The sequence below is a fragment of the Arthrobacter sp. NPDC055585 genome (assembly GCF_053619115.1).
Genome location: NZ_JBSHIT010000004.1, coordinates 205,384 through 260,971 on the forward strand (window position 1 = coordinate 205,384; position 55,588 = coordinate 260,971).

The following is a 55,588-nucleotide window of genomic DNA, read 5'->3' on the forward strand; positions in this document are numbered from 1 at the left end:
GCTCTCCTTCGCCGCGTCAGCCCGGGAGCGGGGGGCGGGCGGGGGGCTGGGTCTGGGGGTGGGGGGGGGGGGGGGCTTTTTTTGGGGCGCCACCCCACCCCCCCCGGGGTGGGGGGGGGCCGCCCCCCGCCCCCCCCCCACGTCCGGGTACTCAGACATCTGCCGTTGCCCTCGGCGCCCACGGGCTGGTGAAGTCCTTCGCCGGGGCCCCTGCTCTCTCCGGGGTGGATCTGACCGTTGAGGCAGGAACCATCCACGCGTTGCTGGGCGGCAACGGTTCAGGGAAATCAACACTGATCAAGTGCCTCGCCGGGGTCTACCAGGCCGAAGCCGGCACCGTGACTGTGCACGGGGAGCAGATCCCGGTGCGCCAGCTGACGCCGCGGAAGGCCCGCGAGGCTGGTTTGAGGTTCGTTCACCAGGACCTTGGGCTTTTTGACGGCCTGACCGTTGCCGAGAATTTCGCCCTGGATTCGGGATTTCCAACCAATACCCTCAGGGGAATCCGCTGGAATGTCCTGCACCGCCGTGTGGATGCACTGCTTGCCTCCTATGGAATTGCTGCGCGTGCCGGTGATCCGCTCGGCTCCCTGCGGCCCAGCCAGAAGACCATGGTGGCAGTGGCACGTGCCCTTGCTGATCAGCAGGACAGTGAATTCACCCTCCTGCTGGATGAACCAACCGCGTCGCTGCCGGAGGACGAGTCCCGGGAGCTGATGGCAGCCCTGCGCGCCCGGGCGAACCGCGGACAGACGATTGTGCTGGTGACACACCGCTTCCGCGAAATCGCAGACGTGGCTGACCACGTCACCGTGTTCCGGGACGGAATAGTTGCCGGCCGCGGCCCGGTCTCCGAGATGTCCACGCCCACCATCGTGGAGATGATGTCCGGGGCACGCCCGGCAGCACAAGACGGCCACCCGGGCCAGCCCGGACCTGAGGGGCAGCCGGAGACACCGGCCCCGGACACGACCGGAGAGTCTCCTCTATTTGAGGCCGCGAACCTGACCCGGCACCCCCTGAAGGGCGTGAACCTGACAGTCTCACCCGGGGAGATCCTGGGCCTGGCCGGGCTGGCCGGTTCGGGCCGTTCCACCGTGCTGCGCAGCATCTTCGGCGACGTTCTTCCAGCAGACGGCAGCATGAGCCTGAACGGAACCCCGCACCGGCCTTCCTCACCGGCAGACGCCGTTCGGGCCGGAATTGCGCTTGTGCCGGAGAACCGGCACCGCGATGCCGCTTTCCTGGATCTGGCGGTCCGGGAGAACTTCTCCGCCACGGTCATTGGCCGCTACTGGCGCAGGTTCGTGATGAACCGGCGAATGGAGCAGACAGAAACAGCACATCTTGTCAGGGAACACTCCGTGCGCACCGACGGTACCGAGATTCCGATCAGCCGGCTGTCCGGCGGCAACCAGCAGAAAGTGGTCCTGGCGCGCTGGCTGCGCCGGAACCCGCGGCTGCTCCTGCTTGACGAGCCCACACAGGGTGTGGACGTCATGTCCCGGCAGGACATCTACACATCCCTTCGGGCCAGTGCAGCGCAGGGGTGCGGGGTTGTGGTGGCTTCAAGCGACCTCGATGAACTCGCCGAGCTGTGCGACCGGGTCCTTGTCCTTGTGGCGGGCCAGATCGCCGCTGAGCTCACTCCCCGGGAATCCGGGCGGGACGCGCTGGCCGCAGCCGTTCTCTCCGCAGGTTCCGACCAGTCTCCAGACGAAGGATTCTAAGACCATGGATGCCATCCACACGCCCCCGGCCGAATCCCGCGAGATCCGGCAGCCCGCAGTTTCCGGCGCCGCAGGTGCTCAGGAATCCCGTCTCCGCACCGGCCTTCGGCCGAAGTTCCTGGGCCACCAGCTGGAGCGGTTCGCGCTGCCCCTGCTCCTGGTGCTCATCATCATCTTCTTTGGGCTCTTTCCTGCCAGCTCTTCAGTCTTCCTCAGCGGGGCGAATGTCTCCGTTGTCCTGGCCAACCAGTCAGTGATCACGCTGGTCGCCGTCGCACTGGTTTTCCCGCTCGTGGCGGGGCACTTCGATTTCTCCGTGGGAGGAGTCGCAGTTCTGAGCAGCGTAGTGACGGCTGCAGCCATGGCCCATTTCGCGCTTCCGCTTTGGCTGTCCTGCCTGCTCGGCGTTGGTGCAGCCGCCGTCGTTGGAGCAACGAACGGGCTGCTCGTGGCGCGCTTCGGAATGAACGCTTTTGTGTCTACTCTCGGCATGGCCACACTGCTGGGCGGCCTCATCCAGTGGTACACCGGCGGTTTGGCCATTATCGGGGTGGATCCAGCCTTCACCGCGTTCGGCAGCAGCAGCTGGCTGGGACTGCCCCGGGTCGTCTTTGTGGTGGCGATAATCGCCTTCCTCGCCTGGTATCTGCTGACGCACACACCCTTCGGCCGCTCCCTATACGCCATTGGTTCCAACAACCGTGCGGCTGTGCTGGTAGGCCTGCCGCTGCGGCGCTACACGCAGACCGCGTTCCTCCTTTCCGGTACCCTCGCCGGACTCGCGGGAGTCATTCTGGCCGCCCGCACCGGAGGGGCCAACGCAGATAACGGAACCTACCTTCTGTTCCCCGCCCTGGCAGCCGTTTTCCTGGGCGCAACAGCGATTCTCCCGGGCAGATTCAATGTGGTCGGTACGGTCTTCGGGGTCCTTTTCGTGGCTGTCAGCGTCAGCGGGCTGACCTTGAGCGGCGCGGCGAACTGGGTTGACCAGGTGTTCAACGGCGTCGCACTGCTCATCGCCGTGGGCCTGTCGAGTTACCTGGGCCGGCGGCGCTCCGGCCAAGGGACGTAGCCGCAGCAATATGACAGCGACTGGAGGTCCAACAAACTTCGGGAGAGCCGCTGCGGCCGGTCCGCCTAAGCTGACACCCATGAAGTCCATCGACCTAAACCTGCTGCCGACGCTTCAGATCCTGCTCCGGCTCCGCAACGTGTCACGAACAGCCGAGCACCTTCAGCTGAGCCAGCCGGCAACCAGCGCTGCCCTTTCCCGGCTGCGCCGGTATTTTGATGATGAGCTGCTGGTCCGCGCAGGCCGGCATTACGCGCTCACTCCGCTGGCCCAGGATCTAGTGCCGCTGGTCGACGACGCGCTGCAGAGCCTGGACCGGGTCACTGGTATCCGGACCCGCTTCGACCCCTTCACCAGCGACCGGGAGTTCGCCATTGCGGCATCTGATTACGCCGCCACCATGGTTGTGGAACCGCTGCGGCGCATCCTGCAGGTGGAGGCACCAGGGGTCAGCGTGAATGTTGTCCCCACCAGCGTGATGATGCTGCATCAAGCCGACTTCACCCGCTGTGACCTCATTGTGGGACCGGCAGGGTATTCACTTCCAGGTCAAAGCAAACCCGTCTTCCGGGACAGCTTCGTGGCGGTAATGGACGCGAACAATCCCCTACTGGAGACGGAGGCACTGCGCGCGGAGGATCTGGGAAGCCTTCCGCATGCCGTTGGGTATTTCGGCGAGTCGATCAAGACTCCAGCTGACCTGTTCCTGGAATCGCTGGGCGTGCAGCGCAGGACGGCAGCCCATGTGTCCGGTTTCCTGGCGCTTCCGCTGCTCGTGGAAGGAACAGACCTGGTGGCGCTGGTCCCCAAAATGCTGGCCCTCAAGAGCCAGCGCGGAGCAAACATAGCCATCATCGAGTTCCCGGTCGAATTCGAGCCGGTGCTGATCGAGGCTATGTTCTGGCACTCCAGCCGGACGGAGGACCCAGCCAACCTCTGGCTGCGCTCGGTGGTCCAGCGGGCCTGCGCGCAGCTCCACGAGAACCTCGAGATCGACGCGAGAACCCGCCTGGCTGCCGTCCGCGGGCGGGTCCGCCAGGACCAGGAAACCCCGTCCCCCGTCAGGGAGACGAGGTAGCTCCCGTCAGAGGGACGGGGCAGCACCCGCTTCGTAGCTGCGGCGGAGCCGTTGCCTCGGACGTGCCCGGACCAGGGTTTCTGCCTCGCGGCGTTGGCCAATGGTGTTGGCAATGGTGCCGATGCCTTCGACTGTCATGGCCACGGTGTCCCCTGGCTGCAGGGGCGGCGGAGTCTGCCCGCCGTGGCGCCCCCACAGCTCGGCGAGGCAGCCGCTGCCGCAGGTTCCGGAGCCCAGCACGTCTCCCGGAACCACAAGCGAATCCTGCGATGCATAGGCCACCAGCTCCGCGAAGGGCCATCCCATATTGGAGAGCAGGTCTTTGCCTATGTGGACACCATTGACTTCCACGCTCATTTCCAAGCCGAGGAACCCGTCGGCGTCGTGCTTCTCTTCAAACTCGTCAGCCGTGACAATCCAGGGGCCAAGAGTGCCGGCGAAGTCCTTGCCCTTGCAGGGGCCGAGGCTGACCTTCATCTCGCGGCGCTGCAGGTCACGGGCGGACCAGTCATTGAAAATCGTGTATCCGAAGATGTGGCTGTGCGCTTCCTCCGGAGTGAGGTTGCTGCCGGCACGGCCCGGCACCCGGCCGATGACGGCGGCTACTTCGGTTTCGAAATCGAGCTGGCTGCACCCGGCCGGAATAGGAATCTCTTCCCCCGTTGCCCGGATGGTATGCGGATTGGTGAAGTAAAACGTAGGTGCCTGGTACCACTCCTCCATCACGCCGGGAGCGCCCTCAATACTGATCCGCATCCCTTCGACATGTTCCTCGAACGCGACGAAGTCCCGGACCGCGGCCGGCACAAGCGGTGCCAGAAGTACAACCTCGGAGAGGTCTGTCCAGTCCGCATTCGGCTCCGGGGACCCCGCGGCGCCGGGGCCGCCTCCAACCGTCTGCCCGGCAATCCGCAGGGTTTCCTCCAAGCCCGCGGCCAGGAGGTCGCTGGTGGTCAGTCCTGCGGGAAGCGGGTACACACGCCCTTCCCGGACAAAGCCTGAGCGGACGTCGCCGTTGTGGTTCCAGCGTGCAATCTTAACCATCGTGCTGCTTTCCTTCCGTGCCGGTGGCACTCATTGCGCGGGCGTTGGCAGGTCCGGGCCGGATGCCAAGATCTGCGGCGTTGCCGGCGAGGATCATCAGCTCGCCGGGGCCGGTGAGGCCGGCGGCGCGGACTTCGCCCACCGGGTCCTCCGTGCCCATGTCGAACGGATAGTCGGAGCCGAGCAGGATCCGGTCCGTTCCGGCGATCCGGACCAGGGCCTCGAGTTCGGCGGGACTGTGGGTGAGCGAATCGAACCACATCCGTTTCATATAGGACGACGGCGGCGCCGCACATCCGCGCGCTTCCGGCCGAACCTTCCAGGCACGGTCGGAACGGCCCAGCGTTGTGGGAAGGTACCCGCCGGCATGGGCTGCAACCAGCTTGAGCCGCGGATACCGGTCCAGCACGCCCGCGAAAATCAGGTGGGACAAGGCGACTGCGTTCTCTGTCGGCTGGGAGACGGTATTGGCCAGATAGAACCGGTCCAGCCGTTCATCCAGGGAGCACCCGAAGGGGTGCAGGAAGATGATTGCGCCCAGTTCCTCAGCACGGGCCCAAAAAGGCTCCAGCCGCGCGTCGGAAAGCTCTACCGTGCCGGCATTCTGCCGCTGTTCAGACGCCGTGCCGGGCCCGGGGGCATACGAACCGATTTCGACGCCCAGCAGGCCGCAGTCCTGCACCGCGTGTTCCAGGGCGGCCACCATCAGGCCGGGGTGCTGCAGCGGCACCAGTCCCAGCCCGGCCAGCCGGTTTGGGGCGGACTCAACCAGCTCCATCATTGCGGTGTTGGCCCGGCGCGCGATCTCGGCTCCTACACCGGGGTCAGCGAAGTAGTAGTAATGCGACGGCGACGGCGAGACCAGCTGCACGTCGATGCCGGCGGCGGCCATGTCCGCCAGCCGCCGGGAGAGATCCACCAGCTGGGGCCAGCGCTCCCTGATCATGATGCCTGAGTTCTCGAGTGATTCGGGTCCCTGCCGCCGGGCATCCAGCTCCTGCGCAGCTGCAAACTCTGCCGGAGCGGCCTCAATGACAAACTGCTGCAGCGCGGGCAGAACAACGTGGGCATGGACATCTACGACGGCGGCGGCCAGGTCAGGCATCGTCATGCCGGTGAGCTCACGGTCTTCGCCACAGAGGCAATCAGGCCCGGAACGTCAGCGTTCCGGATCTCCCCGTCCAGCATCCACTTGCCCAGCTGGACGGACCCCCGGACCACGATCCGGGCACGCTCAAGCCTGCGCTCCATAAAGTCGGCCCAGAGTGAATCGTTCAGCTCTTCACGGCTGGCGAGGAGCTCGGCCAGCACTGCAGCATCTTCAACTGCCATCGCCGCTCCCTGCGCAATGGTGGGAGGGCAGCTGTGGGCTGCGTCGCCTATGATCACGGCACGGCCCCGGTTCCACGGCCCGTCCACCAGATGCGAGGTGAAGCGGGTGTAATTAACCCGCGCGCTGTGGTCCAGGTTCGAACGGATTTCCTTCCATGGTCCGCCGTAGGCAGCAGCGAGTCCGGCCATGATGCCGGGGCCCTCTTCAACACTGCGTTCCTGCGCATCTTCGACCAGGTAGGCGTACATGCTGTCCTGGCCCGTAGGACAGTAGCCGGCGATGTAGCAGGGACCGCCGTATGTCAGGTCAGTGCGGACCACCTCTGCCGGGCGCTCCACGAAGGCCCGCCAAATCCCCATTCCCGTGGGTTCGGGGGCAACGTCAATGCCGATCGCTGCACGAACCACCGAGTGCAGCCCGTCGGCGCCAATCAGGAGGTCGTAGCTGAGCCGTTCGCCGTCGTCCGTAATGACCGTGGCCGAATCCCCGTCCTGTTCCACACCTTTGACCGGCTTGCCGTAACTGATCCGGGCGCCGGCTTCCTGTGCACGCCGCCGGAGGGTGTCGGCAAGATCCGGCCGGTACATTCCCAGTGTGGCGGGCAGGTCTGCTCCCCCGGTCCGGGCGTCATCGGTCACGGACAAAAGCGTTCCCGCCGGATCCGGAGCCCGGAACCCCAGCTCGCTGAAGGCGAATCCCTTCGCCGCGATTTCGTCCCAGATCCCGAGCTGCCGGAATACCCGCAGAGCGTTGCCCTGCAGGGTGATTCCGGAGCCCAGCGGGGACGGACCGCCGGCCTTTTCCAGGATTTCCACGTCAATTCCGGCGTCAGCCAGCAGCGACGCCGCGGTCAGGCCTGCCGCTCCCGAACCGACTATGCCTACCGTATTCACAGCTGCCATGGTGCAAACTCCTTTGTTTTCAGTCCGGCGGGTTATTTGACGGCGAGGGGGTTAACCGGCGATCCGACTGCGCCGGTTATTGGAAGCGGTGCGGCGGTCAGCAGGAAGTCGTATTGCCCGTCCGAGGCGCAAGACGCCGCGAGTTCCTCCGGGTTCCACATTTCCCCGAGGTACAGCCCCAGGTTCGGAATGGCGATTTGGTGCAGGGGCTGGAACGCAACATCAAACTCATTCGGCCGAACCTCGAATCCCCAGGTGTCCGTGGCGATTCCGGCGATTTCGCTGCGGTGCAGCCAGGGCGCAGCGGAGAAGGAGAGCCCGGGAGCGGGTCCTCCCGCATAGTCGCCCCACCCGTCCCGGAGGGTGCGCGCATACTGGCCGGTCCGCAGCACGATCACATCGCCGCGGCGGACGGCGGAGCTCGGTCCCTGCTTCTCGATGGTTGCCTCGAGGTGTTCGGCGGTGATCGCAAATCCGTCCGGCAGTTCGCCGTCGGTGCCCAGTTCAGGTCCCAGCGCACGTCCGACGTCGAGCAGCACTCCGCGGGTGACGATGCGTGCCGCCGCGGTTTGGATGCCCGTGACCTGGTCGCCGTCGCTGGTCACCACCTGGCCGGCACGGCGGCCGTTCCAGGCCTTGCCGCGGTCGAAAATGTGCCCCAGCCCGTCCCATTGGGTGGAGCACTGCAGCGGCATGGCGATGAAGTCATCAGCACCGCCGATCCCGTGCGGGAAACCCTGGTCGCCAAACTCCGCGTCCGTACCGGTATCTGTCATGGTGTGCACGGGGTTGGTGCGGCGGCGCCACCCCTTCTGCGGACCGTTGGTGTCGAAGGGCTGTGCCAGGGAGAACGTGTGGCCTGTGCGGACAAGCCGGGCTGCCTCGATGCGCTTGGCTTCGTCAATGAAATTCAACGTGCCCAGGACATCGTCCGGGCCCCAGCGGCCCCAGTTGTTGTGGGCTGCAGCCATGGCCTCGATGCTGGCGAGCGTGTCCTCCCGGATGATGGCGGCTTCACCGGCCTGGTTGAGTTCGGTCATGATGCCGCCTCGTCCCGGCAGTGGATCAGCTGTGTGCCGAGCCCGGTGACCTGGCCTTCCATCACGTCACCGCCGCGGAGCATCCGCCCCCAGTGGGCGCCGTTTCCCGAGGGACTTCCGGTCAGGATCAGATCTCCTGGCAGCAGCGGCATCTGCATGGATGCGTGGGAGACCAGCTGCGCCACGGTGAAAATCATGTCCGCAGTTGATTCCTTCTGCATGACCTCCCCGTTGAGCCGCAGCGTAACCATCAGGTCCTGCGGGTCCTCCACGAACTTTGCCGGCCGCACCACGGGCCCGGTTGGCAGGAAACCCGGAGCGTTCTTGGAGCGGAACCAGTCGCTGCCGATCGCAGGCATGTCCTTGCGGAAGACAAGTTCCCTGGTGGTGATGTCATTGACCATCGTGTAGCCGAAGACGTACTCGAGGGCCTCCTCCGGGGTAACGCGGAAGGCCCGGCGGCCTATCACGGCAGCCACTTCCAGTTCCCAGTCGTGGGTCTGGCTGTAGGCAGGCAGAATCAGGTCATCCGTGGCAGAGGCCATCGCCGTGGGCAACCCGATGAAGAAATACGGGGTGCCCTCGGCTGCGCGCTTATCCATGACGGCGGCGGCAGATTTGCGGATCTCTTCGTCTGTCCCTCCACCATCGCGGTGTGCCACCGCCAGGTCGATGACGTGTTTGCGGTAGTTGGCGCCTGCCTGCAGAATCTGCCGCGGACGCAGAGGCGCGAGCACCGTGAGGCTGGCTTCGTCCAGCCAGCCGGGTGAGTCGTCCCCGGCTGTCGCAGCGAGCTGATCAAGCTGTGCTTCGGCTTCCTCCCAGTGTTCAATGATGGCTTCCATGCTCACCGGCATCCCCGCCGGCAGCGCCAGGTTCTGGCTTGTCAGCGGCAGGACGCGGCCTGCCCTTTCCAGTGCGGCCTGCGCCGAACCGGTGTCCGGGTCTTCATAGGTCAGCAGCGAATAGGCCATCGGCTCAGCCCTGGCCATGCTCGGCGTAGGGGTTGAGCAGCGCTCTCTTCATTTCCTCCGAGGCGCCTTCTTCCGTGGCCGTGAATCCCTCCGCGAGGGGGAAGGACTCCGTCATGGAATGCGGCATGGCTCCGTTGCGGTAGAAGTTGTTCGATCCGAGGGACGGCTTCCACGTCCGGGGCTCCCAGTCGGGTACGTAGTTGCGGTATCCACCGGAGTTCAGCTCCACCCGCAGGGCGCTGGGCTCGCGGAAGTACAGGAAGTTCTGCTCCCCGATGCCGTGAATGGAGGGACCGTATTCCATCGGTGTGCCGTTTTCCATCAGGACGTCCGCTGTCCGCAGCAGGTCCTCATGGGTGTCTACCCAGAACGCGATGTGGTTCACGCGTCCGGCGCGGGCCGAAGTATCCATAACGACGCCGAGGTCGTGGGACTTTTCGTTGGTGGTCAGCACCGAGAAGACCGTGATCGGCGCCTCATCAAGCGTGGTGAATGCCATGACGCGGAAGCCGAGGGTGCGGCTGTACCATTCCGCGAAACCACGGACATCGCTGGCTGCAATGGTGACGTGGTCCAGGAACCGGGGTGCGGCGGCATGGCTGCTGCGGCGTTCAGGGCGGTCGGGGTAGGCGGACTCAAAACCCGGTTCCGCGGTGAACTTCTCCACTTCGTAGAACAGCTTCATGGGGTGCCCGTAAGGACCGGTGAACTGGTAGGCCTTGCCGTGCGCATGTCCGCCGTCAACCCATTCGCCCTGTATGCCTGCGGCTTCAACGTTGGCGGCTGCCATGGTCAGCGCCTCTTCTGAAGCCGTGCGCCACGCCATGTTTGCCAATGCCGGCTCGCTCCCGGGCCGCACCACAAGGCTGTAACGGTAGTAGTCACCCCAGCAGCGCAGGTAGGAAGCCCCGTCAATCGAGTCGACGAGGCGCATCCCGAACTTCTCCACGTAGAAACGGGTTGAGGCGTCCACATCGGGACTGGTTATTTCCAGATGAGCCAGGTGGGAGAGGAGTCGTTCCACGTGCGTTCTCACATTCACTAGTTGCTGAGCGGTTCAGCCTCAACTGTGACGGCAGTCATATATTCGGGGAAGACGTGATTTTCTATGTCAGGTATTTGCTCAACGGATATCAGCCACGAGTCCGGCTTGTGTGCCGCCGCACCGCCGCCGCCGGCACCCGGGAAGGCCCCGCCGTCATCGGTTGTCCCCGCTGCACCGCCTGCGCGAAGCACCACTATCAGGCGTACAACAATTAGGTATCCAAAGATCAGAAATGTACCGCTTACCGGTTTTTAGTGATATGGAAGAGTTTTGCCCGCGGGTCCGGCACGAAACCGGCACATTATGCCCAGCGGCCGATTCGCCGGCTCCTGCCCGGGGCCATAAGTCCTTGAAAAACGGACCCTATCGATCCATGCCAGCGGCGGTTTTACGCTACTTGCATACGCACTCGGAAAATCACTTGGAAAACAATTCTCCAATAGCGTCCACTACCAGATTTGCCGGGGACGTAAAGGCCCCGGAGGTGCAATTTAAAAGAATCGAACCGCACTGTTGACATAAGCAACGGCAGCAACAAGGGTACAGGGAGCACCGCGGTGGATACTGACCTAAATCGCGGAACTAGCCAAGCTCCGCTTAGCTCGATACCCCTATGCCTGGTCTAGGTCGGGGGGACGCAAACCACAAGTTTGCTGTTCCGGACTGCGGCACCTCTTTCACTAAGGAGAAGAATGAACAGTCCAAACCACCGGAGATCGACGAGGGCGGTGCTGGCATCCATTGCCGGCGTCGCTTTGGTCTCCAGCATGTGGACCCCGGCTTCGGCCGTTGAGGGGAACACCCAGGATGATCCGACGGCGCAGGGCCTGGCCCAGGTAACGCCGGATCTTAAAGTCTCATCCGACCTTAAGAACAAGCAGGGGCCGGTATCGGTCTTCGTCCAGTTCACCGGCAAGGGAGCCTTTGAACAGACTCAGCCCCGCGAAGTCCGTGAAGGACTGGCGGCGCCGCTGAACAAGGCACCCGAGGTGCAGCAGATCCGTTCGGCCATCGAGTCCCAGGCGGCGGAAGTTGCCGCCCAGGCGTCGTCGAACATCATCTACACAACCACCAATACCGTCCCCGGTGTCGCCATTAATGGTGATGCCGATGCAATCCGGGCACTCGCCTCACGCGGGGACGTTGCCAAGATCACCGGCATCGTGCCCAAGACATACGACAACAAGGGCGGGGACATTGATGTCCGTGCCCTTGATTCGTGGGTAGAGCGGGACCAGACCGGCGAAGGCGTGACCATCGCTGTCCTGGATACCGGCCTCGATTACACGCACTCCAACTTCGGCGGCCCCGGAACCCTTGAGGCCTTCGCCGAAGCGCAGGCCATGGATGAAATGCCGGCAGCCGATTCAGGGCTGTGGGATCCGGAGAAGTTCGCCGGCGGCTGGGACCTCGTGGGAGATGAGTACAACGCTGATCCCTCGAATCCGGAGCTGTACAGCCCCATCCCCAAGCCAGACGCAAATCCGCTGGACTGCCAGAGCCACGGCTCCCACGTTGCAGGCACCGCGGCCGGCTACGGAACCAACGCAGACGGCAGCACGTTCGACGGCGACTACGGTTCCCTGACGGCAGAAGACGTCACCAAGATGGGCATCGGCCCGGGCACCGCTCCCGAAGCCAAGATCGTTGCTCTTCGGGTCTTCGGCTGTGACGGTTCGTCCGAAGTTGTGGGCCAGGCACTGGACTACGTCCTTGACCCCAACGGCGACGGCGACTTCTCCGACCGCGCCCAGGTGGTCAACATGTCCCTGGGCTCCAGCTTCCCCGCCTACGACGATCCGGAAAATGACATCGTCAACGCACTCACCGCGCAGGGAATCCTCTCGGTGGTGTCCTCCGGCAACAGCGGCGACATCTACGACATCGGTGGTTCCCCCGGCAGCGCGGAGACCGCACTGACCGTGGCGAACAGCGTCGGATCGCTGACCACCCTCGACGGCGGCGAAATCGTTGCACCTGAGGCAGGAGTTGCAGCAGGCCAGTACACGGCGTCCTTCAACTACGCCACGGCAGCTCCGGAAGCGCTGGCCGGCACGGTAGTGATGGGTCCGGATGGCCGCAACGCAGACGGTTGTGAGGCGATGGAGCCCGCCGGTGACAACGCCGGCAAGTGGGTCTGGCTGTCCTGGAACGAGAACGGCGCAGAGCGCCGCTGCGGCTCCGGCATGCGCTGGAACCACGCAGCAGACGCCGGCTACGGCGGTGTTGTCATTGACTCCACGCTGAACTCCTTCGAAGCCGGCATCGCCGGCAACGCTGCCATCCCGGGCATGCAGTTCACGGCGGACACCTCCGAGGCACTGCGTCCGGCCGCCGAGGCGGGAACCCTCGAGATCCGTCTGGCACCTGAGCTGGTTGGCAGCGTGACCAGTCCTTCCGGAGCCCTGGACACCCTGAACTCCAGTTCCTCCCGCGGTGTTCACGGTTCCAACGGCGTCGTAAAGCCCGACGTCGCTGCTCCCGGTACGCAGATCAAGTCCGCCCAGGTAGGCACCGGCACCGGCGCCTCCATCAAGAGCGGAACGTCAATGGCAGCCCCGAACGTGGCAGGCATTGCAGCACTGGTGGTCGCACAGACCGACTACAACCCGTATGAGGTCAAGTCAATCATCATGAACACGGCCACACACGACCTGCTGACCGGTGACGGGGTGGCATATGCCCCCAACCGCGTCGGTTCAGGCCGTGTGGATGCTCTTGATGCGCTGAACACCAAGGTCTTCGCTTACGCGACCGACCAGCCGGGCCTGACCTCGGTCAACTTCGGTGTCCTGGAAATCGGCGGACCGACGGAACTCTCCCGGTCGGTAACCATCGAGAACAAGGGTGATTCCCCGAAGACCTACACGGCTGAGTACCTCGCAGCCACCACGGTTCCCGGAGTTTCCATCACTGTGGACGAAGGACCGGTTACGGTTCCTGCCAACGGCAAGGCCACGGTCAACGTGAACTTCAGCGTGACGGACCCGACCGCACTGGCCAAGACCATCGATCCGGCCGCTGAAAAGCAGCAGCTCGGAGCCGACCGCCAGTACATCGCAGAGGCATCCGGCCGTCTGCAGCTGACGAGTGAAGACTCTGTGCTGCGGGTACCGGTTTACTCCGCACCGAAGCCGGTCTCCGACATCAAGGCTGATTCAAAGATCACCTTCGCCAACGCCTCCGAGCTGGGCGCCGTAGCTACGCTCAGCGGTCGCGCACTGAACCAGGGCGAGGGAAGCGAAGCCTACCGGTCGCTGACCACGCCGCTGGTCCTGGGCGCTGAGAGCCCCCGCCGTGAAAGCCTGGCGCTGGACTCCCTGTACTCGCTGGATCTGCGGACAGTCGGTGCGTCGTCGACCGCGCCGGCTCTCGCCGCTGCCGGTAAGGACCCGGCCAGTGGTTACCTGACCATCGGCCTCAGCACCTGGCAGAACTGGGCCACGCTGAACAGCAACAGCCAGATCCGGATCGATCTGGACCTTAACGCAGACGGGCAGGCCGAACTCGCTGCCCTGAGCACCCGGGCGGACGGTCTGGACCAGACCGTCTTCGAGCTGGTTGTTATTGAAAACGGTGAAATCGTCGGATCCCTCGAAGAGATGGGCCTAGCCAACGGTCAGTTCGGCGATGTGGACACCAACGCCTTCGACACCAACGTCGTGACGCTGCCTATTCCGCTTTCAGCACTTGGACTGGACCTGAGCGCCCCGGCACCCATCCAGTACCGGGTTTCCACCGTCAACGTGATGAGCGTTGACGAGTCCGGCACCCTGGTTCCCGTGGACTCCACGGACTGGATCGGCTTCGATGCCGCCCAGCCCGCCATGTGGTTCAACGGAGCACCGGGCAGCGAAGGCACCGGCACCTTCTTGGCAGAGGACCAGGCAACGCTGGGCGTGAACCGTCAGGAAGGCGTCAACGGCGGCAAGGCACTGTTCCTGCACCACCACAACGCCGACGGCGTCAAGGACCAGGTAACTCCGGTAGAGGTGGGCGCCCTGCGCTTCGCCGATGCCGCAGGCACCAAGTTCGAGAAGGAAATCAACTGGATGGCAGACCGCGGCCTGACCACGGGTTACTCGGACGGCACCTACCGCCCGTACGGCTCCATCAACCGCGACGCCATGGCGGCATTCCTTTACCGCCTGGCCGGATCACCGTCGTACAACGCGCCGGTGACCAGCCCGTTCGCGGACGTAGCTCCGACAGATCAGTTCTACAAGGAGATCTCCTGGCTCGCAGAGTCCGGCATTTCCACGGGCTACTCTGACGGCACGTTCCGTCCGGTAACTCCGGTCAAGCGTGACGCGATGGCTGCGTTTATGCACCGGTTCGCCGGCGAGCGGTGCTCCGTTGAAGGTGCCGACCGCTTCGAGGCACCGGAATCCGCCTCCTTCACCGATGTTGCAACCAACAACGAATTCCACAAGGAAATCTCGTGGATGAAGGACTCGGGCGTCTCCACCGGATGGCCGGACAGCACGTTCCGTCCGCTGGAAAACGTTTCCCGTGAAGCCATGGCGGCTTTCATCAACCGCCTGGATACCTACACCACGGATAACGGCGGCACCTGCAAGTAAGCACTAAATAAGCTGCAGAACAGCGGGCCCGGGAGAAATCCCGGGCCCGCTGTTCTTGGCTGTGGTTCCAGCCCGCTAAACCCAGGCAACGGCCCGAACGGGCGCTCCGTCCGCCGAAGCAAGATTGAGGGGAAAGAACCCCACCCGGCAGCGGGAAGGCAGGTCCGAAGCACCGCGGACGTTCTCAACGATCAGCCCGTCGGACCCGAGAAGCAGCTCATGGACCGGCAGCCGGAACTCCTGCCCGGGCTGAAGTGTCCGGTCCGGATTCAGGGTGTCCACTGCCAGCACCCGCATTCCCCGGCTCCACAGCTCTTCCGCCGCGGATGGGGATAGAACGGGGTGACTTAGGTATTCCCCGGTACCAAAGCAGCGGTCCCATCCGGTGGCCAGCAGGACTATCCTGGGCACCTCTTTCGGAACCTGCTCGGCAAGGTGGTCCCAGACAATCTCCGCATCCGCTTCCAGACGCGGAAGATGCAGCACCAGCGCTTCCCCGGTCAGTTCCTCCAACCGAACCTCCGAGGTGCTGCGGCCGCCCTCAATGCTGTGGCAGGGAGCATCGAGATGTGTCCCCGTGTGGCTGCCCAGCTGCAGGCGCGCAACCCGTGCTCCGTCCGCGCTGATGCTCAGCGCAGCGGCAATCTCCACCTCCGGGTCGCCCGGAAAGACCTGCATTCCGGTGGACACCTCGTGGGTTAGGTCGACGATGGTCAATGCGGGCTCACTCCGCTGCTGCCGGGGCGCGGGACGGCTGTCCGTCCCCTCCGGCGGGCTGCAGCCCCGGACCGTGCGCGGTCCGCGCACGTTTCCCAGCCGAGACGGCGAGGTAAAGCACGAAGGTCAGGACGAAGGCCGGGATGGTGGCACCCACCGGGCTGGGCCAGACGTAGGTCAGCACGTAGGAAGCAGCCGCGCCCACTGTCCACACCACAATCGCCGCCCAGTTGACGCCGGCGGTGTACCAGTATGCCCCGCCGCTTGGCCGAAGGATATCCCTGCTGTAGCGGCCGCGTTTGATGATGTAGTAGTCCACGATCATGATCGCGAAGACCGGAACAAAGAAGGCCCCGATCATCACCAGGAAGCCGGTGAACTGGTCCAGGAGGGCCATCCAGGTGGAACCGGCAATGGCTACGGCGCCGACCGCAAGGGAGGTCGGCAGGAAACGGGCTTTCCACCGCACCTGTGCGTGCACCACGGAAGTGACCATGCCGTAAACCACCATGGTGTTGGTGGCCATGACGGACATGAAGATCACAATCGCCAGCGGAGTGCCGAAGGCGCTGACAATCACGGTGGGATCGAAGGACGCAGCTGCGTCCCCGGAGAGAATAACGTAGCCGATCGCCGTCGCGCCCAGGACCATGGCCAGCGTCGTGGAGACTGTGTAGCCGATGCCGGATCCGATGATCCCGGCACGGCTGGACCTGGCCAGCCGGTTGAAGTCTGCTGAGAGCACCGTCCAGGAAATCGCGGTGGCGATCACGATGTCCAGGACCATAAAATTCGTGTAGCCCAGCGACTCGTCCACCTCGATCCCACCGAACTCGGCGGGGGTGAAGGTGGTGAAGGCGCTGACAAAGACGTAGACCATGATGCCCAGAATGACGACGGCCAGCCATGGCTCCACTTTGGCAATGCCGCCGTGGCCCAGGATGGCCAGAAACACCACCAGGGTTTGGCAGAGCACCGCGAAGAGCACAGGGCTGGAGAATCCGGTGAACTGCTCAACCGCATAGTTGACGGTGACGCCGGCCAGCATTGCCTGAACCCAACTCCAGCCCATCAGGATCACCACGTTCGCCACTACCGGCACCAGGCTTCCCCGGACACCAAAAGCCCCTCGCGTGATGGCCATTGTAGGAAGGCCGGTACGCGTCCCAATGTTGCCTATCAGGGTCAGGACAACGGCTCCGATGAGAGTGCCGAGGATGATCATCCATACCGCGGCGCCGAAGCTGACGCCAGGAACAATGAGGGTGCCCGTGAGCAGCGTTGTCACCACAAAGTTGGCTGCCAGCCAGATCATGCCGATGCGCGGCGCGGACAGGGTGCCGCGAACGGGGCCGGAGGCTTCATTGCTCTGCTGCAGATGCCGGTCAAGACGGCGGTAGAGGTTCATCGGTGTCCTAGGGATGCGGGGCCTGGAGGGTCCAGTGATTTCTTATAAGCAACACGTGTTGTCTATAAGTTACATTAGGCCTGGGTGTTGGGCGTCACATTCGCCTCTATGTGTTCCCGGCTCATCACGGTGCCGCACGGCCGGATCACTTCAGCAGCCGGGACATCCTCCGGTCAGCGAGCAGCTTGCCGCCGGTCTGGCAGGTGGGGCAGTACTGCAGGGACGAATCCGCGAAGGACACTTCACGCACGGTGTCGCCGCACACCGGACAGGGTTCTCCGGTGCGGGCGTGGACCCGCAGCGCCCGGCGCTTTGAATCCTTCAGCTCCGCCGCAGGCCGGCCCGAGGCGTTGTCGATCGCGGATTCGAGCACGGCCCGCATGGATTCGTAGAGCCGTTCGACTTCCTCCGGCTTGAGCTTGGACGCGTTTGCAAACGGGGACAGATGCGCTGCATGCAGGATCTCGTCGCTGTACGCATTTCCGATGCCGGCAATCACGGACTGGTCCCGCAGCAGGCCCTTGATCTGCCCCCGGTGCCCAGCGACCAGCGCAGCGAACGTCTCGGCATCGACGTCGAACGCTTCCGGACCCAGCCGGGCAATGCCCGGCACTTCCCCCGGGTCCCGGACCAGATAGACAGCCAGGGACTTCTTGGTACCCGCTTCGGTGAGGTCGAAGCCGGGCTCATCGCCGCCGGGCTCTGCGGGAACGAACCGGACCCGCAGCGCCATGCGACCCTTTCCCGGACGCAGTTTTCCGGGCTTCAGCGAGTCCGACCAGCGTAGCCACCCGGCCTTGGCCAGATGCATCACCAGATAGACTCCACCGGCCGTAATGATCAGGTACTTGCCGCGGCGCTGCACGGAGGTCACGGGGCCTGCCTGCAGCGCATCGAGGGGCACGTCGGCCGTTTTCAGGACGGCGAAGGAGAGAACCTCAACGTCGCAAATCTGCGCGGGCGGTCCGTCGTCGGGCAGCAGCTTGGTCCGCAGGAAATCGGCGAGTCCCTGCACTTCGGGCATCTCGGGCATGCCTACACCCTAGACGGTCTGCCAGAATGCAGAACAGACGCCAATTTCTCCTGCCCCCGAAAGGCACCACATGATCGAGATCCTGAACGCAGCTGAGGTGGCGAAGGCCCGGGTTACCGGCCGGCTCGTTGCAGACATCCTGCAGGCCATGAAATCCCGGGCAACCGTCGGTACTAACCTGTTGGAAATCGACCAGTGGACCGGCCAGATGATCAAGGAAGCGGGAGCTGAGTCCTGCTACATCGACTACGCACCGTCCTTTGGACGCGGCCCCTTCGGCCACTACATCTGCACCGGCGTGAACGACGCCGTGCTGCACGGCCTGCCGCACGACTACGAACTGCAGGACGGGGACCTGCTCAGCCTGGACCTGGCTGTGTCCAAGGCCGGAATCGCTGCTGACTCGGCGATCAGCTTCATTGTCGGGGACAGCAAACCGGCTGAAAGCATCAAGCTGATCGATGCGACCGAGCGGGCGCTGGCAGCCGGGATTGCCGCTGCCGGTCCGGGGGCACGCATCGGGGATCTGTCCTACGCGATCGGCACGGTCCTCAGCGATGCCGGGTATCCGGTAAACACTGAGTTCGGCGGCCACGGGATCGGCTCCACGATGCACCAGGACCCGCATATCCCCAATACGGGCCGCCCCGGCCGCGGTTATGTACTTACGCCCGGGCTGATGCTTGCCCTGGAACCGTGGGTCATGGCGGACACCGACCAGCTCACCTTCGACGCCGATGGCTGGACGCTTCGCAGCGAGACCGGAGCGCTGAGCGCGCACAGCGAACACACCATCATCATCACGGACAGCGGAGCGGAGATCCTCACCCTGCCCACGCCGTCGTAATCCCTGGGCCCTTCCCCCGGAGCCCACGCCGCACCGCTAACCGCCGAGAGGCCAGTTACGGCTCTTTTCAAGCCCGAAACGAGCCGTAACTGGCCTCTCGATGGGTGTGGCGGGAGGGGTGAACGTCAGTCCCCGGCGTGCGCCTGCAGGAAGCTGTAGACCTCGGTCTCGTCCACACCCGGGAACGCACCCGGCGGCAGGGCCGCAAGCAGATGTGAGTGGGCCCGGGCACTGGGCCAGGCCATGCCGGACCATTCCGAGGCCAGCTCCGACGGAGGCGTGCGGCAGCAGTCCGGATCCGGGCAGCGGGACTTGGACCGCTCGGTGGTGTCCCGGCCGCGGAACCACTTCACGTGGGCGTAAGGAACGCCGATGCTCAGCGAGAACAGGCCGCCGGAACTGCGTTCGGTTCGCGCGGTGCACCAGTAGGTTCCGGCAGGAGTGTCCGTGTACTGGTTGTAGGCGCTGAACTTATCCGGCACCGAGAACACTTCCCGGGAGGTCCAGTACCGGCAGATCGGCTGGCCTTCGATCGCGCCGGTGTGGTCGGCCGGGAACGTCACGCCGTCGTTCTCATAGGCCTTGTAGACAATCCCGCTTTCATGCACCTTCTGGAAGTGCGTGCGGATGCCCAGGTGCTCCGTGGCCAGGTTGGTGAAGCGGTGCGCCGCGGTTTCGTAGGAGACCGCGAAGGCGTCACGGATGTCCTCGACGGCGATTTCCTTGGCAGTCTTGGCCCGCTGCAGGAACTCCACGGTGGCCTTCTCCGGCAGCAGCAGCGCCGCCGCGAAGTAGTTGGTGGCCACCCGCTGGCTGAGGAACTCCCCGTAGCTGCGCGGAGTCTGGTGGTCCAGCACGTAGTGCCCCAGCGCCTGCAGCAGCACCGAACGCGGATCATGCTCCGAACGCTGGGACTGGGTGAGGTAAATCCGCTTGTTCTTCAGGTCCGTCACCGAACGGGTGGAGTGCGGCAGGTCCGAAACGTGGTGCAGGCTGAACCCCAGGTGCGCGGCAATGTCCGCAATGACGTGCTGGGACAGCGGGCCGTTGGTGTGCCCCACGGAATCCAGCACCTTCTGAGCAGCCTGTTCGTACTCCGGGAAATAGTTGTTCCGCTCGCGCATCATGGCCCGCAGCTCGCCGTTGGCCCGGCGTGCTTCCTCCGGGGTGGCCACCTGCTCGTTCAGCCGGCGCTCCAGTTCACCCTGCAAACCCACCAGGGATTCGAGCACATCCAGGGGCAAACGCGAAGAAATGCGAACCTTCGGCAGACCCAGGGACTGGTACAGCGGGCCGCGCTGGGCGCGTTCCAGCTCGATTTCCAGCGCCGCCCGGCGGCTGGGCGGCTCGGATCCAAGCAGCTGGTCGATGCTGACGTCCAGGGCCTTCGCCAGGGACTGCAGCAGCCCCAGTTTCGGCTCGCGCTTGCCGTTTTCGATCAGGGAAAGCTGCGAGGCAACCGTCCCGACGGCGGCGCCCAGGTCATCGAGTGTCATGCCTTTGGCTTTGCGCAGGTGGCGCACCCTGCGGCCCAGGGAGATGACGTCGAGAGCGGAGTCTGCAGCGCCGTCGTCGTTCGATTTGCCGGTTGAAACGGGCCGGTTCCATGTTGCACTGGTCACAAATTCACAATAAGCGAAGAACTGCATTTCTTTCCAGAGAAAACCTCTAGAAAGGAGGTTGTTTTTGCCCGAGTGTTGATTCCACAGCAAGGAAACGCCGGATTCACGCAACGCCGGCTCGCACCGCAACCGAGGAGATGTTGGGCAATGACGCAGGAACAGAGCGCGGGACAGACAGCACGCACCGCAGAGCAGCTCACCCAGGAATGGGCCACCGATCCCCGCTGGGAAGGTATTGAGCGCGACTACACTGCCGAAGACGTCGTCAAGCTCCGCGGCCGTGTCCAGGAAGAGCACACGCTGGCCCGCCGCGGCGCCGAGAAGCTGTGGGACCAGGTCCGCAACGCCGGCGACGAGGGTTACACCAACGCACTCGGCGCCCTCACCGGCAACCAGGCCGTGCAGCAGGTCAAGGCAGGCCTCAAGGCCATCTACCTCTCCGGCTGGCAGGTCGCAGCAGACGCCAACAACTCCGGCCACACGTACCCGGACCAGTCGCTCTACCCGGCCAACTCGGTTCCCACCGTTGTCCGCCGCATCAACAACGCCCTGCTCCGTGCAGACCAGATCGAGTTCGCCGAAGGCATCCAGTCCGTGGATGACTACCTGGTGCCGATCGTGGCCGACGCCGAGGCCGGCTTCGGCGGTCCGCTGAACGCCTACGAGCTGATGAAGTCCATGATCCAGGCCGGCGCCTCGGGCGTTCACTGGGAGGACCAGCTCGCCTCGGAGAAGAAGTGCGGCCACCTCGGCGGCAAGGTTCTGATCCCCACCAGCCAGCACATCCGCACCCTGAACGCCGCCCGCCTGGCAGCCGACGTCGCCGGCACGCCCACCGTGGTGATCGCACGGACCGACGCCGAGGCCGCCACGCTTATCACGTCCGACGTCGATGAGCGGGACCAGGAATTCATCACCGGCGAGCGCACCCCGGAAGGCTTCTACAAGGTCCGCAACGGCATTGAGCCCTGCATCGCCCGGGCCAAGGCCTACGCACCGTACTCCGACCTCATCTGGATGGAGACCGGCACCCCGGACCTGGAAATGGCCCGCAAGTTCTCCGAAGCCGTCCGTTCGGAGTTCCCGGACCAGATGCTGGCCTACAACTGCTCGCCGTCCTTCAACTGGAAGAAGCACCTGGACGATGACACCATCGCCAAGTTCCAGCGCGAACTCGGCGCCATGGGCTTCAAGTTCCAGTTCATCACCCTCGCCGGGTTCCACGCCCTGAACTACTCCATGTTCGACCTCGCCCACGGCTACGCCCGGTCCGGCATGAGCGCCTACGTGGAACTGCAGGAGCGCGAGTTCGGCGCCGAAGACCGCGGCTACACCGCCACCCGTCACCAGCGCGAAGTCGGCACCGGCTACTTCGACGCTATTGCCACCGCCCTGAACCCCGAGGGCAGCACCCTGGCACTGGCCGGCTCCACCGAAACCGCCCAGTTCCACTAACCAGCACCACCCCCGTCTGTCTCTCCCTTCCCGCCGAGAGGCCAGTTACGGCTCGTTTCAGCCCTGAAAACAGCCGCAACTGCCCTCTCGGCGGGGAGGGAGGGCGGGCGGGAACCCAAACTTTTTGAAACACGCCAAGGAGCACGCCATGAACGATCCCATCACCCTGAACGGTATTTCCCTTACCGCTTCGCCGGTCCGCCGGCAGGAGGAAATCCTCACCCCGCAGGCCCTGGACTTCGTCAAGGCGCTGCACCAGGCGACCCACACCCGCCGCCAGGAACTGCTGCAGCAGCGTCAGGCCCGCCGGCAGAAGATCTCCAACGGGGCAGACCCGTCATTCCTGGCCGAGACCCGGCACATCCGTGAGGACAGCTCCTGGCGCGTGGCTCCCACGGCACCCGGCCTGGAAGACCGCCGCGTGGAAATCACCGGCCCGGTGGACCGCAAGATGACCATCAACGCGCTGAACTCCGGTGCCAAGGTGTGGCTGGCGGACATGGAGGACTCCTCCACGCCGTCGTGGTCCAACGTGATCAACGGGCAGCTGAACCTGCGCGATGCCCTGGACAACCGGCTGGGCTTCACCTCCCCCGAGGGCAAGGAATACAAGGTCACCGGCTCCCGCCTGACGGACCTGCCCACGATCGTGGTGCGGCCCCGCGGCTGGCACCTGCCGGAAAAGCACATGCTGGTGAACAACACCCCGATCGCCGGCGGAATCGTGGACTTTGGCCTCTACTTCTTCCACAACGCCCACCGACTGATCGCCGAAGGCCGCGGCCCGTACTTCTACCTGCCGAAGATCGAGAACCACCTCGAAGCCCGCCTGTGGAATGACATCTTCATCCTGGCCCAGGACCTGCTCGGCATCCCGCAGGGCACCATCCGCGCCACCGTGCTGATCGAAACCATCACCGCGGCTTTCGAGATGGAAGAGATCCTCTACGAACTGCGGGACCACGCTGCCGGGCTGAACGCCGGCCGCTGGGACTACATCTTCTCGGTGATCAAGAACTTCCGCACCCGCGGCCCGCGCTTCATCCTCCCGGACCGTTCCATGGTGACCATGACCGCTCCGTTCATGCGCTCCTACACCGAGCAGCTGGTGCGGGCCTGCCACCGCCGCGGCGCCCACGCAATCGGCGGCATGGCAGCCTTCATCCCCAACCGCCGGGACAAGGCAGCAAACGACGTCGCCATGGAGCGGGTGCGCGCTGACAAGACCCGCGAAGCGAACGACGGCTTTGACGGCTCCTGGGTGGCCCACCCGGATCTGGTGCCGGTGGCCATGGAGGTGTTCGACGGCGTACTGGGCGAGCGTCCGAACCAGCTGGACCGCTCCCGCGAGGACGTCATCCCGAATGACAAGGAACTGCTGAACATCGCAGCGACCCCGGGTGTGATCACCGAGGCCGGCATCCGCTCCAACATCGAGGTGGGCATCCGCTACATCGAGTCCTGGCTGCGGGGCAACGGCGCTGCTGCCATCAACAACCTGATGGAAGACGCCGCCACCGCAGAGATCTCCCGGTCCCAGGTCTGGCAGTGGATCCACTCCTCGGCCGTGACCGACGAGGGCGAGATCGTGACCCCGCACTGGGTCCAGGAACTGATGGAAGAAGAGTTCACCAAGCTGGAGCGCTTCGACGGCGACCGCTTCAACGACGCCCTGGAGCTGTTCGAGGAAGTCGCCTGCGGCGAACAGTTCCCCACCTTCCTGACCGTTCCGGCCTACGCACGGTTCCTGCACGAATCCCGGGAACCCGCAGCAGCCTAATACCGCCGCATTGAGCGGGGGCTGGACGCGAAAACGTCCGGCCCCCGCTTTTGCGTTCCCGCGTGCAGCAGCTGTGGGCGCCGCCACTCCCCGACGCCGGTGCCGCCCGGGAGGCGTAGCATGGATGGGCTGCTGTCTGCGGCTTTCCCCCATTTCAAGGTGATTTCTGCATGTCTTCCTTCGGCCAGGCCCTGGCCCGCGGACTGAATGTCCGGCACATCCGCTTTATGGCCCTCGGCTCCGCAATCGGCACGGGACTGTTCTATGGCTCCGCCGCAGCCATCCAGGCTGCCGGCCCGGCTGTCCTGCTCGCCTACATCATCGGCGGCGCAGCGGTCTTCCTGGTGATGCGGGCGCTGGGTGAGATGGCCGTCCGCCATCCGGTCTCCGGATCCTTCGGCCAGTACGCCAGCCGCTACCTCGGCCCGTTCGCCGGATTCATCACCGGCTGGACGTTCGCCTTTGAAATGGCGATCGTGGCAATCGCGGACGTCACGGCCTTCGGCATCTACATGGGCTTCTGGTTCCCGGACGTGCCGCGCTGGATCTGGATCCTCGCCGTCGTGCTGCTGATCGCAGCGCTGAACCTGATGCGGGTCAAGGTCTTCGGGGAGACCGAGTTCTGGCTCTCCATCATCAAGGTGGCAGCCATCATTGCGATGATCGCCGGCGGCGCAGCCATCATCGTGTTCGGCTTTGGCCTCGAAGACGCAGCGAATCCCGGCCTGGACACCCTGCTGGGCTCCGGCGGCTTCTTCGCCAACGGGTTCTGGGGCCTGCTGGCCTCCTTCGCCGTGGTGATGTTTGCCTTCGGCGGCATTGAAACCATCGGCATCACGGCCGGCGAAGCCGAGAACCCGAAGAAGGCCATCCCTGCCGCGGTGAACACCGTGCCGGTGCGCATCCTGCTCTTCTACGTCGGCGCCCTGGCCGTGCTCATGATGATCTTCCCGTGGGAGCAGATCGACGGCGAGACCAGCCCGTTCGTGCAGATCTTCGACTCCCTGGGCATTCCCGCTGCAGCGCACATCCTGAACGCCGTCGTGATTACGGCCGCGCTCTCGGCGATCAACTCAGACACATTCGGCGCCGGCCGCATGATGTTCGCCCTCGCGCAGCAGGGCCAGGCGCCGGCAGGATTCGCCCGGATTTCCCGCCGCGGCGTGCCGTGGATGACCGTGGCCGTTATGGCCGGCGTGCTCCTCGTCGGAGTGGTGCTCAACGCAGTGCTGCCTGAGTCCCTGTTCCTGCTCATCGCCTCGATCGCCACGTTCGCCACTGTGTGGGTGTGGCTGATGATCCTGCTCTCCCACATCGCCATGAAACGCGAGATCAAGCGCAAGGGCCTGGCGGCGTCGGAGTTCGGCGTGCCGTTCTGGCCGCTGGCCTCCTACGCAGCGCTGGCCTTTATGGTCTTCATTGTGGTGCTGCTGGGCATCATGCCGGATACCCGCGTCGCACTGATCGTGGGCGTGGTCTGGATCGGGTTCCTCTTCGTGGCCTACCGAATCTGGGTCCGCGGTGCGGGCCGGGAGCGCGCGGTGCTGGCGGATGAAACCGGCGCCCCTGAAAGCACTCCCGGAAGCACGACGGCGGACGCCGGCGTGCGCAGCTAGCCTTCGCCCCAGCACAGGCAGAACGGATGCCCGGCCGGATCCGCGTAGACCTGGAATCCGTCTGGCGCCGAGGTGTCAGCGGCGGGCTGCAGCAGCTCGGCGCCCAGCGACAGGACTTCGGCATGCGCGGACGCCAGATCTTCGACGTGGAGGTCCAGGTGCATCTGCTGCGGCTCGCCGTCGGGCCACTGCGGCCGGACGTGGTCAGGAGCCAGCTGGATGGCGAGCACCTTTTCCCCGTCGACCTGAATGCTGTGCCAGTCATCGTCCTGTTCAACGGCAGTTCCCCCGAGCAGTGACGCCCAGAACGTGCTTTCAACATTGAGGTCGGGTGCATCGATGACGAGTGTCTGTCGAGTGATTTTCATGCCGTGGATCATGTCACAGGAACCGGCGGGGCGGAACGGTCCACCGGCGCCCGGCGGGGAATAGAAATCCCGGCGGGGGAAGTTGTAAGAGAATGTGTTGGTAGAAATCTGGTCCGATATCGGATGCCCCTGGTGTTTCATTGGCAAGCGGCGCTTTGAAGCTGCCCTGTCCCGTTTTGAGCATGCCCCGGAGGTGGAGGTCCGCTGGCGCAGCTACCAGCTGGATCCGAGCCTGCCCGAACGGTTCGAAGGCTCCGAGGTTGAGTACCTCAGCAAGGTCAAGGGAATGGATCCCGCCCAGGTCTCCGGGATGCTTGAACACGTCACGTCCCAGGCCGCGGGCGTGGGTCTGAACTACCGCTTCGATGACCTGGTTGTAGCCAACACCTTCACCGCGCACCGCCTGATCCATCTGGCCCGTGACCTGGGCGGCGCCGAAACAGCAGCCGCCGTGAAGGAAGCACTACTCGCAGCCCACTTCGAGCAGGGCCAGGACATTTCGAGCCACGACGTACTGGCCAAGATCGGTGCCGACGCCGGTCTGGATCCGGAGACGGTTCGGGAAGCCCTCGCAGGCGCCAAGTACACCGACTCAGTTAATGCAGATATTGCCGAAGCCCGCGCCCTGGGCCTGAGCGGCGTGCCGTTCTTCGTGCTGGACCGCAAGTATGGAATCTCCGGCGCGCAGCCGGAAGAAGTGTTCACCCAGGCGCTGAACCAGGCCTGGGCCGAAGGGCAGCGTCCGCTCCAGCCGGTGGTGCCGGAAGGCGGAGCCTGCGCCGTGGACGGCAGCGGCTGCTAGCTAGCTTCCGGCCTCCGGTTCCGGCGCGTTGCTCTTCCACGGGCAGCTGATCGGCCCGGGTGCAGCGGCCTCGGCTTTCTCCACGGGAACCAGGGTGCTGTAGCCGGAGCCGATCACCACATCCACGGAGGCATCATCCCGGTCATCCTGGATGTACTGGGTGTCCGGGATCTGCTGCTGCAGCGTAAACGCGCCCGACTCGCCGTCGGGCCCGGAAAGGATGATCGCCGTCATCCCTTCCCGGTTCACGGTGCTGTTGCCCACGACTCCGATGGAGAACCCGCGGGACTTGAGCGCTTCGGCCACTTCACCGGCCAGTCCGGGAGTCGCCGTCGTGTTGTAGACGTTGACGGTCACGGTTTCCGGGGACTGGTACAGATATGGCCCGGCCGGGCAGCCTGTTTCAACTGCCGGACGCGCTTCCGGACGGGGAAGATTGATCCAGCCTGCACTGATGCCCTGCGCAACAACGGCTGCCAGCACCAGCAGCCCCGCCAGCACTCCCAGCACCACGCCGTGCAGGGTCCTTTTGCGTTTGGCCCGCAGCTCGGCGGCTGCCTCGTCGCCCTCGCCGTCAAAGACGGCACCCAGGTCCTGTTCCGTCACGATCCGGTGGCCGTGCCACTCGGTGGGGTCGCCCTTTTGCTCGGCTCCCCTGCGCTGCCCTCGAGGGGGCTCGTTAGTCATCGATCACCAGCACGCGCGCGTGCAGGATGGTCCGCTGGTGCAAAGCTGTCCTGACTGCCCGGTGCAGTCCGTCTTCCAGGTACATGGTGCCCCTCCATTGCACTACGTGCGGAAAAAGGTCTCCAAAGAAGGTCGAGTCCTCGGCCAGCAAAGCACCGAGATCCAGGGTGGCCTTGGTGGTCACCAGCTCGTCCAGCCGGACCTGCCGGGGAGGTACCGCTGCCCAGTCCTTGGGGGTTACGTATCCATGGTCGGGGTAGGGGCGCACATCGCCAACAGCTTTGAAGATCACTAATCCAGAGTAGAGAAGTTCGGCACCCAAGGAAACAGGACGCCCCGGCAGCACCCGCAGGATTACGCGGATCCGGGCCCATGTGCGGTGTCCGGGCAGGTCACGGGATACTAAAGGCATGACTTCTGCACGTTTTGGCCTCCTGCTCGACGTCGACGGCCCGGTGGCGTCCCCGCTGACCCGCACCGTCTCCCCCGCCGTCATCGGGCACCTTGTTGCCCTGGCCGGTGCGGGCTGGCCCGTGGTCTTTAACACCGGGCGGTCCGATGAATTCATCCGCACGCAGGTCATGGAGCCGATGATCGCCGCCGGGCTGCCGGCGGACGTGACGCTGCATGCCATCTGTGAAAAGGGCGGCGTCTGGTTCTCCTTCAACGGCTCCGGCCCGGGCAGCATCAGTGTGGATGAGGAGCTGGCCCTGCCGGCACAGTACGCGTCCGCGGTTCGGGACCTGGTGGCGGAGAAGTACACCGGGCACATGTTCTTCGACGAGACCAAGCGTTCAATGGTCTCCGTGGAGCAGAACGTGGACGTGGCCAACGCGGACTACCTGACCGAACAGAAAGAGTTCGACGCCGATGCGCTGGCGCTGATGTCCACGTTCGACATGGGCGTGTGCCGGCTGGACCACCATGCGCCGGACTCCGACGACTCGATTGACTACCGCATCGACCCAACCATCATCTCCACGGATATCGAAGCGCTCGGCGTGGGCAAGGACCTCGGGGCCCGGCGCGCACTGGCCCTGCTTGAGGACGCCGGAACTCCCGTGCCCCGGACCTGGCGGACGGTTGGTGATTCCCGGACCGACTACGCCATGGCAGACGAGCTGCATGCCCTGGGCTTCGACGTCGCGCACGTGGACGTGCGTCCGGCCGACGGCGTGCCGCAGAAGCCGTACCCGATCCTTACCGCCGGGGATTTGATCCATGACGACGCCGGTGAAGCGTTCCTGCGCCGCTGGACTGAGATGGCGGCCGGGAAGGCCGGGGACGACTCGGCCGTGGTGTAGGCCGGGGCTTTCCCTCCGGTTCCGTCCAGCAGCCCCCTCAAACGGCCTTTTATTACGCCACACCACACCAGCACCACGCTAAAACCGCAGGTCAGAGCCGAATGACGCTATGTTGCGTAACATTTGGTTCCCAGTTGACAGGCCCCGGTGCTACGTTTCCGGAATGAGCGATAACCCCACATCGATTCCTGTTCTGGACCTCAGCACGGCCCGCAATGCGGACGGCACCTTCAACCCTGAATTCATCGACAAGCTGCGTGAAGCGACCCACAAGATCGGGTTCTTCCAGCTGGTTGGCTACGGGGCTGGCGAAGAACGCGTCAAGGACCTCTTCGATGTCACCAAGCGCTTCTTCGACCTGCCGCTCGAAGACCGCCTGGAACTGGATAACCGCAAGTCCCCGCATTTCCGCGGCTACACCCGGCTGGGCACCGAACTGACCCAGGGCCGCCCCGATGCCCGCGAGCAGGTCGACTTCGGCCCGGAGCGCGAGCCCGTCACGGACTACCCCGCAGACCAGCCCTACTGGCTGGTGCAGGGCCCCAACCTCTTCCCGGACACCGTGCTGCCGGAACTGCGCAAGACGTCCATGGAGTGGGCTGAGCTGATGAGCGAGGTGGGCGCCGAACTGCTTTCCGCCATCTCCGTCTCCCTGGAACTGCCGGAAGACCACTTCACCGAACCGTTCGAGGGCACCCCGGCGTGGATGGCCAAGCTCATCCACTACGTAGGCGGCGTCGTGAAGGAAGCCGGCACCCAGGGTGTTGGCTCCCACGCCGACTACGGTTTTGTCACCCTCCTGCTGCAGGACGAGGTGGGCGGCCTGGAGGTCAAGCCGCACGAGTCCGATGAATGGCTGCCTGTTGAGCCGATCCCCGGCGCGCTGGTTGTGAACCTGGGCGAGATGCTTGAAGTCGCCACCCAGGGCTACCTCTCTGCAACCATCCACCGGGTCCAGGCTCCGCCGCCCGGCGTGGACCGCTACGCCATTCCGTTCTTCTGGTCCCCGCGCCTGGATTCGGTCATTGATCCCGTGCAGCTGCCGCCGGCTCTGGCGGACCAGTCCCGCGGCATCTCCGATGACCCGCAGAACCCGATGCTGGCTTCCTACGGTGCCAACGTTCTGAAGGGCTGGCTCCGTGCCCACCCGCAGGTCGCAGCGATCCACCACCCGGAACTGGTTCCGGCAAAGAAGTAGCAAACGTACGACGGCGGCCCGGCTGCAGGTGCTTACGGCACCTGGCCGGGCCGGTGGCGTTTAAGCCTCCGGCGGCACGCGGCACCACCGTTCCTCTCCCTCCGGGAAACCGATAGGGTGGCAGGGCCGGCAGCGATACCGGCCCTGAACAGGAGAACACGCATGGCGACAGTCCCGGGCCCGCTCGATCACACCTTTACTGCGCCGATCGGGGTGAAGGTAAAGGGCGATGTTTGGTCCTGTGTGGAAATGCCCGGATCGGCAGAGTTCTTCGGCACGGGAAAAACCGTCAAAGTGGCAGCGACCGTGGATGAGGAACCGATCCGCGGCGGCCTGATGCCCACCGGCCAGGGTGGCCACATGCTCTCCATCAGCGCCAAGCTGCGCAAGAAGCTGGGCAAGGACATCGGGGACACCGTCACCGTCCGCCTCACCGAACGGCTTAGCTGAGCCGCAGGACCGTACTCCCGGCTAGGAGAGCCAGCTACCCCTGCACATCACCCGAACGGGAACCAGCGCCTCATTCAGCACCAGAAGGTCAGCAGCCGCACCTGGGATCAGCGACCCCAGGTCCTGGCCGCGGCCGAGCACACCGGCCGGGACGCCAGCGGCCGCACGCACCGCAGCGGGCAGGCTGACTCCGGCCTGCACCGCGTTCCGGACCAGGTCCGCCATGGCTGCCGTACCTCCGGCAATCGAGCCGGTCGCGGCAAGCCGAGCTACCCCGTCCTGCACCAGCACCTCGGCCGGCCCCAGCCGGTACTGGCCATCAGCCAGCCCCGCGGCGGCCATTGAATCGGTCACCAGCGCAATGTTCCCGGCACCGAGCAGGTCGAACATCGCCGCCACCAGGTAGGGGTCCAGATGGGTCCCGTCCGCAATCAGCTCCACCGCCGCATTGCCTGCCTTCGCAGCACGCAGGCAGGCAGTCACGGCTCCCGGCGCCCGGTGGTGGATCGGATCCATGCCGTTGAAAAGATGGGTGACCGTTGGCCGGACGGCGTCCCCGCCGGGCGCCGCGAGGAGCCGGGCCGCCAGCTTCAGGGATTCATCCGCCTGTTCAGCGGTGCAGGCAGTGTGCCCCAGCGACGGCGTGACACCGTTCGCTGCGAGAAGTTCCACCAGACCGCCGGCTCCGGGAAGCTCCGGTGCGTAGGTCATCGTCCGCAGCCAGCCCCGGCCGGCGAGGACCAGTTCCCGGGCCAGCTCCAGGTCCGGTGCCAGCAGCCAGCGGGGGTCCTGCGCTCCGCACCGTGCTTCGGACAGGAACGGGCCTTCCAGATGGATTCCTGTGACCACACCGTCCTCAGCGAGGTCCGCGAGCAGCGCCAGCTGACGGAGCAGCGATTCCGGTTCGTCCGTGACCAGGCTGGCTGTGACCGTGGTGGTCCCGGCGCGGTGCAGTCTGCCAACAGCTTCGCGAATCGCGCCGGCATCCGCACGGGAGAAGTCGACGCCGTAGGCTCCGTGGCAGTGCAGGTCCACCAGGCCGGGGACCAATACCTCGCCTGCCGCCAGCTCAATGACGTCGTCTTCCGGCCGGACATCGAGTCCGCTCTGCGGCCCCGCGTAGGCGATGACGCCGCCGTCGACGGCCACCGCAGCGTCCTCCAGCAGCGGACCGGTTACCGCAGGCCCCCTCAGCACCAGTCGCGGGCGGCCGGCGGACTGAGCCGGAACAGGATTCATGGCCGTCATGTAAATGGTCCTTTGACTAGAGAAGGGAGGCGGCTGCGGCGTCGGCCAGAACGGTGACCCGGCCGTGCAGCTGCAGGACAGAGGCCGGGCACTCCGGGCTGACCGGGCCTTTCAGCGCGGCGCGGAGGGCGGGGGCCTTGCCTTCTCCGCGGGCAATGAGCAGCAGCTGTCCGGCTTCGAGAATAGTTCCCAGGCCCTGGGTCAGGCAGTGTGTGGGAACGCCGTCCAGTGAGTCGAAGAACCGCTGGTTGGCCCGGCGGGTGTCCTCGGTGAGAACTTCGACCCGGGTCCGTGAGTCCAGCGGCCCGCCCGGTTCGTTGAAAGCGAGGTGGCCGTTGCGTCCGATGCCCAGGATCTGCAGGTCGATGCCTCCTGCAGCTGTGATCCGGCGTTCGTAGTCCGTGCAGGCGGCCTGCAGATCATCCCGGTGCGGGTCCGGGAGATGCACCGAATGCGGATCCAGGCCCAGCGGCTCGATGATCTCCCGGCGCAGCACTTCGGCGTAGCTTTCCGGATGTCCTTTCGGCAGGCCGACGTACTCATCGAGGGCAAACCACGTGGCCCGGCTGAAATCTGTGTGCCCGGCTGCGAGGGCGTCATACAGGGGGGACGGGGATGAACCGGTGGCGACGCCGATCACCGGGTCCCGGCGGCCGTTCAGCGCAGCGAGCACCAGTTCCGCGGCCGCAGGTCCAATATCTTCCGGCGCCAGGCTGCGGACCAGCGGGGCGGCAGGGCGGTTCATCGTTTCGGTCCTCACGCGTCACGCAGTTTCGCCAGCTGGGCCCGGATACCGTCGAAGTGCCGGCGGAGCCGTTCGGAGGCCAGCTCCTTGTCACCGGCCTTTACCGCCTCCAGAATCCCGCGGTGGACCGCGGCATTCTCCCTGAGGTTGACCAGCGGGTCGCCTCCCAGCTCCAGGTGGATCTTACGGTAGACCTTCCAGAAGACGGACATCAGATTGGACAGCAGCTCATTGCCCAGCGGTTCGAAGAGCTGGTAATGGAACCGCTCATCGACCTCCGTGAAGTTGTTTCCGCTCTCCGCAGCGGCTTCCATCTCCTGCACCGTCGCCTCTATCTCAGCCAGATGCTCGGGGGTCCACAGGTCCATGGCCTCACCGATCAGGCCGGCTTCCAGTGCCTGCCGGACGTCGACCAGCTGCAGGGCTTCCTTTCCCTCGTGCCGGAGGGAGAGCCGGCCGCGGAAGGTCAGCCCGTCCGCCAGCGCATCGAAGTTTGCCGGCGCCACGAACATGCCAAAGCCGTGCCGGATCTCCACCACACCCAGGGCCTGGAGCACCTTGAGGGCTTCACGCAGCGTGTTCCGTCCGATGCCCAGGGCGGCCACCAGCTCTGCTTCGGTGGGAAGGGCATCGCCTGCCCGGAGGTCCCGTTCCAGAATGAGCTCCATGATTTCAGCCTGCAGCGCCCGTGAACGGTTTTGGGCGCTGAACCGCGCCGGCGGCAGTGAAGCATGGGGCAGGCTCATAGGTCCTCCTGGGACACAGATCAAAAAGGGTCTCGATTAAAACTTAGCCGATAGCACCACAGGTTATAGGATGTCCTATCTTTAGAACAGAGTTGCAAAAGAGTCTGATGTTATCCCTTGACGTTCCCGTGTGAGGAACCTTACAGTTCTCGAGACAAGCATCGGACATCCTACGTCCGATAAGTGACATGGATGGCGAGGCAACAGATGAACAATTTTCTTGAAACCAGCGGCCTGCTGAACGATTCAAGCCGCCGCAACTTCCTCAAGCTGGCCGGCGTCATGGGTGCCGCCGCCGCTTTCGCAGGTTCAATCTCCGCCTGCAGCCCCGGGGGAAGCCCCGCTCCGGCCGGCACCGGTTCCGCAGCCGCAGGCACCGGTTCCATTGAGGCCGGAATCTCCTACCAGCTCTCCACCGGCTTTGACCCGATGATCTCCACCGGTGCAACACCGCAGGCAGCCAACCTGCACATCTTTGAAGGCCTCACCGAGCTGCACCCCGCCACGCGCGAACCGTACCTCGCCCTGGCTGCGGCAGAGCCAGTGAAGATTGATGACACCACCTGGGAAGTGAAGCTCCGCGACGGCGCGAAGTTCCACAACGGTGATCCGGTCACCACCGAAGACGTGGTGTTCTCCTATGAGCGTGTGCTGGATCCTGCCAATCAGTCCCTGTTCGCCGGGTTCATCCCCTTCATTGACTCGGTCAGCGCCAAGGACGATTCAACGGTCGAGTTCAAGCTGAAGTACCCCTTCCCCGGCTTTAGCCCGCGTATCTCGGTCATCAAGATCGTGCCGAAGGCCGTGGTCACTGCGGACCCCGAAGGCTTCGACCTCAAGCCGGTGGGATCCGGCCCGTACAGCCTGGTGTCCGCCATGAAGGAAGACCGGATCGTCTTCAAGAAGTTCGACGATTACAACGGCAAGTACCCGGCGCGGGTCGCGGACATGACCTGGCTGCTCCTCGCGGACCCCGCAGCCCGCGTCGCCTCGGTACCCTCCCGCACACAGGCCATCGAAGACGTCCCCTACCTGGACGTGGATCAGCTCGCCACCAAGGTGGACGTTGAATCCGTCCAGTCCTTCGGTCTGCTGTTCCTGATGTTCAACTGCGAGAAGTTTTCCGACAAGCGTGTGCGTCAGGCCCTGCACTACGCGATCGACACCGACGCCGTCATCACCAAGGCGCTGCTGGGCAACGCCACGGCGGCGACGTCGTACTTCCAGCAGGGCCACCCGTCCTACAGTGAGGCTGCCGGGGTCTACGGCTACGACGCCGCGAAGGCCAAGTCGCTGCTGCAGGAAGCCGGCGTCCAGGACCTGACCATCACCCTGACCTCCACTGACACCGGCTGGGTCACCCGGGTCGTGCCCCTGATCAAGGAGTACTGGGACGCGATCGGCGTCAGCACCACCCTCGAAATCCTGCAGTCAGCTGCCGTCTACGCGCCGGAAAAAGTGGGCGGCAAGAACTTCGACGTACTCTGCGCCCCCGGCGATCCGTCGGTCTTCGGCAACGACGGCGACATCCTGCTCAGCTGGTTCTACCGCGGGGCCACCTGGATGGAGAACCGTGCCGGCTGGAACACCACCCCGGAATACGCGGACGTCCAGGCCAAGCTGGATGAAGCCGTGAAGCTCAGCGAAGACGAAGCCAAGGCCATCCACGCGAAGGTGGTGGACATCGTCTCCGAAGAAGCTCCGCTGTACCCGCTTTTCCACCGCAAGCTGCCCACCGCCTGGGATTCAAACGCATTGGACGGCTTCCAGCCGCTGCCCACCACCGGCGTCTCCTTCGTCGGTGTCGGGCGCAAGTAACAGCTGGAAACAGCCGCACACTCGGCGGGGTGCTCCCCCGGGCATCCCGCCGGTTTTACCCCGCACATTGGAGTTCCTGCGTGACAATGTTTATCCGCCTGCTTGGGCGCCGGCTCGCTGTCCTGCCGCTCATGCTGCTGGGCGTGACCGTGATGGTCTTCCTGGTCCTTTCCGTGATCCCTGCCGACCGCGCCACCGCCGTCCTGGGCGAGAACGCCAGCGAAGACGCCAAGGAAGCCTGGCGTGAGGAACGCGGGCTAAACGACTCTCTGCTGATCCAGTTCTTCCGCTACCTCGGCGGTGTCCTCCGGCTGGACTTCGGCGTCACCAACCCGCCCGAAGAATCGGTAGCCACCAAAATCGCCGCGGCCTTCCCGGTCACCCTGCAGCTGACCTTCCTGGGCATCCTGCTCGCCGTGGTGCTGGCGCTGACGCTCGGCATTACCGCTGCCCTGTACCGCGACCGCTGGCCGGACCAGGCAATCCGCATCTTCTCTATTGCGGCGATCGCCACGCCCTCTTTCTGGCTGGCCATCCTGCTGATCCAGTGGCTCGCCCTGCGGGAAGGTTCCCTGTTCCCCACCGGCGGCCTGGACTGGGCGGAGCAATACGGCTTTGTTGGCTGGCTCTATGCCATGACTCTGCCCGCCCTGGCCCTGGGCATTCCGGTCTCCGCGTCCCTCATCCGCGTGGTGCGCACCTCCATGGTGGAGGAGCTGGACCGCGACTACGTGCGAACCGCCATCGGCAACGGCGTCCCCTACCGGACCGTGGTTGCGCGGAACGTGCTGCGCAACGCCCTCGTCACCCCCGTCACCGTGCTGGGACTGCGTGTGGGCTACCTGCTCGGCGGCGCCGTCGTGATCGAAAAGATCTTCAGCCTCAACGGCATGGGTGACCTGATTGTGGTGGGCCTGACGACGTCGGACACCAACCTCGTGCAGGGCGCGGTCCTCACCATCGCCGTCACGTTTGTCCTGGTCAACATCGTCGTTGACCTGCTGTACCTGCTCATCAACCCCCGAATCCGGACGGTGTAACCATGCGCAACTCACTGGCCGAACGGCTCAGCAGCACCGGAGCCCGCTTCACTGCACTGACCCTCAGCTCAAAGCTCGCCCTGGGATTCCTGGCGTTCATTGTCCTGGTCGCAATCATTGGTCCGTTCTTCGCTCCCTTCGGCGAGAACGAGTCCAGTGCCCCCGTGCTCGCTCCGGGCGGGGAACACCTCTTTGGCACGGACGGCTCCAGCTATGACGTGTTTTCCCGCATGCTCTACGGCGCCCGCGTTTCTATCGCGATCGGCTTGGGCGCCGTTGCCCTGGCCCTGATCTTCGGTTCAATCCTGGGCGCGATCGCTGCGACGTCCCGCAAGGCCGTCAGCGAGACGGTCATGCGCATCCTCGACATCCTGATGGCCTTCCCCGGCATCGCCCTGGCAGCTGCCCTGCTGTTCGCGCTGCGGGAGCACTCGCTGAACCTTTTCGGCTCCACGGTCCCCGTGCTGATCCTCGCGATCGCCATTGTCTACACCCCGCAGCTGGCCCGGGTGGTCCGCGCCAACGTGCTGGCCCAGTACGGCGAAGACTACGTCCGCGCCGAACGCGTGATCGGCGCCGGCCGCACGTACATCCTGCTCAAGCACATTGCCCGCAACTGCGCCGCCCCGGTTCTGGTCTTCGCCACCGTGATGGTCGCCGACGCCATCATCCTGGAAGCCTCCCTGTCCTTCCTGGGCGCCGGCGTGCAGCAGCCCGCTGCCTCCTGGGGCAACGTCATGGCGGACGGGCGCAACGTGGTCTTCAGCGGCGCCTGGTGGCCCACCACTTTTGGCGGCATCACCATCCTGCTTACCGTCCTGGCCCTGAACATCCTGGCCGAAGGGCTGACCGATGCCATGGTCAACCCGCGGATCCGCACACCCCGCAAGCAGCAGGCTCCCGCCGCCGTCAACGCCGTTGCCACCGCTGCCCAGCCTTCCGCGCTGGACGCCGCCGGCACCTCGCTGACCGAGCACGACGGCGATGCCCTAGAGGTTGCCGACGCGCCTTCCGTGGGTGCGAACGTGCACAAACCCGGCTCGCTGGAAGCCCTGGCAGTGGAACTGAACCGGCTTGCCGCCGTCGAGGCCTCCCGCACGGACCGGCTGCCGGCCGTCGCTGACGACGCCCCCGTGATCCTGGAAGTGAAGGACCTGTCCATCCGCTTCCCGGAGCGCTACGGCGACACCGCCATTGTGGACCGGGTCAGCTTCACCGTCCGCGAAGGCGAGACCATGGGCCTGGTGGGCGAATCCGGCTGCGGCAAGTCCATTACGTCCCTGGCCATCATGGGCCTGCTGCCCCGCACCGCGCAGCTGACCGGTTCCATCCGGTTCAACGGCAAGGAACTGCTCACCAACGATCCCAAGGACCGCGACCGGCTCTACAAGGGCTTGCGCGGCGAACAGATCGCCATGGTCTACCAGGACGCGCTCAGCTCGCTGAACCCGTCCATGCTGATCAAGGACCAGATGCTGCAGCTCACCCGCCGCGGCGGCCGTAAGAGCCCGCGCGAACTGCTGGAACTGGTGAAGCTGGATCCGGACCGCACGCTCAGGAGCTATCCGCATGAGCTCTCCGGCGGCCAGCGCCAGCGGGTGCTCATTGCCATGGCACTCTCCCGCTCACCGAAGATCGTGGTGGCGGATGAACCGACGACGGCGCTGGACGTGACCGTGCAGAAGCAGGTTGTGGACCTGCTGAACGAACTGCGTGAGCAGCTCGGCTTCGCTATGGTGTTCGTCAGCCACGATCTGGCCCTGGTGGCATCCCTGGCCCACCGTGTCACGGTGATGTATGCCGGACAGGTGGTCGAATCCGGCGACGTATCGGACCTGCTGCAGGACCCCCGGCACGAATACACCCGCGGTCTGCTCGGCGCGGTGCTCTCCATCGAGGCTGGTGCCGAACGCCTGCACCAGATCCAGGGCACGGTTCCCTCGCCCCGGGATTTCGCTTCCGGCGACCGGTTCGCCGAGCGTTCCCTGCGGCCCGACGCCGATCCGAACCAGGTCCTGGAGTTCGTCCAGGTTGGGGACAGCACGCATTACTGGGCCAGCCACGAAACCGCGCCCGCAGACCTCGTTGAATCCGGCACAAGCACAAGGCAGGAAGCATGAGCACGGAAAACAGCACCGCACCCGTCCTGGAACTGAAGGGCATCAAGGTTCACCACCGGGCGCGCACCGGTTCCCTGTTCCGCCCGAACATCGTCAAGGCCGTGGACGGCGTGGACTTCACCGTCCGCCGCGGCGAAACCGTGGGCATCGTGGGCGAATCCGGCTGCGGCAAGTCGACGCTGGCCTCCGTGCTGGTGGGCCTGCAGGAACCCACGGCCGGGGAGGTGCTGTTCAACGGGCAGAAGGTCAACACGCGGACCTCATCGAAGAAGACCTTCGGCCGCGCCGTCGGCGTGGTGTTCCAGGACCCGGCCACCGCACTGAACCCGCGCATGACCATCCAGGACATCCTCACCGATCCCCTGCAGGTCCACGGCATCGGCACCCAGGCTTCCCGCACGGCCCGGGTGAAGGAACTGCTTGGCCTGGTGGGGCTGCCGCAGTCCGCCGCGGAGGTCACTCCGCATCAGGTCTCCGGCGGGCAGCGCCAGCGCGTGGCCATCGCCCGGGCCCTGGCGCTGGATCCCTCGATCATCGTGGCTGACGAGCCGACGTCGGCCCTGGACGTTTCGGTGCGTGCGCAGGTCCTGAACCTGCTCTCGGATCTGAAGCGGGAACTGAACCTGGGCATGGTCTTCATCTCCCATGACATCCAGACCGTCCGCTACGTCTCCGACCGGATCTGCGTCATGTACTACGGGCGGATCGTCGAAGAAGGACCGGCCGCGGAGGTCTTTGACCGGCCCACCAACGATTACACCAAGAGCCTGCTCGGAGCAGCGCCCAGCCTTTTGCACGTCTAGAACTAGAACCAAGCACTGGAGAACTACTTGTCACACGCATCCAACCCCAGCTTCCACGGCGTTATCCCGCCGGTCGTCACGCCCCGCACGGCGGACGGCGCCGTCGACACCGCGTCGCTGGAAAAGCTGACCAAATACCTGCTCGACGGCGGCGTCTCCGGGCTGTTCATCCTCGGCTCCTCCGGCGAGGTTCCCTACCTGACCAATGCCGAACGGGACACCGTGATCCGCACCGTCGCCGGGGTCAACGCCGGTGAAGTGCCCGTGATCGCCGGCGCCTGCGAACAGACCACCGCCCGCACCATCGAAGAAGGACGCCGGCTGGTGGGCCTGGGCGCGGACGCCATCGTGGCGACGTCGCAGTTCTACGCCATCTCCGACATCGCCGAAACCGATACGCATTTCCGGTCCCTGCATGCCGCCCTGGACGTGCCGCTGTTCGCGTACGACGTGCCCGTCCGCACCCACTTCAAGCTGCCGCTGCCGCTGCTGGTCCAGCTGGCGCAGGACGGCGTGCTCGCCGGCGTCAAGGACTCCTCCGGTGACGACGTCTCCTTCCGCCAGCTGCTGCTCGCCACCCGCGGGCTGCCGGACTTCGCCGTCTTCACCGGCCACGAAGTAGTGGTCGACGGCGCGCTGCTGGGCGGCGCCGCCGGCGTCGTTCCCGGACTCGGCAACGTGGATCCCGCGGGCTACGCCGCACTGTACGCGGCAGCGAAGGCGGGCAACTACGCCGAGGCCGCGCGGGTCCAGGACCGGCTCGCCGGGCTCTTCGACATTGTCTACACGCCCACGCCCGGCCGGGTCTCCCCCGGCGCCGCGGGCCTGGGCGCGTTCAAGACCGCGCTGATGCTGCTGGGCGTCATTGAAACCAATGTGATGTCCACGCCGATGACTGCCCTGAACGACGCCGAGACCGCTGCCATCCGCGGCATCCTCGAACGCAGCGGACTGCTCTGATCCCCATGCGGCATGTTCTCGGGATCGATCTGGGCGGCACCAAGACTGCCGGCGGGATTGTCGACGCCGGCGGGAACGTGGTGGTCTCCGCCGAGGTACCGACGCCGTCGCGGGCCGGTGCCGGCGCGGTCCTGCAGGCAGCCGCGGGCCTGGTCCGTTCCCTGCTGGCCGAGGCCGAAAGCCGGGGCCTGCAGGTGGACGCCCTGGGCATCGGCTCGGCCGGCGTGATCGACTCAGCCCGCGGCGTCGTGCTCTCCGCAACGGACTCAATCCGCGGCTGGGCCGGAACGGCACTGGCGGCGGAACTGGCTGCGCGCACGGGCCTGCCCACCACAGCCCTGAATGACGTCCACGCGCATGCCCTGGGCGAGAGCTGGCTCGGGGCCGGCGCCGGGGTTCCCAGCGTCCTGTTCATGGGCATGGGAACGGGTGTGGGCGGCAGCTACGTGCTGGACGGCCGGCCTCTGGAAGGCGCGTCCTTCGCTGCCGGGCACACCGGTCACCTGGCCTCACCATTCGCCGTTGACGCCGGAGAGCCGCTGCCCTGCAGCTGCGGCGGTGCCGGGCATGTGGAGGCCGTCGCCTCCGGGCCAGGCATCTTCGCGCTCTACACCCGCCTGGGCGGCAGCACTGCCGCAGACACCCGCGGCGTCTACGCCCTGGCTGCCGGCGGTGATGATCCGGCCGCTGCCGAGGCCCTGCGCCGCGGCGCTGCCGCTGCCGGCTCTGCAATCGGCGGACTGGCCAACGTCCTTGATCCGCACATCGTGGTGGTGGGCGGCGGGCTGGCCTTCGCTGGTCCGCTCTGGTGGGAGGAAACGGAAGCCCAGGCACGCGCCGAGCTGCTCCCGCCGCTGGCCGGACTGAGAATCGTTCCCGCGCAGCTCGGTGCGACCGCAGCCATCCGCGGCGCCGCCCGCCGTGCCCTGACGCTGATCCCCGCTACCGAAGGCTCCCATGCTTAATCTCGAAACCCTGCGCTCATCCCTGATCGTCTCCTGCCAGGCCTACCCCGGCGAACCGATGCGGGATCCGCGCACCACTGCCCAGGTGGCCCAGTCCGCAGTGATCGGCGGCGCGGCCGCTGTTCGGGTACAGGGGCTCAGCGACATCCAGGCGGTGCGTGCCGCCGTCGAAGTTCCGGTGATCGGGCTTTGGAAAGACGGGCACGACGGCGTTTTCATCACGCCCACGCTGCATCACGCCCTGGCCTGTGCCAGCGCCGGTGCGCACATCGTGGCACTGGACGGCACCCGCCGCGAACGCCCGGACGGGCTGTCCCTGGCGCAGACCATCACCGGTGTCCATGACGGCTCCCCCGCGCTGGTCATGGCCGACTGCGGTTCCGCGGCCGACGCCGTCGCTGCCGCCGAGGCCGGTGCGGACATTCTTGGCACCACCCTCGCCGGGTACACCGGGGAGCGGCCAAAAACCGATGGACCGGATCTGGAGCTGATTTCTGAAATCGCTGCCCTGGACCTCGGACTGCCCCTAATCGCCGAAGGCCGCATCCATACCCCCGCCCAGGGCCGGGCCGCGCTGGACGCGGGAGCCTTCGCCGTCGTTGTGGGCACTGCCATCACCCATCCGGCGACCATCACCGGCTGGTTCGCGGAGGCGCTGGTTCCGTGAAGGCGTTCCGGGCCGTGAAGTCTTTCCGGGAGCGCGTGGATCCGGAGCTGCTGCCCGGGCTGGCGTACTCAGAGGCTTTCCCGCCTCCGGTGACGCGGGCGCAGCTGACGGAGTTCCGGGCACGCACGGCGGCGCCGGCTGCCGTCGGAGTTCCCGGGGTGCAGGTGCAGGACCATTCTTCCCGGGGCCTGGTCCTTAGGGTTTTTACCCCGTCCGGCGCTGGACCGCACCCGGCAATTTACTGGCTGCACGGCGGCGGCATGATCGCCGGCAGCGTGGAGCTGGACTCGGCGTACTGTGCGTCTCTGTGCGCGCGGACCGGTGCCGTGGTGGCGGCTGTGGATTACCGGCTGGCGCCGGAGCATCCGTTCCCCGCGCCGCTGGATGACGCGCTGGCCGGGCTGCAGTGGCTCTTCGCGTCGGCCGGGGACCTCGGGGTTGATCCGGAGCGGGTGGCTGTTGCAGGGTCCAGCGCCGGCGGCGGGCTGGCGGCCGGGCTCTCCCTGCTGAACCGGGACCAGGACCGGCTGCCCCTGGCGTTCCTTTACCTGATGTACCCGATGCTGGACCCGTCGCACAGCTCCGGGTCCGCCCGGGAGTTCACCGGCATCCCCTCCTGGAACCGGGCCCACAGTGAGTTCGCCTGGAGCTGTTACCTGGGCGGCGGGGCCGCCTCTCCATACGCGGCGCCCGCGCTGGCCGAGGATCTGGCAGGCTTGCCGCCGGTGCTGCTCCAGACCGGTGAACTGGACCTGTTCCGCGATGAGGACATTTCCTTTGGAATGCGGCTGCTGCAGGCCGGCGTTCGCACGGAACTGCACGTCTATCCCGGGGCCTATCACGGCTTCGAACTGAACTGCCCGGACTCCTTTGTGGGCGCCCGGTGCCTGCAGGACCGGGACCGCGCCCTCATCCGGGCGCTGCACGGCACGTCCACCATTTTTCCGATGCTCAACGCTGTGAAAGGCACATCCTCATGAGGCTTGAAGGCTGGCACATTGTCATCATCGTCGTCCTGGCGATTCTTCTCTTCGGTGCTCCGAAGCTGCCCGGGCTGGCGCGCAGCGTCGGCCAGTCGCTGCGGATCTTCAAGTCCGAGGTCCGCCAGCTCAAGGACGAGGACGCTCCGGCCAAGCCGGCCACGGACCCGGTGACCGGTGCCGTGATTCCTCCGGTTCGCCCGGCGCCCGCTCCCGCGGCCTACTCCCCCACCCCCAACCGTCGAGATAGCAGTTACGGCTCTTATGAGGCTCCAAAAGAGCCGTAACTGTAATCTCGGCGGGCTGGCATCGGGACCACCGATCGTCGCGAGGGTCTTCCGGCACCTGCCGGGCAGACCCGCGTCGCTCACCCGCCCGGCCCCCGGCAACCTTCGGGGAGACAACGTCCTTTAGCCCGGTGCCGCTGCAACCTTCGGGGAGACAACGTCCTTTCGAACTGCCGAAAGCAGCGTTATCTCACCGAGGGTTTCAACGGTTTCGCTCAAACCAGCGTTATCTCCCCGAAGGATGGGTTAGTCCCAGGACCCGCCTCGGAGCCCAGGCACGCTGAACGGTTAGCGGCGGCCCAGCACGGCAACCAGGAAGTCCGACTCGACATCGAACGGACGCAGGTCCCAGGTGGAGAACTTCTGCTGAACCGTCAGGCCCACGGCTGAGGCATCTTCAAGGAACGTGCCGAAGTCGTACCCGCGGCCGGCACCGAAGCCGACGACGATCCGCCCACCCGGTGCCAGATGGCCGGCCATGCGGGTCAGGGCATCCTGCGCGGTGCCCGGGGCGAGGAACGCCATCACATTTCCGGCGCTGACAATCAGGTCGAACGGCTCGGTCATGCCTTCGGCAGGCAGGTCCAGTTCGGTCAGGTCCATGGTGAACCACGGAACGTCCGGGAAGTCCTTCTGCGCGGCGGCAATCAGTTCCGGATCAACGTCAACGCCGACGACGCTGTGTCCGCGCCGGGCGAGCTCGCCGCCGACGCGTCCGGGGCCGCATCCGGCGTCGAGGATCCGGGCCCCGCGCGGAAGCATGGCATCCACGAGCCGGGCTTCCCCGTGCAGGTCTGCTCCCTCTTCCCGCATCTGCTCAAAGCGCTGGATGTACCAGGCTGAGTGCTCGGGATTCTGGCGTTTCTTTACTTCCCACAGGGTTTCTTTGCGCACCCTTCCAGCGTACGCGGCTGGCAGCATGAGAACCGCCCCCGGCCTCGGCCAAGCCAAGGCCGTGCCGGCCCAGAGCGCACAGTTCCCCACCCTTCGTGACGCATGTTGCCGGATGGGACCACACCAGTCACATGGGCAACGAAGGATGGGAAAGACGGAAGGCCCTTTCAACGGGCGGGCATCGGCCCCGGCTCAGCCTGCGGATTCCTTCGATTCCGAGCGCTGCGAGCCCCCGGCTTAGACCGCGGATTCCCTGGAATCCGAACGCTGCGACTCCTCGCGGCCGGATCCCTCGCGCCGCGCTCCCGCAGCCTGGGTTCCTCCGGTGGCTGGCAGGTGTGCCGAAGCGAGCAGCGCCAGCTTGCCGGCGTCGTCGGTCCCCTGTTCCGGGTGGAAGACCACCAGCGTGATTCCGTCCGCCCCGCCGATCTCCAGGCGTTCACGGTTCAGCGTCAGTTCGCCGACCTGCGGATGGTTCAGCCGGATGGATCCGCCCATCCTGCCCTTGACGTCATGTTTGGCCCAGAGCTGCACGAACCGCGGGCTGGCCAGCGACAGCTCCCCGGTGAGTTCGATGAACCGCGGATCGTCGATGTCCTTGCCCACGGCCTGTCGCAGGCTCCCCACCAGGCACTCGGTGACGTTTTCCCAGTCCGGGTAGAGATCCTGTTCGGCAGGGTCCAGGAACATGTCCCGCAGCTGGTTTCCGCCCACGGACAGCCGCGGAGACAGCGCGGTGGCCAGCGGATTGGCCGCCAGGATGTCGAAGTAGCGTCCCTCAAGAAACGCCGGCTGGGTCATGGAGTTCAGCAGGTTGAGCGCGCTGGGCGGCGGCACCTCGGCACGGGCCTTCCGCCGGCGCGGCCGGGGCGCCTCGCACACCAGTGCGGTGAGGTGCGCCAGATGGTCCTGGTCCAGGCGCAGCACCCGGGCCAGCGACTCCACCACCTGCAGGGACGGGTTGCGGTCGCGGCCGCGTTCCAGCCGCAGATAATAGTCGGCACTGATTCCGGCCAGCATGGCCACTTCTTCGCGCCGCAACCCGGGCACCCGCCGTACCCCGCCGTCGGGAATTCCTGCTTCCTGCGGAGTCACAAGCGCACGGCGGGCCCGCAGGTAGGCGCCCAGCGCGTTGGTGGTCTCAGTCATGGGATTACAGTACGACGCCGCGGGGCATTTTGAGGGGGCCCTGTCACACCCCCGGCTGAAGGGGGCACTGGTTCGTCCCGGGCACGGCTCCTAGCGTCGATGCAGGGCCCGATCCGGGGCCGCCCAGTCGAAACAGAGGATTCCCATGACCGTCACACTGATCACCGGCGCCAACCGCGGCATCGGTTTTGAAACTGCCCGGCAGCTGCTCGCGCTGGGCCACACCGTCTACATCGGCGCCCGGGATGCCGAGCGCGGCGAAAAGGCAGCTGCAGAGCTCGGTGCCCGCTTTGTACAGTTGGACGTCACCGACGACGCTTCGGTCAATCAGGCGATGGAAACCATCGGCCTCACCGAGGGGGCCCTGGACGTGCTGATCAACAACGCCGGCGTGATGGCCACCGGTGTTCCGGATGGCCCGTCGGCACTGCGCTCCTTCGATACCAACGCCGTCGGCATTGTCCGGGTTACCGAGGCCGCGCTGCCGTGGCTGCGCCGCTCGGCTAATCCGGTGGTCGTGAACATCACCAGCAGCATGGGCTCCTTCTGGGCAGCCACCAACCCGGAACGGCCGGAATTCCACATCACCAACGGGCCGCTCTACGCCGCATCCAAGTCCGCCGCGACCATGCTCACCGTGCAGTATGCCAAGGCCCATCCGGACATCAAGTTCAACGCCCTGGAGCCGGGCTACACGGCCACGGACATGACCGCGGATATGGAAGGCGGGCGTCCGGTGGAGGAAAGTGCCGCCGTCGTCGTGCGCCTGGCCACGCTGGATGTGGACGGGCCCACCGGCACCTACACCGATGAGAACGGCGTGCTGCCCTGGTAGCTAGACGCCGTTGATGCGGATCTGGTTGCCGGCCGGGTCGCGGAAGGCGCAGTCGCGGATGCCGTAGGGCTGGTCGGTTGGCTCCTGGATCACTTCCGCGCCGGAGGCCTGCACGGCGTCGAACGCGGCGTCCACGTCCGGCGAGGAGAGGACCAGGGTAGCGAACGTGCCCTTGGCCATCATCTCCGCGATCATGCGGGTCTCTTCCTCCGTAATGGAGGGGTCCGCCGACGGCGGATACAGCACCACGGAGACTTCCGGCTGGCCCGCTGGGCCTACGGTGATCCAGCGCATTCCCTCGTAGCCGACGTCGTTCCTCACCTCGAATCCGAGGGCGTCACGGTAGAAGGCGAGGGACTCGTCCGGGTCCGTCTGGGGCAGGAAACTGTTGGATATGTTCAGGTTCATGCGGGCAACGCTAGTTACCGGGATGCCGGCTCCGCTTCTTGATTCCTGACCGGTTTGGAGACGTTCTTCGCGATGCAGGACGGAATGCCCTTTGTCTCCTCCGCGTTCTCGCGCCGGTAAGTGCTCGGCGGCACACCAACCAGTTCGGTAAAGCGGGTGCTGAAGGTACCAAGCGAGGAGCAGCCGACGGCGAAGCACACCTCGGTCACGGAGAGGTCGCCGCGGCGCAGGAGCGCCATGGCCCGTTCGATGCGGCGGGTCATCAGATAGGAGTAGGGCGCTTCGCCGAAAGCCCTCTTGAACTCCCGGCTGAGGTGTCCGGCGGACATGTGCGCGTCGCGGGCGAGCGCCTCAACGTTCAGCGGCTGGGGGTACTCCCGGTCGATCCGGTCGCGCACCCGGCGGAGCACCACAAGGTCCCGCAGCCGCTGGTCCCGGGCTGTACTGCTGGACATGGGGATACCGTAGCCCCGCAGCACGGGGCAGGCTAGAGAGCTGCGCCGCGCGGGTGATTTCCCCGCCGACGGTCAATGGATTTCAGGACCCACCTCAGAAGGGCCTTCCCGGCCAGGGTTCCTCCGGCCGGCATCTTCACGGCGTACGCGGCCCCACTGGTACAGGCCGAAAATACACAGGCCAACCATCACGGCCGCTCCCAGTACCCGCCACCAGGCAAACGGCCCGCCCGCCGCGATCAGCACAGCCGACAACAGGAAGGAAAGGCTCATCAAAGGATGGGGGACCCGGTCCGGATTGGGCGTCCTTCGGATCCTTCGCTCGGCGCCCATGGCCAGTCCCCCTTAGGTTTCCTGCCGGGAAGCCTGCTGCACTGCCCGGCGCTTTGCGGATGTGTTCGAGTCACCCTACGCCACTGCCCGAAACCTCGTTCCGCTGCTGCGGGCAGCGCTTCAGGAGCCTAGCGTGGGAAGCAAGCAGCAGAACTCACTGCGCTTTGCCCAATCGTAAGGAGCTGCAATGAAAGCCGCCCGCTACTACGACCGCGGTGACATCCGTGTGGACGAACTGCCGGAGCCGGAGCTCAAACCGGGAACCGTAGGGATCGACGTCGCCTGGTGCGGCATCTGCGGTACTGACCTCCATGAGTACCTCGAGGGACCCATTTTCGCCCCGGCCCACGGGCAGACCCATCCCATCTCCGGGGAAGGGCTCCCAGTCACGCTGGGGCATGAGTTCTCCGGCGTGGTTTATGCCGTAGGCGAGGGGGTGGAAGACCTGGAAGTCGGCCAGCACGTTGTTGTTGAGCCCTACATCATCCGGGACGACGTCGACACCGGTCCGGAAAGCCGGGACTATCACCTCTCCCCCGACATGAACTTCATCGGCCTCGCCGGCCGCGGCGGTGGACTGGGTGAAAAGGTGGTGGTGCAGAGGCGCTGGGTGCACCCCATCGACAACTCGGTTCCGCTGGACCAGGCAGCCCTGATCGAACCGCTGTCCGTGGGGTATCACGCCGTCGAGCGTTCCGGAGCGAAAACAGGAGACGTGGCGTTGGTTGGCGGTGCCGGACCGATTGGTTTGCTGACCGCGGCTGTCCTTAAAGCCCAGGGCGTCACCGTGGCCATCTCCGAGCTCAGCCCGCTGCGCCGCGAGAAGGCCCTGGAGGCCGGCGTCGCAGACTACGCCCTGGATCCATCCCAGGTGGACGTAGCCGAAGAGGTGCGGAAGATAACGGACGGCAAGGGCGCGGACGTCGCGTTTGAGTGCAGCAGTGTCCAGGCAGTGCTGGACACGCTGATGGATGCCCTTCGTCCCACCGGGGTGCTGGTGGTGGTGTCTATCTGGGGCAAACGCTCGGACTTTGATATCCACAAACTGGTGATGAAGGAAATCGACATGCGCGGCACCATCGCCTACGTGAATTCCCACCCCGCCACAATCGAACTGGTGGAGTCCGGCAAGATCGATCTCTCGCCCTTCATCACCGGGAAAATCGGATTGGAGGGACTCGTGGACGAAGGCTTCGACACCCTGATCAACCGCAACGAAACAGCGGTAAAAATCCTGGTCTCGCCCTCAGGCGAAGGCATCTGACGGTTGGGCGGTGCCGGTGCGCGGAAACGGATCCAGCGCACCGGCACCGCCCTACCAACCAGTTCTACGCGTCGCCGGATACCCGGATCAGGACCTTGCCGGTCACACCGCTTTCAACCGCGTCGTGCGCGGCAGCGGTCTCTTCCAGGCTGAACCAGGTCAGCGGCAGGCCCGCGGCTTCACCCACCGGCAGGGCGCCGTCGCGCAGTGCTTCGGTAATGTCCTTCACGGCGGACTGATGCGCTGCTTCGCCCTCGGTGTAGACGAGCACACCCTGCCAGCGGACATTCTTCGCGAAGCTCGCGACAATCGGAGCGGTGAACTCCTCGCCGTTGTTGTTCGCGTAGTAGGCGATGCTGCCGTGGTTCGCGATCACGTCGACGTCGAGTGCAGCGTTCTGTGCCGGGGACACTTCCACGATCTGGTCGACGCCGTCGGGCGCGATTTCGCGGATCCGGTCGGCTTCGGCGGGGTCGGGGTACCGCACAATGTGGTGCGCGCCGGCGGCACGGGCCAGGTCTGCCTTCCCGTCGCTGCTGACCGTGGCGATCACGGTGGCGCCTGCCCACACGGCGAGCTGGATCGCGGCATGGCCCACTGCCCCGGCTCCGCCCTGGACCAGGACGATGCGGCCTTCCAGGGAACCGGGCGCCAGCCGAGCCGGGCCGAACTCGTGCACCGTGAGGGCACGGTGCGCGGTCATGGCCGGAACGCCCAGGCTGGCGGCGACGTCGAACCCGATGCCGTCGGGCAGGGGAACCGCGCGGTCCGCTGGAAGGACGGTGTATTCCTGGGCCGTGCCGGTGGGGCGGCCGTGCGCTGCGAGGTAGATCCACACCCGGTCACCCACGGCCAGGCCGGAGACGTCCTCGCCGACGGCGTCGATGATGCCGGCACCGTCCTGGTTGGGCACCACCTCCTCGAACGCGATCCCGGCACCGGCGCGGGCCTTCCAGTCGGTGGGGTTGACCCCGGAAACGGTGACGCGGACCCGTACTTCACCCGGCCCGGGGTCGGAGATGCTGCGTTCGGCGAGGGACAGGACTGAGGAATCTCCAGTGTCGGAGTAGACGATGGATTTCATGTGCAGGGACAAGGACAGACGGGGCTGATCTATTCCCCGGTCAGGCAGATCCCCGGCTTCCGAGGCCGTTTTGGCGGGTCACTCTGGTGTGAACTTCCCCGCTGAAGAAGGGGTAACGATCAGATTAACGGCGGTTGAACGGGTATCGTAACGGTACTAGTCTTCTAATGCCCCGGCGACGGGCAGTTTGTCAAGAGCGTCCCGCCTAAAGCGGCAGCCCAGAAAATCCAGGAGTTCCCATGTCTGACCGGTTTCGTCACGTGACCCGCCGCGGCGGCGTCGTCGTGGGGCATGCCCTGGTCTACCTCCTGATCTGGGCAGGACTCACCATGGCGGCTTCCGCCGGCGTCATCCATTATTACTGGGGCCGGATTTCCGTAGCCCAGCTGCTGATGAACCTCGTCTCGGTGGAGACCGACGGCGGCGGCGGCAGCATTGTCACCACCAGCATCCTGGCCATCGGTGTTGCTCCCATCCTGATCACCGCCGCGATCATTGTGCTGCACCAGCGCCGCCGGCGGAACCATCGGCTGCGCGCCCATACGCCCTCGCCCCGGGCGAAGTGGATCGTACGCAGCATCGCCACCGCGCTGGTGGGTACTCTCGTCATTGGCGGAACCACCGCGTTCGCGACCAAGGTCAGCATGGCCGAATACATCGCGGCCGCCACTTCTCCGTACGACGTCGGCGAGTACTACAAGCTGCCCATCGTTACCGGCAGCGAGAACAAGCGCAACCTCGTGATGATTTACCTCGAGTCCGGCGAGCAGACCCTCGCGGACGACCAGCTGTTCGAGAAGGACGCGTTCCTTCCCCTGAAGGACGCCACCCAGGCGGCGGACGGCTGGCAGAGCGTGGAGAACTACCAGCAGTACAAGGGCGGCGGCTGGACGATGTCCGGCCTGGTGTCCACCCAGTGCGGCATCCCGCTGAAGGGCTCGGCGTTCGGCGGCAGCAGCTCCGGCGGCGGCAACGCGGACGACGCCGGTTCCGACACCTACCTGGGCGGTGCCACCTGCCTGGGCGACGTCCTCGCAGAGCAGGGCTACACCAGTGTATTCCTCGGCGGCGCGAACTCCTCCTTCGCAGCCAAGGACGATTTCCTGAGCACACACGGGTACTCCGAGATCAAGGGCCTGGCGGACTGGCGTGCCGCCGGCGAAGAGGAGAAGAGCTTCCGCAGCGACTGGGGCCTGAGCGATGAGCGGCTGATGGCCAACGCCCGGGAGAAGGTTGACGAGCTGCACACCCAGTTCCGGGCCACCGGGCAGCCGTTCAACCTGACCATGCTCACGCTCGACACCCACGAACCGGTGCACATCTACGACTACTGCAACGTAGACACCGAGAACGTGGTCACCTCAGCGTTCGACTGCTCCATGACCCAGGTCGCCGCCTTCGTGAACCACATGAAGGAGCAGGGTTATCTGGAGGACACCGCCGTGGTGATCATGGGCGACCACCTCAAGCACATGAGCGCCGGCGACGCCTTCCACGAGCAGCTGGACCACCACCCGAACCGCACCATCTTCAACCGCATCTGGATCCCCGGCGGCAGCGACGAACAGCTGCGTCCCGGCGTAGACCAGCTGAGCATGTATCCCACGCTGCTCGAGGTGGCGGGCCTGACCGTGAAGGACCGCGAAGCGGGTCTGGGCGTCTCGGCCTTTGCACAGGAGCTCCCGCAGGACTCGGCGCAGGCCGTTGATCCGGACACCTATGCCGGGCTCCTGGAATCACTCTCCCCGCACTTCTACGCGGAGGCCTGGGCGAGCCAGCCGCTCGCGCGCTAGGAGCATAAGTACGACGGCGGGTCCTGGGACCGCGCCTGGAGGCCCCGCGGGCAGGGTTCAGGTTATCTGCTGCCCAGTCGCCCAGCTGCTGCAGCACCGGGAGCAGGCGAAGCGGCCCACTCGTCTGCCAGCAGTGCATAACCGTAAGCGTCCAGCCAGCCGCGTGTACGGTGCAGCGACGCCTTTCGTGTCACGGCCTCACGGCGCATCCCAATTTTTTCCATGACCCGCCAGGACGCCGCGTTGTCCGCCAGGCACTCCGCGGTCACCCGGCGGAGGCCCAGGTCCTCGAAGCAGATCCGCAGCAGTTCGGCGGCGGCTCGCTGGCGAATCCCCGGCCAGCGAACTCAGGGGCAATCACGTAACCAATGTCCGCCGCCGTTCCGCGCGCGTCGTCGCGCACTTCCTTCTGCGCCCACGGGTCTGTGATGCCCAGGTAAACGTCACCGACGTGGATCCCGGCGTGTTCCACAACAAAAATGCGGCCCAGCAGCCCGGGCTCGCTGACCCGTTCAACGAACTCCTCCAGATCAGTGGGCCGGGAGCCCAGCCATTCAGCCACCTCCGGTGACCGGTAGTAGCCAAAGATGCGCTCCAGATCGCTGACCGCAGCAGGACGGATCGCCAGCCGCTGCGTCACGGCCGGCCAGGACAAATCAGCAGGTGTCAGTGTCATGGCACCTATCATGCCCCGCTGGCCGCAATCCCGGCGCACCGTTACCGGCTGCGGCAGCGCCGCTGCACCGCTGACTTGATGCCAGTTCGCCGGTTTTCCGGCACACTGGTGCGCGTGAGCTCAATCCCCTGGGTGCTGCACGTGGATCTCGACCAGTTCATCGCGGCGGTCGAGGTGCTCCGGCGCCCGGAACTGGCCGGACTTCCGGTCATTGTGGGCGGCCGGGGTGACCCGACCGAGCGTGCCGTGGTGTCCACGGCGTCCTACGAGGCACGGGCCTTCGGCGTCGGCTCCGGGATGCCGCTGCGCGTCGCGGCCCGTAAGGTTCCCGACGCCGTCTTCCTCCCTGTAGATGCCGAGGCCTACCTGGCCGCCTCGGATGCGGTGATGGGCACCCTTCGCGCCCAGCCCGGTGCCGTCGTACAGGTCCTAGGCTGGGATGAAGCGTTCGTCGGCATCGAGGCGGAGGACCCGGAAGCGTACGCACGGGACCTGCAGGCCGCGGTCCTGGAGCAGACGCAGCTGCACTGCAGCGTTGGAATCGGGGACACCCTGATCCGCGCCAAGAACGCCACCGACTTCGGCAAGCCGGCCGGCACGTTCCGGCTCACCGCGGAGAACTGGCTGGACGTCATGGGTGGAAAACCCACCAAGGAACTGTGGGGCATCGGCAACAAGATTTCCGCCCGGCTGGCCAAGCTGGGCATTAGTACCGTCGCGGAGCTGGCTGCGGCCGATCCGCAGGCCCTGGTGCCGGAGTTCGGTCCGAAAATGGGTCCCTGGTACGCCACCCTGGGGCGCGGCGACGGTTCCGCCGTCGTGGATGACACCCCCTGGGTGGCGCGCGGGCACAGCCGGGAGACAACGTTCCAGACCAACCTCACCGACCCGGCCCAGGTGCGCGACGCCGTCACGCAGCTGACCGCCGACGTCCTGGCGGATGTGGCGGCGGAGGGGCGGCCGGTGATCGGATTGACGCTGAAGGTGCGGTACGCCCCGTTCACTACCAAGACCCACGCCCGGAAGATCCCGGAGACCTTTGACCGGGAGGAGGTGCTGGCCCGGGCGCTGGACCTTGCCGGCACCATCGAGGACGGCCGCCCCATTCGCCTGCTGGGTCTGCGCGCAGAAATGACCATGCCGGATGACGCACGGAAGGGGCACACCCCCACCCGCGGCGGTTGGTAAACCCGCAGCCGGAAAGGGGTGGCACTGCACGCCCGGACGGGTGCACGATGGGATGACCGGCCGGGGCTGGCGGATCCCGCTCCCCGGATCCTCAAAGGAAGGTGCATCCCCATGGCAGATCTCGGTGGAATGGCAGACAAGGCGAAAGACGCAGCCCAGGACAACCCGGAGAAGGTTGACCAGGCCAAGGACAAGATCAAGGACGCCGTCGACGGAAATAAGGACGACGACCAGAAGTAACGCACAAACAGGAAAAGCCGGGCAGCCTGGAAACGGGCGGCCCGGCTTTGTCGTAGGTCTTCAGGGACGTCCGGCCGGGTCGGCACCTGAAGTTTCCATGCCCCTGTTCCAGGCACGTGCGTAGATTCCCAGCACCGCCTCCTCCCGAAGGGAAAACCCCATTCGGTTGCACAGGAGCATGCTTTCAGTCAGCACCATTTGCTGTGCACTGCGGCTGATGCGTTTCTTGTCCGCCCGGAACAGGTACATGTCGACGGCCCGCACCCATCGTTTCCGCCACACATCAACCGAGGGTTCCGCCAGCAGGGCAGCCATCCTCCGGTGAGCGGGAACAATTCGCGGGCCGGACTGGTCCCGGAGTGTCCTCCGCATCTGTTCGGCACGAGCGCCGAAGGACGAGGTGCAGGTGTTCAGATGAGTGTCCCAGTAGTAGTCCCAGCTGACGATCCTGCGATCACGCCACCGGGCTGACCGAGGTCCCCACATCATGCTGTGGCAGGCGTCGAAAAGAAGCAGGGCAGCCAGTGACTCCCGCGTCTTTCCAGTGGGAAACCGGTTAACGGACCAGATGGCCAGGTCAGAGGCCAGTTCGGACACTTCCGCCACCAACTGCATTCCCTCCATCCCGCCGTACTGGGCGAAGACGGCTTCCATCGCTTCCGGCATCGGCTGCCCGGGCTTCGGCGGATAGATCAGGCTTTGCAGCTCGGTAAGTGCGACGGCGCCCAGCTGCGCTTCGCATTCCTCCGCCAGCGCGTGCGCGAATTTCCATACTCTGTCCACAACCCCGGCGTGCGCGCGCAGATGGAATCTCACCTGCGGCTTTTCTGAATCGAAGTTGCGGGCGAAGCCAAACCGGTAGCTTCCCCAGGCACGTGCCTGCGCGCTCAGCGGTGCGACCAGATGGCGGACCATTTCATCGCCTGCTCCTTTTCGCTCCGCTTCTATTGTCAATGTCCACCACAGAATGTCTCCATGGGAGGTTCCGGCAGGCCCTTGAGGCGGTTTCGGTATCGCGGAGTGGCTCATGTTCCCTCGCTTGAATGGGGGATCGGATGTCAGATGGTACCAACACCTTCAGCGGGAAAATAAGGGAAATGATTTTCCCCGGATCATCCCCGCCGCTGCGGCCTACGGCGGACCGAGTCCAGTTCGCGGATAAGCGTTTCGGGATCGGCGACGTCAAAGAAGCCCACCTGGGCGGACCCCGCAGTGAAAAAGTCCATACCTGTGTTCTGGTAGGCATTCGGCCTCTTCCCCTGTCCAAAGAGGATGGTTACGTGCCTGCCGTCCCGGGAGCGCTTGACCTGCGTCGGAGTGCCGTCCAGGGGGATGTCCTGAGATGATCTCGTCCCCTTGGCGACTATCGCCCGGGAATCGGTGAGGCCGTACACGGTGCTGCGTTTGTCCCGCCGCTTGAAAAGAAAACGTCCAAAAACGAAGTAAAGTCCCACGAGCACAAACACGGCCCCGAACACCATAAAGAAGATTGGGGCACCGCGGTTGATGACCATCGCCAGCCAGAACACCGCGAAACCGCACCAGAGAAGGCTGAAGGGGATCATAAACACATCCACCGCGGCGAGATTCACTGCGGGATCGGGGCGCCCCGTCCAGCGAAGCCGTTCCCCGGATCGAAGCAGTGGTTCGAGGCGCTGCCAGTCATCATTCATGGGCGGAGTGTTGCATTAGGAAATGAATCGGGCAACGAGTGGTATCAGCCTTGTTCTGAGCCGTTCCCGCCGGCCGTCAGATAACGGTTCCGCTCTTCGATAAGTTTTCGGAGATATCCAGCGAGCACCAGCTTTTCAACTGCGCGCCCCAGAACACCGAAAGGCGCCTCAAACTCGATGCGGTCAATCATCACAGTTCCGGCCGCATCTTCGCTGAATTCATGGACATGCCGAAACCTGCGGAAAGGTCCTTTGACCTGTTCATCGACGAAGCAGCGGGGTATGTCCATTTCGGTGATCCTGCTGGTCATGCGAAGTGGAAGCCCGAAGTGCCGCGCCCGCCAGGTCACTTCCTCGCCGAGTGAGATGAGGCCTGACGTTACTCCCGCGACAGCTTCCTCCCGGGAAGCTGCCATTGAGGCTTTGTGGGCATCGATGCTGCGTGAACGGTCAAAGAGCTCGCGCAGCGGAATGGCGGCGTGAGTAGTGCATTCGAAGCGGACGGTCATGTCGCAGCCAGCTGGCCTCCGCGCACCTGGGGCAGTTCCTCGAACGCCGGCCGCGCGAACCAGTAGCCCTGGAACAGCCGGATCCCGGCCTCCTGCAGCACCAGGAATTCCTCTTCACTTTCGATGCCTTCCGCCAGCACCGTAATCTCCAGTTCCCCGGCGATCGCGAGAATGCCGTCGACGACTGCCCGGCGGGCCGGACTGGTGTCGATTCCCCGAATGAGCTTCATGTCGATCTTGATCAGGTCCGGCTGGAAATCTGCCAGCAGGCCCAGCCCTGCGTAGCCGGCACCGAAATCATCGAGGGCCGTGGTGAACCCGTGCCTGCGGTACTCGGTGATGATGTTGGTGAGATGGCCGGTGTCCCGCACTTCCTCGTTCTCGGTGAACTCGAACATGATCGAGGACATCGGGAACCGGAACTCCCGCGCGGCGCGCAGCGTTGCCCGCAGGCAGGCGGCAGGTTCGTACACGGCCTTGGGCAGAAAGTTGATGGACAGCTTCAGCTCCTCCCCCGCAGGAAAAAGCCGGGCGGCCAGTTCAATGGCCTTGGTGCGGCAGTCCTGGTCAAAGCGGTAGAGCTGTTCCGGCGAGACCTTGGACAGGACCTCGTATGCACC

51 protein-coding genes and 1 pseudogene (1 of these 52 cut by a window edge) are annotated in these 55,588 nt (G+C 65.4%); 26 read left to right on the forward strand and 26 right to left on the reverse strand.

The features are described 5' to 3' along the window. Nucleotides 1–188 precede the first annotated feature (188 nt). The 3 genes from ACWGQ2_RS09025 (at nt 189) to ACWGQ2_RS09035 (ending at nt 3,880) form a co-directional block, all read left to right on the forward strand. Nucleotides 189–1,730: a sugar ABC transporter ATP-binding protein gene (locus ACWGQ2_RS09025; protein ID WP_452016427.1), complete on the forward strand. Its 1,542-nt coding sequence runs from the start codon at nt 189–191 to the stop codon at nt 1,728–1,730. Nucleotides 1,731–1,734: 4 nt separating this feature from the next. Continuing rightward, nucleotides 1,735–2,802, forward strand: coding sequence for an ABC transporter permease (locus ACWGQ2_RS09030; RefSeq protein WP_452016429.1), 1,068 nt, complete (start codon nt 1,735–1,737; stop codon nt 2,800–2,802). Nucleotides 2,803–2,881: 79 nt separating this feature from the next. Continuing rightward, nucleotides 2,882–3,880 carry a LysR family transcriptional regulator gene (locus ACWGQ2_RS09035; protein ID WP_452016431.1) on the forward strand — a complete coding sequence of 333 codons (999 nt, stop codon included), beginning with the start codon at nt 2,882–2,884 and terminating at the stop codon, nt 3,878–3,880. Between the two features lie 6 nt (nt 3,881–3,886). On the opposite strand, the gene ACWGQ2_RS09040 is transcribed toward ACWGQ2_RS09035, so the two are convergent. The 6 genes from ACWGQ2_RS09040 to ACWGQ2_RS09065 are packed head-to-tail and all read right to left on the reverse strand — an operon-like array spanning nt 3,887 to nt 10,197. Beyond that, nucleotides 3,887–4,924 carry a fumarylacetoacetate hydrolase family protein gene (locus tag ACWGQ2_RS09040; RefSeq protein ID WP_452016433.1) on the reverse strand — a complete coding sequence of 346 codons (1,038 nt, stop codon included), beginning with the start codon at nt 4,922–4,924 and terminating at the stop codon, nt 3,887–3,889. Then, nucleotides 4,917–6,035, reverse strand: a complete 1,119-nt coding sequence (locus ACWGQ2_RS09045) for an amidohydrolase family protein (RefSeq protein WP_452016435.1) — start codon at nt 6,033–6,035, stop codon at nt 4,917–4,919. The genes ACWGQ2_RS09040 and ACWGQ2_RS09045 overlap by 8 nt, the downstream gene beginning before the upstream one ends. Further along, nucleotides 6,032–7,159, reverse strand: a complete 1,128-nt coding sequence (locus tag ACWGQ2_RS09050; RefSeq protein ID WP_452016437.1) for an FAD-dependent monooxygenase — start codon at nt 7,157–7,159, stop codon at nt 6,032–6,034. The genes ACWGQ2_RS09045 and ACWGQ2_RS09050 overlap by 4 nt, the downstream gene beginning before the upstream one ends. 32 nt (nt 7,160–7,191) lie before the next feature. Further along, on the reverse strand, nt 7,192–8,199 hold the full coding sequence (locus ACWGQ2_RS09055) for a cyclase family protein (RefSeq protein ID WP_452016439.1): 1,008 nt from the start codon (nt 8,197–8,199) through the stop codon (nt 7,192–7,194). Then, a complete protein-coding gene (locus ACWGQ2_RS09060; RefSeq protein ID WP_452016441.1) occupies nt 8,196–9,191 on the reverse strand; it encodes a fumarylacetoacetate hydrolase family protein in 996 nt (331 codons plus the stop codon). The genes ACWGQ2_RS09055 and ACWGQ2_RS09060 overlap by 4 nt, the downstream gene beginning before the upstream one ends. Continuing rightward, nucleotides 9,178–10,197, reverse strand: coding sequence for a VOC family protein (locus ACWGQ2_RS09065; RefSeq protein ID WP_452016443.1), 1,020 nt, complete (start codon nt 10,195–10,197; stop codon nt 9,178–9,180). Before ACWGQ2_RS09065 ends, ACWGQ2_RS09060 begins: the two co-directional genes overlap by 14 nt. A gap of 713 nt (nt 10,198–10,910) precedes the next feature. Between ACWGQ2_RS09065 and ACWGQ2_RS09070 the strand changes: the two genes are divergently transcribed. Further along, complete coding sequence (locus ACWGQ2_RS09070) at nt 10,911–14,801, forward strand: S8 family serine peptidase (RefSeq protein ID WP_452016445.1); 3,891 nt, start codon at nt 10,911–10,913, stop codon at nt 14,799–14,801. Between the two features lie 75 nt (nt 14,802–14,876). On the opposite strand, the gene ACWGQ2_RS09075 is transcribed toward ACWGQ2_RS09070, so the two are convergent. The 3 genes from ACWGQ2_RS09075 to ACWGQ2_RS09085 form a co-directional block, all read right to left on the reverse strand. Beyond that, entirely contained in the window at nt 14,877–15,518 is a 642-nt protein-coding gene (locus ACWGQ2_RS09075; RefSeq protein ID WP_452016447.1) for a cyclase family protein, read from the reverse strand. A 7-nt stretch (nt 15,519–15,525) separates the two neighbouring features. Continuing rightward, complete coding sequence (locus ACWGQ2_RS09080; RefSeq protein WP_452016449.1) at nt 15,526–16,926, reverse strand: purine-cytosine permease family protein; 1,401 nt, start codon at nt 16,924–16,926, stop codon at nt 15,526–15,528. A 145-nt stretch (nt 16,927–17,071) separates the two neighbouring features. Further along, complete coding sequence (locus ACWGQ2_RS09085) at nt 17,072–17,959, reverse strand: Fpg/Nei family DNA glycosylase (RefSeq protein WP_452016451.1); 888 nt, start codon at nt 17,957–17,959, stop codon at nt 17,072–17,074. A 70-nt stretch (nt 17,960–18,029) separates the two neighbouring features. Between ACWGQ2_RS09085 and map the strand changes: the two genes are divergently transcribed. After that, nucleotides 18,030–18,806: a type I methionyl aminopeptidase gene (gene map, locus ACWGQ2_RS09090; protein WP_452016453.1), complete on the forward strand. Its 777-nt coding sequence runs from the start codon at nt 18,030–18,032 to the stop codon at nt 18,804–18,806. A gap of 125 nt (nt 18,807–18,931) precedes the next feature. Here the strand turns inward: map and ACWGQ2_RS09095 are convergent, their stop codons facing one another. After that, nucleotides 18,932–20,455 carry a helix-turn-helix domain-containing protein gene (locus ACWGQ2_RS09095; RefSeq protein ID WP_452016455.1) on the reverse strand — a complete coding sequence of 508 codons (1,524 nt, stop codon included), beginning with the start codon at nt 20,453–20,455 and terminating at the stop codon, nt 18,932–18,934. 120 nt (nt 20,456–20,575) lie between these two features. On the opposite strand from ACWGQ2_RS09095, the gene aceA reads away from it, so the two are divergent. The 3 genes from aceA to ACWGQ2_RS09110 all read left to right on the forward strand — a co-directional run bounded on the left by aceA (nt 20,576) and on the right by ACWGQ2_RS09110 (nt 25,279). Further along, the gene (gene aceA, locus ACWGQ2_RS09100; RefSeq protein WP_452016457.1) at nt 20,576–21,883 is read left to right on the forward strand and encodes an isocitrate lyase; all 1,308 of its coding nucleotides are present in this window, start codon (nt 20,576–20,578) and stop codon (nt 21,881–21,883) included. Nucleotides 21,884–22,031: 148 nt separating this feature from the next. Then, entirely contained in the window at nt 22,032–23,663 is a 1,632-nt protein-coding gene (aceB, locus tag ACWGQ2_RS09105) for a malate synthase A (protein ID WP_452016459.1), read from the forward strand. Between the two features lie 170 nt (nt 23,664–23,833). Further along, complete coding sequence (locus tag ACWGQ2_RS09110) at nt 23,834–25,279, forward strand: amino acid permease (protein ID WP_452016461.1); 1,446 nt, start codon at nt 23,834–23,836, stop codon at nt 25,277–25,279. Here ACWGQ2_RS09110 and ACWGQ2_RS09115 read toward each other — a convergent pair. Further along, nucleotides 25,276–25,647: a VOC family protein gene (locus ACWGQ2_RS09115; protein ID WP_452016463.1), complete on the reverse strand. Its 372-nt coding sequence runs from the start codon at nt 25,645–25,647 to the stop codon at nt 25,276–25,278. The genes ACWGQ2_RS09110 and ACWGQ2_RS09115 overlap by 4 nt on opposite strands. Nucleotides 25,648–25,741: 94 nt before the next feature. Here ACWGQ2_RS09115 and ACWGQ2_RS09120 point away from each other — a divergent pair, with 94 nt between their 5' ends. After that, nucleotides 25,742–26,449 (forward strand): DsbA family oxidoreductase, encoded by a 708-nt coding sequence (locus ACWGQ2_RS09120; RefSeq protein WP_452016465.1) that lies wholly within the window; start codon nt 25,742–25,744, stop codon nt 26,447–26,449. Here ACWGQ2_RS09120 and ACWGQ2_RS09125 read toward each other — a convergent pair whose 3' ends face one another. Further along, complete coding sequence (locus tag ACWGQ2_RS09125) at nt 26,450–27,136, reverse strand: LytR C-terminal domain-containing protein (RefSeq protein WP_452016467.1); 687 nt, start codon at nt 27,134–27,136, stop codon at nt 26,450–26,452. It abuts the gene before it with no gap. Continuing rightward, on the reverse strand, nt 27,129–27,428 hold the full coding sequence (locus ACWGQ2_RS09130) for a type II toxin-antitoxin system VapB family antitoxin (protein ID WP_066299736.1): 300 nt from the start codon (nt 27,426–27,428) through the stop codon (nt 27,129–27,131). The genes ACWGQ2_RS09125 and ACWGQ2_RS09130 overlap by 8 nt, the downstream gene beginning before the upstream one ends. A gap of 118 nt (nt 27,429–27,546) precedes the next feature. Between ACWGQ2_RS09130 and ACWGQ2_RS09135 the strand changes: the two genes are divergently transcribed. The 3 genes from ACWGQ2_RS09135 (at nt 27,547) to ACWGQ2_RS09145 (ending at nt 30,088) form a co-directional block, all read left to right on the forward strand. Continuing rightward, entirely contained in the window at nt 27,547–28,440 is an 894-nt protein-coding gene (locus ACWGQ2_RS09135) for a hypothetical protein (RefSeq protein WP_452016469.1), read from the forward strand. Nucleotides 28,441–28,603: 163 nt separating this feature from the next. Further along, on the forward strand, nt 28,604–29,638 hold the full coding sequence (locus tag ACWGQ2_RS09140) for an isopenicillin N synthase family dioxygenase (RefSeq protein ID WP_452016471.1): 1,035 nt from the start codon (nt 28,604–28,606) through the stop codon (nt 29,636–29,638). Nucleotides 29,639–29,800: 162 nt separating this feature from the next. Then, entirely contained in the window at nt 29,801–30,088 is a 288-nt protein-coding gene (locus tag ACWGQ2_RS09145; protein ID WP_091608401.1) for a DUF1905 domain-containing protein, read from the forward strand. Between the two features lie 21 nt (nt 30,089–30,109). Here ACWGQ2_RS09145 and ACWGQ2_RS09150 read toward each other — a convergent pair whose 3' ends face one another. Genes ACWGQ2_RS09150 through ACWGQ2_RS09160 form a run of 3 tightly spaced genes read right to left on the reverse strand, consistent with a single transcriptional unit; the run spans nt 30,110 to nt 32,827 of the window. Continuing rightward, nucleotides 30,110–31,336 (reverse strand): N-acetylglucosamine-6-phosphate deacetylase, encoded by a 1,227-nt coding sequence (locus ACWGQ2_RS09150; protein WP_452016473.1) that lies wholly within the window; start codon nt 31,334–31,336, stop codon nt 30,110–30,112. Nucleotides 31,337–31,352: 16 nt separating this feature from the next. Beyond that, the gene (locus tag ACWGQ2_RS09155) at nt 31,353–32,081 is read right to left on the reverse strand and encodes a glucosamine-6-phosphate deaminase (protein WP_452016475.1); all 729 of its coding nucleotides are present in this window, start codon (nt 32,079–32,081) and stop codon (nt 31,353–31,355) included. 11 nt (nt 32,082–32,092) lie between these two features. Further along, nucleotides 32,093–32,827, reverse strand: coding sequence for a FadR/GntR family transcriptional regulator (locus ACWGQ2_RS09160; RefSeq protein ID WP_452016477.1), 735 nt, complete (start codon nt 32,825–32,827; stop codon nt 32,093–32,095). Nucleotides 32,828–33,034: 207 nt separating this feature from the next. Between ACWGQ2_RS09160 and ACWGQ2_RS09165 the strand changes: the two genes are divergently transcribed. The 9 genes from ACWGQ2_RS09165 to tatA all read left to right on the forward strand — a co-directional run bounded on the left by ACWGQ2_RS09165 (nt 33,035) and on the right by tatA (nt 42,467). After that, a complete protein-coding gene (locus ACWGQ2_RS09165; RefSeq protein WP_452016479.1) occupies nt 33,035–34,645 on the forward strand; it encodes an ABC transporter substrate-binding protein in 1,611 nt (536 codons plus the stop codon). Between the two features lie 80 nt (nt 34,646–34,725). Continuing rightward, nucleotides 34,726–35,685, forward strand: coding sequence for an ABC transporter permease (locus ACWGQ2_RS09170; RefSeq protein ID WP_452016481.1), 960 nt, complete (start codon nt 34,726–34,728; stop codon nt 35,683–35,685). A 2-nt stretch (nt 35,686–35,687) separates the two neighbouring features. After that, a complete protein-coding gene (locus ACWGQ2_RS09175; RefSeq protein WP_452016483.1) occupies nt 35,688–37,805 on the forward strand; it encodes a dipeptide/oligopeptide/nickel ABC transporter permease/ATP-binding protein in 2,118 nt (705 codons plus the stop codon). Continuing rightward, on the forward strand, nt 37,802–38,608 hold the full coding sequence (locus tag ACWGQ2_RS09180) for an ATP-binding cassette domain-containing protein (protein WP_452016485.1): 807 nt from the start codon (nt 37,802–37,804) through the stop codon (nt 38,606–38,608). Before ACWGQ2_RS09175 ends, ACWGQ2_RS09180 begins: the two co-directional genes overlap by 4 nt. A 27-nt stretch (nt 38,609–38,635) precedes the next feature. Further along, nucleotides 38,636–39,568 (forward strand): dihydrodipicolinate synthase family protein, encoded by a 933-nt coding sequence (locus tag ACWGQ2_RS09185; protein WP_452016487.1) that lies wholly within the window; start codon nt 38,636–38,638, stop codon nt 39,566–39,568. A gap of 5 nt (nt 39,569–39,573) precedes the next feature. Further along, complete coding sequence (locus tag ACWGQ2_RS09190; protein ID WP_452016489.1) at nt 39,574–40,533, forward strand: ROK family protein; 960 nt, start codon at nt 39,574–39,576, stop codon at nt 40,531–40,533. Next, nucleotides 40,526–41,200: an N-acetylmannosamine-6-phosphate 2-epimerase gene (locus tag ACWGQ2_RS09195; protein ID WP_452016491.1), complete on the forward strand. Its 675-nt coding sequence runs from the start codon at nt 40,526–40,528 to the stop codon at nt 41,198–41,200. Before ACWGQ2_RS09190 ends, ACWGQ2_RS09195 begins: the two co-directional genes overlap by 8 nt. 14 nt (nt 41,201–41,214) lie before the next feature. Then, entirely contained in the window at nt 41,215–42,180 is a 966-nt protein-coding gene (locus tag ACWGQ2_RS09200) for an alpha/beta hydrolase (RefSeq protein WP_452016493.1), read from the forward strand. After that, nucleotides 42,177–42,467, forward strand: coding sequence for a Sec-independent protein translocase subunit TatA (gene tatA / locus ACWGQ2_RS09205; protein ID WP_452016495.1), 291 nt, complete (start codon nt 42,177–42,179; stop codon nt 42,465–42,467). The genes ACWGQ2_RS09200 and tatA overlap by 4 nt, the downstream gene beginning before the upstream one ends. 288 nt (nt 42,468–42,755) lie before the next feature. On the opposite strand, the gene ACWGQ2_RS09210 is transcribed toward tatA, so the two are convergent. Together ACWGQ2_RS09210 and ACWGQ2_RS09215 are read right to left on the reverse strand one after the other, a co-directional pair. Then, complete coding sequence (locus tag ACWGQ2_RS09210; protein ID WP_452016497.1) at nt 42,756–43,361, reverse strand: class I SAM-dependent methyltransferase; 606 nt, start codon at nt 43,359–43,361, stop codon at nt 42,756–42,758. A 237-nt stretch (nt 43,362–43,598) separates the two neighbouring features. Next, the gene (locus tag ACWGQ2_RS09215) at nt 43,599–44,510 is read right to left on the reverse strand and encodes a helix-turn-helix transcriptional regulator (protein WP_452016499.1); all 912 of its coding nucleotides are present in this window, start codon (nt 44,508–44,510) and stop codon (nt 43,599–43,601) included. Nucleotides 44,511–44,655: 145 nt separating this feature from the next. On the opposite strand from ACWGQ2_RS09215, the gene ACWGQ2_RS09220 reads away from it, so the two are divergent. After that, complete coding sequence (locus ACWGQ2_RS09220; RefSeq protein ID WP_452016501.1) at nt 44,656–45,345, forward strand: SDR family NAD(P)-dependent oxidoreductase; 690 nt, start codon at nt 44,656–44,658, stop codon at nt 45,343–45,345. On the opposite strand, the gene ACWGQ2_RS09225 is transcribed toward ACWGQ2_RS09220, so the two are convergent. Both ACWGQ2_RS09225 and ACWGQ2_RS09230 read right to left on the reverse strand, forming a co-directional pair. Next, complete coding sequence (locus ACWGQ2_RS09225; protein WP_387011397.1) at nt 45,346–45,753, reverse strand: VOC family protein; 408 nt, start codon at nt 45,751–45,753, stop codon at nt 45,346–45,348. A gap of 14 nt (nt 45,754–45,767) precedes the next feature. Then, the gene (locus ACWGQ2_RS09230) at nt 45,768–46,208 is read right to left on the reverse strand and encodes a helix-turn-helix transcriptional regulator (RefSeq protein ID WP_387011396.1); all 441 of its coding nucleotides are present in this window, start codon (nt 46,206–46,208) and stop codon (nt 45,768–45,770) included. A gap of 520 nt (nt 46,209–46,728) precedes the next feature. On the opposite strand from ACWGQ2_RS09230, the gene ACWGQ2_RS09235 reads away from it, so the two are divergent. After that, nucleotides 46,729–47,805 (forward strand): 2,3-butanediol dehydrogenase, encoded by a 1,077-nt coding sequence (locus tag ACWGQ2_RS09235; protein WP_452016504.1) that lies wholly within the window; start codon nt 46,729–46,731, stop codon nt 47,803–47,805. 64 nt (nt 47,806–47,869) lie between these two features. Here ACWGQ2_RS09235 and ACWGQ2_RS09240 read toward each other — a convergent pair whose 3' ends face one another. Further along, nucleotides 47,870–48,889, reverse strand: coding sequence for an NADPH:quinone reductase (locus tag ACWGQ2_RS09240; protein ID WP_452016506.1), 1,020 nt, complete (start codon nt 48,887–48,889; stop codon nt 47,870–47,872). A gap of 239 nt (nt 48,890–49,128) precedes the next feature. Between ACWGQ2_RS09240 and ACWGQ2_RS09245 the strand changes: the two genes are divergently transcribed. Beyond that, nucleotides 49,129–50,682 (forward strand): LTA synthase family protein, encoded by a 1,554-nt coding sequence (locus tag ACWGQ2_RS09245; protein WP_452016508.1) that lies wholly within the window; start codon nt 49,129–49,131, stop codon nt 50,680–50,682. A 62-nt stretch (nt 50,683–50,744) separates the two neighbouring features. Here the strand turns inward: ACWGQ2_RS09245 and ACWGQ2_RS09250 are convergent. Beyond that, nucleotides 50,745–51,370, reverse strand: a pseudogene (locus tag ACWGQ2_RS09250) (GNAT family N-acetyltransferase). A 66-nt stretch (nt 51,371–51,436) separates the two neighbouring features. Between ACWGQ2_RS09250 and ACWGQ2_RS09255 the strand changes: the two are divergent. Both ACWGQ2_RS09255 and ACWGQ2_RS09260 read left to right on the forward strand, forming a co-directional pair. Next, a complete protein-coding gene (locus ACWGQ2_RS09255; protein WP_452016510.1) occupies nt 51,437–52,546 on the forward strand; it encodes a DNA polymerase IV in 1,110 nt (369 codons plus the stop codon). Between the two features lie 111 nt (nt 52,547–52,657). Further along, nucleotides 52,658–52,786: a hypothetical protein gene (locus tag ACWGQ2_RS09260; RefSeq protein ID WP_452016512.1), complete on the forward strand. Its 129-nt coding sequence runs from the start codon at nt 52,658–52,660 to the stop codon at nt 52,784–52,786. Between the two features lie 60 nt (nt 52,787–52,846). On the opposite strand, the gene ACWGQ2_RS09265 is transcribed toward ACWGQ2_RS09260, so the two are convergent. From ACWGQ2_RS09265 to ACWGQ2_RS09280, 4 genes are all read right to left on the reverse strand, one after another. Next, nucleotides 52,847–53,815 (reverse strand): lantibiotic dehydratase C-terminal domain-containing protein, encoded by a 969-nt coding sequence (locus ACWGQ2_RS09265; RefSeq protein ID WP_452016514.1) that lies wholly within the window; start codon nt 53,813–53,815, stop codon nt 52,847–52,849. Between the two features lie 83 nt (nt 53,816–53,898). Then, on the reverse strand, nt 53,899–54,459 hold the full coding sequence (locus ACWGQ2_RS09270) for a hypothetical protein (RefSeq protein WP_452016516.1): 561 nt from the start codon (nt 54,457–54,459) through the stop codon (nt 53,899–53,901). Nucleotides 54,460–54,503: 44 nt separating this feature from the next. Then, complete coding sequence (locus tag ACWGQ2_RS09275) at nt 54,504–54,968, reverse strand: SRPBCC family protein (RefSeq protein ID WP_452016518.1); 465 nt, start codon at nt 54,966–54,968, stop codon at nt 54,504–54,506. After that, on the reverse strand, nt 54,965–55,588 hold the 3' portion of the coding sequence (locus ACWGQ2_RS09280; protein ID WP_452016520.1) for an EAL domain-containing protein. Its footprint extends 132 nt past the window's final position; only the last 624 of its 756 coding nucleotides appear in the window; the start codon falls outside the window, past its right edge; its stop codon occupies nt 54,965–54,967. The genes ACWGQ2_RS09275 and ACWGQ2_RS09280 overlap by 4 nt, the downstream gene beginning before the upstream one ends.

Bases quoted from the DNA above. Each gene is read 5' to 3' on its own strand.
- ACWGQ2_RS09050 (WP_452016437.1), bottom strand. From the start codon at position 7,159: ATGGCAGCTGTGAATACGGTAGGCATAGTCGGTTCGGGAGCGGCAGGC.
- ACWGQ2_RS09040 (WP_452016433.1), bottom strand. From the start codon at position 4,924: ATGGTTAAGATTGCACGCTGGAACCACAACGGCGACGTCCGCTCAGGC.
- ACWGQ2_RS09140 (WP_452016471.1), top strand. From the start codon at position 28,604: ATGAGCGATAACCCCACATCGATTCCTGTTCTGGACCTCAGCACGGCC.
- ACWGQ2_RS09165 (WP_452016479.1), top strand. From the start codon at position 33,035: ATGAACAATTTTCTTGAAACCAGCGGCCTGCTGAACGATTCAAGCCGC.
- ACWGQ2_RS09240 (WP_452016506.1), bottom strand. From the start codon at position 48,889: ATGAAATCCATCGTCTACTCCGACACTGGAGATTCCTCAGTCCTGTCC.
- ACWGQ2_RS09125 (WP_452016467.1), bottom strand. From the start codon at position 27,136: ATGACTAACGAGCCCCCTCGAGGGCAGCGCAGGGGAGCCGAGCAAAAG.
- ACWGQ2_RS09230 (WP_387011396.1), bottom strand. From the start codon at position 46,208: ATGTCCAGCAGTACAGCCCGGGACCAGCGGCTGCGGGACCTTGTGGTG.
- ACWGQ2_RS09045 (WP_452016435.1), bottom strand. From the start codon at position 6,035: ATGACGATGCCTGACCTGGCCGCCGCCGTCGTAGATGTCCATGCCCAC.
- ACWGQ2_RS09215 (WP_452016499.1), bottom strand. From the start codon at position 44,510: ATGACTGAGACCACCAACGCGCTGGGCGCCTACCTGCGGGCCCGCCGT.
- ACWGQ2_RS09115 (WP_452016463.1), bottom strand. From the start codon at position 25,647: ATGAAAATCACTCGACAGACACTCGTCATCGATGCACCCGACCTCAAT.
- ACWGQ2_RS09265 (WP_452016514.1), bottom strand. From the start codon at position 53,815: ATGAGCCACTCCGCGATACCGAAACCGCCTCAAGGGCCTGCCGGAACC.
- ACWGQ2_RS09275 (WP_452016518.1), bottom strand. From the start codon at position 54,968: ATGACCGTCCGCTTCGAATGCACTACTCACGCCGCCATTCCGCTGCGC.
- ACWGQ2_RS09245 (WP_452016508.1), top strand. From the start codon at position 49,129: ATGTCTGACCGGTTTCGTCACGTGACCCGCCGCGGCGGCGTCGTCGTG.
- ACWGQ2_RS09255 (WP_452016510.1), top strand. From the start codon at position 51,437: ATGCCAGTTCGCCGGTTTTCCGGCACACTGGTGCGCGTGAGCTCAATC.
- ACWGQ2_RS09220 (WP_452016501.1), top strand. From the start codon at position 44,656: ATGACCGTCACACTGATCACCGGCGCCAACCGCGGCATCGGTTTTGAA.
- ACWGQ2_RS09070 (WP_452016445.1), top strand. From the start codon at position 10,911: ATGAACAGTCCAAACCACCGGAGATCGACGAGGGCGGTGCTGGCATCC.
- ACWGQ2_RS09160 (WP_452016477.1), bottom strand. From the start codon at position 32,827: ATGAGCCTGCCCCATGCTTCACTGCCGCCGGCGCGGTTCAGCGCCCAA.
- tatA (WP_452016495.1), top strand. From the start codon at position 42,177: ATGAGGCTTGAAGGCTGGCACATTGTCATCATCGTCGTCCTGGCGATT.
- ACWGQ2_RS09180 (WP_452016485.1), top strand. From the start codon at position 37,802: ATGAGCACGGAAAACAGCACCGCACCCGTCCTGGAACTGAAGGGCATC.
- ACWGQ2_RS09260 (WP_452016512.1), top strand. From the start codon at position 52,658: ATGGCAGATCTCGGTGGAATGGCAGACAAGGCGAAAGACGCAGCCCAG.
- ACWGQ2_RS09145 (WP_091608401.1), top strand. From the start codon at position 29,801: ATGGCGACAGTCCCGGGCCCGCTCGATCACACCTTTACTGCGCCGATC.
- ACWGQ2_RS09270 (WP_452016516.1), bottom strand. From the start codon at position 54,459: ATGAATGATGACTGGCAGCGCCTCGAACCACTGCTTCGATCCGGGGAA.
- aceA (WP_452016457.1), top strand. From the start codon at position 20,576: ATGACGCAGGAACAGAGCGCGGGACAGACAGCACGCACCGCAGAGCAG.
- ACWGQ2_RS09190 (WP_452016489.1), top strand. From the start codon at position 39,574: ATGCGGCATGTTCTCGGGATCGATCTGGGCGGCACCAAGACTGCCGGC.
- ACWGQ2_RS09155 (WP_452016475.1), bottom strand. From the start codon at position 32,081: ATGAACCGCCCTGCCGCCCCGCTGGTCCGCAGCCTGGCGCCGGAAGAT.
- ACWGQ2_RS09235 (WP_452016504.1), top strand. From the start codon at position 46,729: ATGAAAGCCGCCCGCTACTACGACCGCGGTGACATCCGTGTGGACGAA.
- ACWGQ2_RS09035 (WP_452016431.1), top strand. From the start codon at position 2,882: ATGAAGTCCATCGACCTAAACCTGCTGCCGACGCTTCAGATCCTGCTC.
- ACWGQ2_RS09085 (WP_452016451.1), bottom strand. From the start codon at position 17,959: ATGCCCGAGATGCCCGAAGTGCAGGGACTCGCCGATTTCCTGCGGACC.
- ACWGQ2_RS09195 (WP_452016491.1), top strand. From the start codon at position 40,526: ATGCTTAATCTCGAAACCCTGCGCTCATCCCTGATCGTCTCCTGCCAG.
- ACWGQ2_RS09225 (WP_387011397.1), bottom strand. From the start codon at position 45,753: ATGAACCTGAACATATCCAACAGTTTCCTGCCCCAGACGGACCCGGAC.
- ACWGQ2_RS09055 (WP_452016439.1), bottom strand. From the start codon at position 8,199: ATGACCGAACTCAACCAGGCCGGTGAAGCCGCCATCATCCGGGAGGAC.
- ACWGQ2_RS09110 (WP_452016461.1), top strand. From the start codon at position 23,834: ATGTCTTCCTTCGGCCAGGCCCTGGCCCGCGGACTGAATGTCCGGCAC.
- map (WP_452016453.1), top strand. From the start codon at position 18,030: ATGATCGAGATCCTGAACGCAGCTGAGGTGGCGAAGGCCCGGGTTACC.
- ACWGQ2_RS09175 (WP_452016483.1), top strand. From the start codon at position 35,688: ATGCGCAACTCACTGGCCGAACGGCTCAGCAGCACCGGAGCCCGCTTC.
- ACWGQ2_RS09095 (WP_452016455.1), bottom strand. From the start codon at position 20,455: ATGCAGTTCTTCGCTTATTGTGAATTTGTGACCAGTGCAACATGGAAC.
- ACWGQ2_RS09030 (WP_452016429.1), top strand. From the start codon at position 1,735: ATGGATGCCATCCACACGCCCCCGGCCGAATCCCGCGAGATCCGGCAG.
- ACWGQ2_RS09135 (WP_452016469.1), top strand. From the start codon at position 27,547: ATGACTTCTGCACGTTTTGGCCTCCTGCTCGACGTCGACGGCCCGGTG.
- ACWGQ2_RS09080 (WP_452016449.1), bottom strand. From the start codon at position 16,926: ATGAACCTCTACCGCCGTCTTGACCGGCATCTGCAGCAGAGCAATGAA.
- ACWGQ2_RS09060 (WP_452016441.1), bottom strand. From the start codon at position 9,191: ATGGCCAGGGCTGAGCCGATGGCCTATTCGCTGCTGACCTATGAAGAC.
- ACWGQ2_RS09150 (WP_452016473.1), bottom strand. From the start codon at position 31,336: ATGACGGCCATGAATCCTGTTCCGGCTCAGTCCGCCGGCCGCCCGCGA.
- aceB (WP_452016459.1), top strand. From the start codon at position 22,032: ATGAACGATCCCATCACCCTGAACGGTATTTCCCTTACCGCTTCGCCG.